Source organism: Nonomuraea salmonea, assembly GCF_042428605.1.
Taxonomy (GTDB): Bacteria; Actinomycetota; Actinomycetes; order Streptosporangiales; family Streptosporangiaceae; genus Nonomuraea; species Nonomuraea salmonea.
Window position 1 is genome coordinate 1 of the sequence record NZ_JBHMCF010000037.1, and the last position, 54,505, is coordinate 54,505.

At 70.2% G+C, this 54,505-nt stretch carries 55 protein-coding genes and 2 pseudogenes (1 of these 57 cut by a window edge); 32 read left to right on the forward strand and 25 right to left on the reverse strand.

Annotated elements, in window-relative coordinates; translation table 11 throughout:
• Nucleotides 1–705 precede the first annotated feature (705 nt).
• Nucleotides 706–948, forward strand: a complete 243-nt coding sequence (locus ACFFR3_RS31430; RefSeq protein WP_379484369.1) for a hypothetical protein — start codon at nt 706–708, stop codon at nt 946–948.
• Nucleotides 949–960: 12 nt separating this feature from the next.
• Nucleotides 961–1,224, forward strand: coding sequence for a transposase (locus ACFFR3_RS31435; protein ID WP_345408752.1), 264 nt, complete (start codon nt 961–963; stop codon nt 1,222–1,224).
• A 128-nt stretch (nt 1,225–1,352) separates the two neighbouring features.
• Here ACFFR3_RS31435 and ACFFR3_RS31440 read toward each other — a convergent pair whose 3' ends face one another.
• From ACFFR3_RS31440 to ACFFR3_RS31450, 3 genes are all read right to left on the reverse strand, one after another.
• Nucleotides 1,353–1,715, reverse strand: coding sequence for a hypothetical protein (locus tag ACFFR3_RS31440; RefSeq protein ID WP_379484309.1), 363 nt, complete (start codon nt 1,713–1,715; stop codon nt 1,353–1,355).
• Nucleotides 1,716–1,932: 217 nt separating this feature from the next.
• The gene (locus ACFFR3_RS31445) at nt 1,933–2,730 is read right to left on the reverse strand and encodes a colicin immunity domain-containing protein (protein ID WP_345408756.1); all 798 of its coding nucleotides are present in this window, start codon (nt 2,728–2,730) and stop codon (nt 1,933–1,935) included.
• Between the two features lie 264 nt (nt 2,731–2,994).
• Nucleotides 2,995–4,467, reverse strand: coding sequence for an RICIN domain-containing protein (locus tag ACFFR3_RS31450; protein ID WP_379484310.1), 1,473 nt, complete (start codon nt 4,465–4,467; stop codon nt 2,995–2,997).
• A gap of 883 nt (nt 4,468–5,350) precedes the next feature.
• On the opposite strand from ACFFR3_RS31450, the gene ACFFR3_RS31455 reads away from it, so the two are divergent.
• Entirely contained in the window at nt 5,351–5,548 is a 198-nt protein-coding gene (locus ACFFR3_RS31455) for a hypothetical protein (RefSeq protein WP_345408762.1), read from the forward strand.
• Between the two features lie 16 nt (nt 5,549–5,564).
• On the opposite strand, the gene ACFFR3_RS31460 is transcribed toward ACFFR3_RS31455, so the two are convergent.
• The 3 genes from ACFFR3_RS31460 to ACFFR3_RS31470 are packed head-to-tail and all read right to left on the reverse strand — an operon-like array spanning nt 5,565 to nt 8,128.
• Nucleotides 5,565–6,041 (reverse strand): hypothetical protein, encoded by a 477-nt coding sequence (locus ACFFR3_RS31460; protein WP_379484311.1) that lies wholly within the window; start codon nt 6,039–6,041, stop codon nt 5,565–5,567.
• Complete coding sequence (locus ACFFR3_RS31465; RefSeq protein ID WP_379484312.1) at nt 6,038–7,552, reverse strand: alpha-L-fucosidase; 1,515 nt, start codon at nt 7,550–7,552, stop codon at nt 6,038–6,040. The genes ACFFR3_RS31460 and ACFFR3_RS31465 overlap by 4 nt, the downstream gene beginning before the upstream one ends.
• A gap of 45 nt (nt 7,553–7,597) precedes the next feature.
• Nucleotides 7,598–8,128, reverse strand: a complete 531-nt coding sequence (locus tag ACFFR3_RS31470; RefSeq protein WP_345408766.1) for a hypothetical protein — start codon at nt 8,126–8,128, stop codon at nt 7,598–7,600.
• Nucleotides 8,129–8,190: 62 nt separating this feature from the next.
• Here ACFFR3_RS31470 and ACFFR3_RS31475 point away from each other — a divergent pair, with 62 nt between their 5' ends.
• Nucleotides 8,191–8,637: a MarR family winged helix-turn-helix transcriptional regulator gene (locus tag ACFFR3_RS31475; protein ID WP_379484313.1), complete on the forward strand. Its 447-nt coding sequence runs from the start codon at nt 8,191–8,193 to the stop codon at nt 8,635–8,637.
• Nucleotides 8,638–8,959: 322 nt separating this feature from the next.
• Here ACFFR3_RS31475 and ACFFR3_RS31480 read toward each other — a convergent pair whose 3' ends face one another.
• Nucleotides 8,960–9,448 carry a VOC family protein gene (locus ACFFR3_RS31480; RefSeq protein ID WP_345408770.1) on the reverse strand — a complete coding sequence of 163 codons (489 nt, stop codon included), beginning with the start codon at nt 9,446–9,448 and terminating at the stop codon, nt 8,960–8,962.
• Between the two features lie 434 nt (nt 9,449–9,882).
• Between ACFFR3_RS31480 and ACFFR3_RS31485 the strand changes: the two genes are divergently transcribed.
• The 5 genes from ACFFR3_RS31485 (at nt 9,883) to ACFFR3_RS31505 (ending at nt 13,820) form a co-directional block, all read left to right on the forward strand.
• Complete coding sequence (locus ACFFR3_RS31485) at nt 9,883–10,257, forward strand: metalloregulator ArsR/SmtB family transcription factor (protein ID WP_345408772.1); 375 nt, start codon at nt 9,883–9,885, stop codon at nt 10,255–10,257.
• Nucleotides 10,254–10,763 carry an SRPBCC family protein gene (locus ACFFR3_RS31490; protein WP_345408774.1) on the forward strand — a complete coding sequence of 170 codons (510 nt, stop codon included), beginning with the start codon at nt 10,254–10,256 and terminating at the stop codon, nt 10,761–10,763. The genes ACFFR3_RS31485 and ACFFR3_RS31490 overlap by 4 nt, the downstream gene beginning before the upstream one ends.
• Before the next feature lie 187 nt (nt 10,764–10,950).
• A complete protein-coding gene (locus ACFFR3_RS31495) occupies nt 10,951–11,808 on the forward strand; it encodes an SAM-dependent methyltransferase (protein ID WP_345408776.1) in 858 nt (285 codons plus the stop codon).
• Nucleotides 11,809–12,228: 420 nt separating this feature from the next.
• Entirely contained in the window at nt 12,229–13,584 is a 1,356-nt protein-coding gene (locus ACFFR3_RS31500) for a serine/threonine-protein kinase (protein ID WP_345408780.1), read from the forward strand.
• Nucleotides 13,581–13,820 carry a hypothetical protein gene (locus ACFFR3_RS31505; RefSeq protein ID WP_379484314.1) on the forward strand — a complete coding sequence of 80 codons (240 nt, stop codon included), beginning with the start codon at nt 13,581–13,583 and terminating at the stop codon, nt 13,818–13,820. The genes ACFFR3_RS31500 and ACFFR3_RS31505 overlap by 4 nt, the downstream gene beginning before the upstream one ends.
• Here ACFFR3_RS31505 and ACFFR3_RS31510 read toward each other — a convergent pair.
• Nucleotides 13,804–14,766, reverse strand: coding sequence for a serine protein kinase RIO (locus ACFFR3_RS31510; RefSeq protein ID WP_379484315.1), 963 nt, complete (start codon nt 14,764–14,766; stop codon nt 13,804–13,806). The two genes, ACFFR3_RS31505 and ACFFR3_RS31510, sit on opposite strands and share 17 nt — an antisense overlap.
• A 292-nt stretch (nt 14,767–15,058) precedes the next feature.
• Here ACFFR3_RS31510 and ACFFR3_RS31515 point away from each other — a divergent pair, with 292 nt between their 5' ends.
• The 4 genes from ACFFR3_RS31515 to ACFFR3_RS31530 all read left to right on the forward strand — a co-directional run bounded on the left by ACFFR3_RS31515 (nt 15,059) and on the right by ACFFR3_RS31530 (nt 19,205).
• The gene (locus tag ACFFR3_RS31515) at nt 15,059–15,853 is read left to right on the forward strand and encodes a nucleotidyltransferase domain-containing protein (RefSeq protein WP_379484316.1); all 795 of its coding nucleotides are present in this window, start codon (nt 15,059–15,061) and stop codon (nt 15,851–15,853) included.
• Nucleotides 15,854–16,140: 287 nt separating this feature from the next.
• Nucleotides 16,141–17,535 carry a DUF4241 domain-containing protein gene (locus tag ACFFR3_RS31520; protein WP_379484317.1) on the forward strand — a complete coding sequence of 465 codons (1,395 nt, stop codon included), beginning with the start codon at nt 16,141–16,143 and terminating at the stop codon, nt 17,533–17,535.
• Nucleotides 17,536–18,168: 633 nt separating this feature from the next.
• Nucleotides 18,169–18,813 (forward strand): gamma carbonic anhydrase family protein, encoded by a 645-nt coding sequence (locus ACFFR3_RS31525; protein WP_364382384.1) that lies wholly within the window; start codon nt 18,169–18,171, stop codon nt 18,811–18,813.
• Nucleotides 18,814–19,070: 257 nt separating this feature from the next.
• Complete coding sequence (locus tag ACFFR3_RS31530) at nt 19,071–19,205, forward strand: hypothetical protein (protein ID WP_345408790.1); 135 nt, start codon at nt 19,071–19,073, stop codon at nt 19,203–19,205.
• A gap of 6 nt (nt 19,206–19,211) precedes the next feature.
• Here ACFFR3_RS31530 and ACFFR3_RS31535 read toward each other — a convergent pair whose 3' ends face one another.
• Together ACFFR3_RS31535 and folE are read right to left on the reverse strand one after the other, a co-directional pair.
• Nucleotides 19,212–20,417 carry an NAD(P)/FAD-dependent oxidoreductase gene (locus ACFFR3_RS31535; RefSeq protein ID WP_379484318.1) on the reverse strand — a complete coding sequence of 402 codons (1,206 nt, stop codon included), beginning with the start codon at nt 20,415–20,417 and terminating at the stop codon, nt 19,212–19,214.
• A gap of 21 nt (nt 20,418–20,438) precedes the next feature.
• Complete coding sequence (gene folE / locus ACFFR3_RS31540) at nt 20,439–21,071, reverse strand: GTP cyclohydrolase I FolE (RefSeq protein ID WP_345408794.1); 633 nt, start codon at nt 21,069–21,071, stop codon at nt 20,439–20,441.
• 79 nt (nt 21,072–21,150) lie between these two features.
• Here folE and ACFFR3_RS31545 point away from each other — a divergent pair, with 79 nt between their 5' ends.
• Nucleotides 21,151–21,807, forward strand: a complete 657-nt coding sequence (locus ACFFR3_RS31545; RefSeq protein ID WP_345408796.1) for a helix-turn-helix transcriptional regulator — start codon at nt 21,151–21,153, stop codon at nt 21,805–21,807.
• Nucleotides 21,808–21,810: 3 nt separating this feature from the next.
• Here ACFFR3_RS31545 and ACFFR3_RS31550 read toward each other — a convergent pair whose 3' ends face one another.
• Nucleotides 21,811–22,641, reverse strand: coding sequence for a universal stress protein (locus tag ACFFR3_RS31550; protein WP_345408798.1), 831 nt, complete (start codon nt 22,639–22,641; stop codon nt 21,811–21,813).
• Between the two features lie 104 nt (nt 22,642–22,745).
• Nucleotides 22,746–23,450, reverse strand: a pseudogene (locus tag ACFFR3_RS31555) (amidohydrolase family protein); the annotation flags it as partial.
• A gap of 32 nt (nt 23,451–23,482) precedes the next feature.
• Here ACFFR3_RS31555 and ACFFR3_RS31560 point away from each other — a divergent pair.
• Entirely contained in the window at nt 23,483–24,028 is a 546-nt protein-coding gene (locus tag ACFFR3_RS31560; protein WP_379484370.1) for a hypothetical protein, read from the forward strand.
• Between the two features lie 103 nt (nt 24,029–24,131).
• Here ACFFR3_RS31560 and ACFFR3_RS31565 read toward each other — a convergent pair whose 3' ends face one another.
• The 3 genes from ACFFR3_RS31565 to ACFFR3_RS31575 form a co-directional block, all read right to left on the reverse strand.
• Nucleotides 24,132–25,019 carry a hypothetical protein gene (locus tag ACFFR3_RS31565; protein ID WP_379484319.1) on the reverse strand — a complete coding sequence of 296 codons (888 nt, stop codon included), beginning with the start codon at nt 25,017–25,019 and terminating at the stop codon, nt 24,132–24,134.
• Nucleotides 25,020–25,031: 12 nt separating this feature from the next.
• Entirely contained in the window at nt 25,032–25,829 is a 798-nt protein-coding gene (locus ACFFR3_RS31570; RefSeq protein ID WP_379484320.1) for a hypothetical protein, read from the reverse strand.
• A gap of 79 nt (nt 25,830–25,908) precedes the next feature.
• The gene (locus tag ACFFR3_RS31575) at nt 25,909–28,161 is read right to left on the reverse strand and encodes an AfsR/SARP family transcriptional regulator (protein WP_379484321.1); all 2,253 of its coding nucleotides are present in this window, start codon (nt 28,159–28,161) and stop codon (nt 25,909–25,911) included.
• A 199-nt stretch (nt 28,162–28,360) separates the two neighbouring features.
• Here ACFFR3_RS31575 and ACFFR3_RS31580 point away from each other — a divergent pair, with 199 nt between their 5' ends.
• The 5 genes from ACFFR3_RS31580 to ACFFR3_RS31600 all read left to right on the forward strand — a co-directional run bounded on the left by ACFFR3_RS31580 (nt 28,361) and on the right by ACFFR3_RS31600 (nt 35,750).
• Complete coding sequence (locus ACFFR3_RS31580) at nt 28,361–28,567, forward strand: FDLD family class I lanthipeptide (protein WP_345408814.1); 207 nt, start codon at nt 28,361–28,363, stop codon at nt 28,565–28,567.
• A gap of 64 nt (nt 28,568–28,631) precedes the next feature.
• Nucleotides 28,632–29,990: a lanthionine synthetase C family protein gene (locus ACFFR3_RS31585; RefSeq protein WP_345408816.1), complete on the forward strand. Its 1,359-nt coding sequence runs from the start codon at nt 28,632–28,634 to the stop codon at nt 29,988–29,990.
• 21 nt (nt 29,991–30,011) lie between these two features.
• Nucleotides 30,012–33,212, forward strand: a complete 3,201-nt coding sequence (locus ACFFR3_RS31590; protein WP_379484322.1) for a lantibiotic dehydratase — start codon at nt 30,012–30,014, stop codon at nt 33,210–33,212.
• Nucleotides 33,209–34,930, forward strand: coding sequence for an ABC transporter ATP-binding protein (locus ACFFR3_RS31595; protein ID WP_345408818.1), 1,722 nt, complete (start codon nt 33,209–33,211; stop codon nt 34,928–34,930). The genes ACFFR3_RS31590 and ACFFR3_RS31595 overlap by 4 nt, the downstream gene beginning before the upstream one ends.
• Nucleotides 34,931–34,952: 22 nt before the next feature.
• Entirely contained in the window at nt 34,953–35,750 is a 798-nt protein-coding gene (locus ACFFR3_RS31600) for an SAM-dependent methyltransferase (protein WP_345408820.1), read from the forward strand.
• Here ACFFR3_RS31600 and ACFFR3_RS31605 read toward each other — a convergent pair.
• On the reverse strand, nt 35,731–36,777 hold the full coding sequence (locus ACFFR3_RS31605; RefSeq protein WP_379484323.1) for an LLM class flavin-dependent oxidoreductase: 1,047 nt from the start codon (nt 36,775–36,777) through the stop codon (nt 35,731–35,733). The genes ACFFR3_RS31600 and ACFFR3_RS31605 overlap by 20 nt on opposite strands.
• 254 nt (nt 36,778–37,031) lie before the next feature.
• Here ACFFR3_RS31605 and ACFFR3_RS31610 point away from each other — a divergent pair, with 254 nt between their 5' ends.
• Nucleotides 37,032–37,994, forward strand: a complete 963-nt coding sequence (locus ACFFR3_RS31610; protein ID WP_345408822.1) for a hypothetical protein — start codon at nt 37,032–37,034, stop codon at nt 37,992–37,994.
• Between the two features lie 48 nt (nt 37,995–38,042).
• Here ACFFR3_RS31610 and ACFFR3_RS31615 read toward each other — a convergent pair whose 3' ends face one another.
• The 3 genes from ACFFR3_RS31615 to ACFFR3_RS31625 are packed head-to-tail and all read right to left on the reverse strand — an operon-like array spanning nt 38,043 to nt 40,469.
• The gene (locus tag ACFFR3_RS31615; protein ID WP_379484324.1) at nt 38,043–39,473 is read right to left on the reverse strand and encodes an aKG-HExxH-type peptide beta-hydroxylase; all 1,431 of its coding nucleotides are present in this window, start codon (nt 39,471–39,473) and stop codon (nt 38,043–38,045) included.
• A gap of 58 nt (nt 39,474–39,531) precedes the next feature.
• Nucleotides 39,532–39,669: a hypothetical protein gene (locus ACFFR3_RS31620; protein WP_364380612.1), complete on the reverse strand. Its 138-nt coding sequence runs from the start codon at nt 39,667–39,669 to the stop codon at nt 39,532–39,534.
• A gap of 26 nt (nt 39,670–39,695) precedes the next feature.
• Entirely contained in the window at nt 39,696–40,469 is a 774-nt protein-coding gene (locus ACFFR3_RS31625; RefSeq protein ID WP_379484325.1) for a spermidine synthase, read from the reverse strand.
• Nucleotides 40,470–41,033: 564 nt separating this feature from the next.
• Between ACFFR3_RS31625 and ACFFR3_RS31630 the strand changes: the two genes are divergently transcribed.
• The 4 genes from ACFFR3_RS31630 to ACFFR3_RS31645 are packed head-to-tail and all read left to right on the forward strand — an operon-like array spanning nt 41,034 to nt 44,454.
• On the forward strand, nt 41,034–41,552 hold the full coding sequence (locus tag ACFFR3_RS31630; protein WP_364380618.1) for a MauE/DoxX family redox-associated membrane protein: 519 nt from the start codon (nt 41,034–41,036) through the stop codon (nt 41,550–41,552).
• Between the two features lie 24 nt (nt 41,553–41,576).
• Nucleotides 41,577–42,149: a TlpA family protein disulfide reductase gene (locus ACFFR3_RS31635; protein ID WP_345408834.1), complete on the forward strand. Its 573-nt coding sequence runs from the start codon at nt 41,577–41,579 to the stop codon at nt 42,147–42,149.
• Entirely contained in the window at nt 42,149–43,987 is a 1,839-nt protein-coding gene (locus tag ACFFR3_RS31640; RefSeq protein ID WP_379484326.1) for an ABC transporter ATP-binding protein, read from the forward strand. The genes ACFFR3_RS31635 and ACFFR3_RS31640 overlap by 1 nt, the downstream gene beginning before the upstream one ends.
• Nucleotides 43,984–44,454, forward strand: coding sequence for a S26 family signal peptidase (locus ACFFR3_RS31645; protein WP_379484327.1), 471 nt, complete (start codon nt 43,984–43,986; stop codon nt 44,452–44,454). The genes ACFFR3_RS31640 and ACFFR3_RS31645 overlap by 4 nt, the downstream gene beginning before the upstream one ends.
• On the opposite strand, the gene ACFFR3_RS31650 is transcribed toward ACFFR3_RS31645, so the two are convergent.
• Nucleotides 44,432–44,950, reverse strand: coding sequence for a hypothetical protein (locus ACFFR3_RS31650; RefSeq protein WP_345408840.1), 519 nt, complete (start codon nt 44,948–44,950; stop codon nt 44,432–44,434). The genes ACFFR3_RS31645 and ACFFR3_RS31650 overlap by 23 nt on opposite strands.
• Nucleotides 44,951–44,977: 27 nt before the next feature.
• Here ACFFR3_RS31650 and ACFFR3_RS31655 point away from each other — a divergent pair, with 27 nt between their 5' ends.
• The 4 genes and pseudogenes from ACFFR3_RS31655 (at nt 44,978) to ACFFR3_RS31670 (ending at nt 47,303) form a co-directional block, all read left to right on the forward strand.
• Entirely contained in the window at nt 44,978–45,367 is a 390-nt protein-coding gene (locus tag ACFFR3_RS31655) for an ArsR/SmtB family transcription factor (RefSeq protein WP_345408842.1), read from the forward strand.
• Nucleotides 45,368–45,376: 9 nt separating this feature from the next.
• A complete protein-coding gene (locus tag ACFFR3_RS31660) occupies nt 45,377–46,606 on the forward strand; it encodes a GNAT family N-acetyltransferase (RefSeq protein WP_345408845.1) in 1,230 nt (409 codons plus the stop codon).
• A gap of 146 nt (nt 46,607–46,752) precedes the next feature.
• Nucleotides 46,753–46,953, forward strand: a pseudogene (locus ACFFR3_RS31665) (ArsR/SmtB family transcription factor); the annotation flags it as partial.
• A 2-nt stretch (nt 46,954–46,955) separates the two neighbouring features.
• Nucleotides 46,956–47,303 carry a low molecular weight phosphatase family protein gene (locus ACFFR3_RS31670; protein ID WP_345408849.1) on the forward strand — a complete coding sequence of 116 codons (348 nt, stop codon included), beginning with the start codon at nt 46,956–46,958 and terminating at the stop codon, nt 47,301–47,303.
• Here ACFFR3_RS31670 and ACFFR3_RS31675 read toward each other — a convergent pair.
• The 5 genes from ACFFR3_RS31675 to ACFFR3_RS31695 form a co-directional block, all read right to left on the reverse strand.
• Entirely contained in the window at nt 47,300–47,674 is a 375-nt protein-coding gene (locus tag ACFFR3_RS31675; protein WP_345408851.1) for a metalloregulator ArsR/SmtB family transcription factor, read from the reverse strand. The genes ACFFR3_RS31670 and ACFFR3_RS31675 overlap by 4 nt on opposite strands.
• Nucleotides 47,671–48,975 carry an MFS transporter gene (locus ACFFR3_RS31680; protein WP_379484328.1) on the reverse strand — a complete coding sequence of 435 codons (1,305 nt, stop codon included), beginning with the start codon at nt 48,973–48,975 and terminating at the stop codon, nt 47,671–47,673. The genes ACFFR3_RS31675 and ACFFR3_RS31680 overlap by 4 nt, the downstream gene beginning before the upstream one ends.
• A 12-nt stretch (nt 48,976–48,987) precedes the next feature.
• A complete protein-coding gene (locus ACFFR3_RS31685) occupies nt 48,988–50,169 on the reverse strand; it encodes an NAD(P)-binding domain-containing protein (protein ID WP_379484329.1) in 1,182 nt (393 codons plus the stop codon).
• Nucleotides 50,061–50,375: an FAD-dependent oxidoreductase gene (locus tag ACFFR3_RS31690; RefSeq protein ID WP_379484330.1), complete on the reverse strand. Its 315-nt coding sequence runs from the start codon at nt 50,373–50,375 to the stop codon at nt 50,061–50,063. The genes ACFFR3_RS31685 and ACFFR3_RS31690 overlap by 109 nt, the downstream gene beginning before the upstream one ends.
• Nucleotides 50,376–50,463: 88 nt before the next feature.
• A complete protein-coding gene (locus tag ACFFR3_RS31695; protein ID WP_345408857.1) occupies nt 50,464–50,919 on the reverse strand; it encodes an NAD(P)/FAD-dependent oxidoreductase in 456 nt (151 codons plus the stop codon).
• Nucleotides 50,920–51,017: 98 nt separating this feature from the next.
• Between ACFFR3_RS31695 and ACFFR3_RS31700 the strand changes: the two genes are divergently transcribed.
• From ACFFR3_RS31700 to ACFFR3_RS31710, 3 genes are all read left to right on the forward strand, one after another.
• The gene (locus ACFFR3_RS31700; RefSeq protein WP_345408859.1) at nt 51,018–51,749 is read left to right on the forward strand and encodes a class I SAM-dependent DNA methyltransferase; all 732 of its coding nucleotides are present in this window, start codon (nt 51,018–51,020) and stop codon (nt 51,747–51,749) included.
• 201 nt (nt 51,750–51,950) lie between these two features.
• Nucleotides 51,951–52,406 (forward strand): DoxX family protein, encoded by a 456-nt coding sequence (locus ACFFR3_RS31705; protein ID WP_345408861.1) that lies wholly within the window; start codon nt 51,951–51,953, stop codon nt 52,404–52,406.
• 6 nt (nt 52,407–52,412) lie between these two features.
• On the forward strand, nt 52,413–54,505 hold the 5' portion of the coding sequence (locus ACFFR3_RS31710) for a cation-translocating P-type ATPase (protein WP_345408863.1). 439 nt of this gene lie beyond the right edge of the window; only the first 2,093 of its 2,532 coding nucleotides appear in the window; the start codon lies at nt 52,413–52,415; its stop codon lies off the right edge, out of view.

Below are 54,505 nucleotides of genomic sequence, written 5' to 3' on the forward strand. Positions count from 1 at the left end.
GGGCATCAGGACCGGCACGCCCGGCAGCCCACCACAGCCCGTGACGGCGAGGCCCGCGCGACGCCGGCCGTCGAAACTGACCGTCGAAGCTGACCGTCGAAGCTGACCGTCCGGCCCCGGGCCGTCCCGATCAGGCTCGCTCAGGGCCGTGCCCCGGGGCGGCGATCGCTTCGCTTACGCGGTAGCCGAGCCCGGCCAGCTAGCCGTGCACCCGGCGATATCCCTAGGCCGGGTTCTCCCGCGCCAGGCTCAGCCCCAGGGCCCGAATCTCCCTGCTCATCCTCGGGCGGCCGGACCGGCTCCGATACATCCACCGGCGTCGAACCAGACGCCGATGCCAGGCCAGCAAGGTACCCGGCGTCACCAGCCGCCGAGCCCGCAACCCGGAGAGCAGGAGTCGTGCCAGCGCTGAGAGGAGCGCTCGATCGGCCCAGCCCGGCTCCGGCCGGATGACCTGATGCCATAACACCGCCACCTCCTGTCGCAGCACCATGATCTCGGCGTCCTTGGCCGCCTCTCTCCCCCACACAGCCCTGACAGGAAAGGGACGCCATTCCTCCCGCGGGTGCTGAGCAATCGTCAAGACCTGTGGATCAAGATCTTCTAGGCGGCTCTCGACTGGTCCTCGATCGCCGGTGATTCCGCGGGCCGCTCGACGAGCTTGCCCTTGACGAAGGTCGTCCCGGCACGGACCAGAGCGACCAGATGCGGCGCGTTGACCGCCCGCCAGCCGCCCACCCGGTGGTGACGGTACGCGGCAAAGGCTCGGGCCGGGCCAACATGGCCGGCGTGATCTGCTTCCGGGACGGTGAGCGACCGCACCTGTTCTACCGACTGCACATCTACCGCGGTCGCAAGGGCGAGCCCAAGTCGTTCCCCTCGACGGACTACCGGGACCTGATCGTAGCCACCCAGCAGCACCTGGACGCACCCCTGGTCTGGCGCTGAAACAACCTCAACGTGCACCTGGTCGGCCAGCTCACCGAGTTCGCCGCCGAGCACGCCGACTGGCTGCGTCTCGTCCAATTACCCGCCTACGCGCCCCAACTGAACCCCGTCGAGGGCGTCTGGTCCCTACTCCGCCGGGCCCTGGCCGACTTCGCCGTCGCCGACCTGCCCGGACTCGCCCGGATCGTCAAACGCAAGCTGAAGAAGATCCAATACCGGCCCCCTACTTACCGGCTGCCTGACCTAGACCGGGCTCACCCTCGACATCCCGACTAACCCATGACTGAATCTACGAATTCGACCTGTGTAACAGCAAAAAAGCGAGGCGCTCGCGATTGAGGCATCGGCGTACTTCAACTGGGACAACCTCGGAGCGGCAAGCGCCGTTATTACGCTCGTTTACCTTACATTTCCAGCAAGTCGAGTTGATCGTTTTCACGAATTTTCGGAAACCAGGTCGGCAAATCTCCTGACGTCAGGATATCACGAATCACATCGACCATTGCGGCGACCCCTTTCTCCCGCACGACAATCAGATCCGGCGTACCAAAGTATCGACCGGAAAGGTTTTCTCCGCACTGCCGATGGCGGTCCATTATCCGCGATATCTGGTCCAGCGTGATGAGCAGGGCGCTGTACCGCTCACCAGTGGGCAACGTGATGATGGAATCGCCGACTTCCAGGTCCGCTGCATCGACATTCCCATCAAGCAGGATATCGACCTCAAACTCATCGTCCGCCCAGTGGAAATACGCCTGACTAGCCATAAGTTTTCTCCAGCATTCTGATCAGTCGCGGTGAATGGCAAGCGCTTCGGCGTCCGACACTACACCAACCACATCGTCTCGCCATCGGCGAACGTGAGCTCTATTGGACCATCGCGTCGATCCATACTTCCCTGGAACTCGTAGATTGGCCGAGCCACTGAAGAATGGCGATGTCGGGTGCCTCGCGCCTGGCGAGCCGAGACTTCGCAGGAGGAGATCAGCCAAGAGCTGCGAGTCGCCGCAGTGTTTCGTTAACACGCTCGCGAAGCTCCTGTTCCGAGATATCGCCCTCTTCGCGAAGATCTGGGTCCGAAGGATAGTCATCCAGAGCGTAGAAGACCTCGTTCATGAGCTCCTCAAATTGCGCATGAAGTCGTTCGCCGTCGTCCAGCGCTTGTGATCGTTCCGACAGCCAGCTCAGGACAAATCGTGAAGCCGGTAGGGTTCTTTCGACGAACGACTCCATGAGGTGGAGTTGTTGCGCAGTGTTCGACTCAGGGTGCACCTCGCGTGGCGATCGCCACGATCGCCAGCGGGGAGGATGCTCCATTGCCACGGCCATGACGCTGGGGTTGGCATCGGCCAGCCGGCGAGCATACCGAAGGAATCGCACTCGGGCTTCGTCGATCCCGCAATCCAGGCAGGCACGGACAAAGGCGTGACTCCCCGCAACCAGGGAGTATCCTCCCGCAGTCGAGAGGATGGCGTTGTCCATGTCCGGCATGGCCAAGACGATTCCTTCATGGTGCTCAGGGATCTTGACCGAAAGCACGTCCGGCGTCATCTCCACGCGGAACAACAAGCCATCGATAACTCGGCTCCCTACGATCGGAGCACCCCAGGCATAGGTTGCGCCCAACCGGCCGGCCGCAGAACACACCCGATGGGGAAGGGAACCGTCGCCGCGCACAGTTCCCGGGATAGGGACGACCGTCTTAGCTGCGATATCCATCCATTCCCGACTGAATCTCTGTGCCCTCTCGTCCAGCAGTCGTCCAAGCTTCGCGGTCAACAAGCGACGCTCCATACCTATCACCACAAAATCTGCGGATGCCCATACGACCTCTGTCCTCGAGGTGGTGGCGGGCGCCCCTCGCACTCCCGCAACCAGATCGGAGGGAAAGGTTGGGCGGAAGACAACAGGATGATCGTATGAGATGCATGTACGCCCGTGGCCGGCCTTACGCGCTGGGCAGACCCGCTCCTACCCGCCGAGCTGCTCGGCCACGTCGTACGTGTCGGCCGGCTACACCCTGGCCGGCTGCCGCACCCGGCGTCATCACCCGGTGACGGGTGTGCGGGACCACTGCTGGTTGGCGCCGCCGTTGCACGCGTACTGCTTCAGGACGACGCCGTCGGCGGTCGAGGAGGCCGGCACGTCCACGCACTTGCCGCTGTGCCGGGCCCGCAGCTCGAAGTAGCCGCCGGCGGCGACCATCTGGAACTGCTGGTTGGCGCCGCTGCCGCAGGTGTATTGGATGAGCTCGGCGCCGTCGGCGGTCGAGGCGCTCACCACGTCGAGGCACTTGCCGCTGTGCCGGCTGATGAGGCGCCAGTAGCCGCCGCCGGCGTCCTGGAAGCGCCACTGCTGCCAGGCGGCGCCGTTGGCGGCGTACTGGCCGACGCGCGCGCCGTCGGCGGTGTTCGGCTGCTGCACGTCCATGACCTTGCCGCTGTGGCGCGCGGCGACCGTGTAGTAGGACGGGGGCGGTGTCGGGGTGATGGTGTCGCCCCAGCCGTAGCGGATCCGGTCGGCGCCGGAGGCGTTGCGGACGGTCAGGCGCAGGTCGGTGCCGCTACCGCTCAGCGCGTACATCGAGTACCAGTCGTAGCCGATGTCGCCGGGCTTGCCGCCGAGCGCGGGCCAGTAGGTGCCGCCCATCTGGTTGTCCCGCATGACCTGCGCCATGGCGCGGATGTGGCGCACGAAGTTGTCGGCACTGCCCGCGTCGGCGTAGTCGAGACCGGTCGACATCGGCGCGCCGAACTCGGTCGCGACCGCGCGGGAGGCGCAGCCTCCCAGGCGGGTCTGGATGTGACTGCGGAAGGCGTCGTAGGTCATGGGGCTGTAGAAGAAGGCGTAGTGGTGGAAGGACAGCAGGGTCGCGCCGAAACGGCTGTCGTTGCAGATGTCGCGCAGGTCCTGGCTGTAGCCGGTGCCGCCGATGAGCACCCGTGCCGGCGGGGCCGCGGTGTGCCGGGCCAGCCAGCCAGCCGCCACGTCGCGCCACTCGGCGGAGCTGTAGCCGTGCGGCTCGTTCATCGGCTCGAAGTAGACGTTGCCGTTGGAGCCGTAGGCGCCGGTCACGGCGGACCACATGGCGTTCCAGGCGGCCAGGTTGGTGATCCTGCCTCCGGAGGCGGCGCCGTCCTCCCAGTAGGCGAGGATGACCTTGAACCCTCGGGCGGTGGCGGCGTCGATCGCGCCGCGGTAGGCGTTCCACCAGGATGTGGCAGCGACCGTGTGGGTGTTGACGGGCAGTCGGACGGTGTTGACGCCCATGGTGGCGGCCATGTCGTCGTAGAGGCTGTCGGCCTTGGCCCGCACGGTGGCGTAGCTGTCGGACTGGCTCAGGCCCTGCACGACAAGGGGGCCGGTGCTGAAGTTGTCGCCCAGCACGGCCCAGTTCATGCCCCGGAACTGGCTGGTGGCGGCCTGGGCCGGTGGAGCGGTCAGGACGAGGCCCGCCAGGGCGGCGAGCGCGGCCACCAGGAAGGGGATCAGCGATCGGCGTGCTTGGGTCGCTGTCATGGGGATCGCCTCTCAGGATCTGTTAGCGCTAACATCGCGGTGGGCGGGCAGTCCGAACCGGTTTTACGGGGATGTTTCAGGCGGTGCTGCCGCCGAGTGTTGACGCGACCGTAAGCCTTGTCAAGTGGTTGACAGGAAGCTCGGAATGCGCTTACCGGCTTTATGGCGATTTCCATTGGAAATATGCGGACGATTATCCTGGCGGCCAACCTGGCCTCCCATGGATTAGGGGCTTCGGCGTCCGGGCAAACACGGGGGTCTCTTTTCCGTCTCCCAGACGGAAGCAGGCGGCATCGCGCGTATCGCCCGTAAGTTCCGCAATTCGTGCCCTTTTCCTATCCCTCGCCCTCACCGTCGCGACCTGCGCGAACACCGCCCTTCCCGCGCACGCCGCCACCGAGTTCATGATGGCCGGCCATGAATGGCTCTCACTCCGCACGGGGGTGCCATAATTTACGACCCTCCTCAGCAGAATGTGAAGATTCGGAACACCCTGCGGGATAACGCCATCGTCTCCAGTAATTCGCAGCACCCCTGCGAGGGCGCCATCACGCAGCACATCTACGTCGATGAAAGGTACATCCTGTCCGACGCGCCCTTCTTCATGGCGGGAACGCCCGGAGACTGACCCGCACCCTGCTCCTCGAGGGCCGGGCAGCCCTTCGCTTCACCCTGGCTTGCACCTTCCGCGCTTCCCGCATCGCTTCCGCCCCGTGGATGTCAGGATGTTCCCATGAGACGCATGTCCGTCCGTGGCCCGGTTTTACGGTGGGCAGCGGTGCTCCTGGCAGGGGCTCTCCTTCTCACCGGGGTCGTCTGGTTCACCATCGCCTCGGACGATCGGTTCGCTCGGTCGGCTCCCCAGATGGAGGCCGTCGCTCGCATGTTGGGGAAGGACGAGGTGCTCGGGCGCCGGACGATCGGCGTCCTGACGTTCGACACGGTCTTCCGGGACGGTGACGCGGTGGTCTTCCACCTGAGCGGCACTCACCGTGCGTACTTCTATAGCCCTGACCGGAGGCCGGGCGACTCATCGCCCGTGTGGGGCCCGTGGTACACGTTCGTGAGCGATCCCCACTGAGGCTTCTCTCCTTCGGTCAAGCGAAAAGCGGTCGCATCCAGATCGAGCTGAGCTGTCCGTCAGCCGCTCCGATGAGTACGCCGTCGGCGATCTCCGTCAGGTGTTCCGCGGAAGCACCCTCCGGTGCGACGCGAATCCATCCCGACCTGGGATCAAATTCCCTTCGCCACGAGTCTTCGTCTGAGACCCCGTACGCGATACTCCGCTGGAACGTGCTCCCTACGAATTGCACCACGCCGGGGGTGCTGCGAGGGATCGGCAGCGCCGCTGTCGTCCACGATATCTTCGGGAAGTAGCCCCAGACGTGCAGGGCTTCATAGCGGGGCAGTCCTACCTCGATTTGCAGAGTGTTGATGGCGACACAGGCGACTCCGTCTGGCGTGCGATCCAGATATTGATCAGGTTCTGAGTGTATGAAATCGATGCTGTACTCATGGTCGATGTAGGTGAGGGTGCCGGCGAATGGGGTGCCGGGGCGTTGTTTGATGTTCATGAGGTGAGCTGGATGCGGTGGACCTGGGCTGGGGACTCGATGATGAGGGCTTGATCCTCGTGCCGCCACCGTACAGGGCGATCGTCGCCGAGGGCGTGGACGCCGGTGATCTGGCGGTCGAGCAGGCCCGCCGCACGCCCCAGACGGCGCAGGACCACCGGGCCGTCAGGGCGGGCGAGGGCGGTGGCGTAGAGGGCGGTGTCGGTGGTGGTGTAGCGGATGTCGGCGGCGGTCATCGTGCCGCCCTCGTTGAAGCCCTGGTCCCGCAGCGCGGGTGGGTTGTCGGCCGAGGGGCCCTCGCCGAAGACCTTCCAGGGGACGGTGTCGAAGATCGCTTCGCCGTTGACGGCGAGCCAGTCGCCGATGCCGGCCAGGATGGCGCGTTCGTCGTCGTCGATCTCGCCGTCGCCGGTGATCGGTACGCTGAGCAGCAGGTTGCCGTTCTTGCTCACCACGTCGGCGAGCATGCCGACCACCTGGGCCACGCTCTTGTAGGTGTGCCCGGCGAGCCGGCGCGTGTCGTAGTGCCAGGAGCCGAGGCAGGTGCAGGTCTGCCAGGGATGCGGTTCGATGCGGTCGCTCGCGCCGCGTTCGACGTCCCAGGTCAGGGCGCGGCGCCGGCGTTCGTCGAGAATCTTGCCGCAGACGATCATGTCTTCGCCGAGGTTGTACAGCTCTGCGGCGATCTCCAGGCCGACCGGGCCGCACTGGTGCAGCGGGAGCACGGTGTCGTCGAAGTAGACCAGGTCAGGCCGGTACGTTCGGGCCAGTTGCAGGGTTCTGGCCTTGAAGTTCGCCTGGTAGGCGGTGTCCGGGCGGTGCTCGGGGTCGGGCCAGTCCCAGTGGTGGTTGATGGTCTTCGGCTGGTCGAAGCCGGGGATCGGCCGGTGGTCCTGCGCGTACAGCTCCTGCGGGTCGAGCCCTTCCCACCAGGTGCCGGCGCCGTCCGCCTTGGTGAGCCGCCCGTCGTACGGTACGCCCGCCAGCGGCCCGTCGGGATCGGCGCCCTGGCTCGGCTCGTACCAGGACCAGGCGTGCGCGGCGTGCACGCTCACCCCGAACCGCAGCCCGTGCGAGCGCGCGGCGGCGGCCCACTCGCCGACGATGTCGCGGTGCGGGCCCACCCGGACCGAGTTCCAGGCGTGGTGCGGACTGTCCCACAGGTCGAGGTTGTCGTGGTGGTTGGCCATCGCGACGAAGTACCGGGCGCCGGTACGCGCGTACAGGGCGACGAGTTCCTCCGGGTCCCAGCGGGACGCCTTCCACTCGTTGATGACGTCCTTGAACCCGAACTGCGACGGATGCCCGTAACGCTCGCGGTGGAAGCGGAAGGCGTCCGTGCCCGGAAGGTACATGTTGCGGGCGTACCAGTCGCCGAACCCCGGCTGGCACTGCGGCCCCCAGTGCGCCCACAGGCCGAACTTGGCCCGCGGGAACCACTCCGGCGTCTCGCGGCCCTCCAGCGACTCCCACGACGGCGCGAACGGCACGACGCTCCCTTCGACGATCACATGAGGTACCGAGCTTGCAGGGGAAACGGCCCGGAGTAAAGACCGTCAGACCGCCGCGTGGACGGCCGACGCCGCCGGGCGGCCCGGACTGTCGCGGTGGAAGGTCGCCAAGAGGGCGAACCAGACGAGGATCATGATCCCGGCCGGGCGCAGGTACTCCTCGGCGAGTTGAGTGCCGACGAAGGAGTAGCCTCCGAGCCAGACGCCCGTGACGACGCCGACCACGCGGACCGGCCAGGAGTGGCTGACCAGGGAACTCGCCACGATCCAGACACCGGCGAGTACGTGGCCGCCGAGCCGGACCGCCCAGGCCGTGTCGTGGTCGACCCCGTTGATCATCAGGATGCCGGTGAGGACGTCGAGCGCCACCCAGCCGTAGCCCGCCGCTCTGGCCCAGGATGCCGCCTCCAGGCGGGAGACCAGGAAGAGGATCGAGAGGTGGAAGAAGACGCCCAGGTACTCTCCCCACGCCACGTCCGGGTCCGTGAAGAAGGCGATCACGGCGGGCAGGAACAGGACGAGCGGAAGCAGCGCCACCAGGCGCAGGCTGGCATAGTGCCGTCGAGCATCGAGCATCGGTGATGTCCTTCGCATGAGCCGTATGGTCGGGTTCGAACACTAGAGAGGGCAGTGTTGACATGTCAACAGTTGGCGGGAGTGAGGCGACCGAGCTGTGGCTGCGCTGGAAGCGCGCTCATGAGCTGGTACGTGCCGCCGTCGTCGCCGAGACCACAGCGGCGTCCGGCCTCTCGGAGGCGGAACTGAGCGTCCTGGTCTGCCTGCACGAGTCCGGCGGGAGCCTGCGGCAGAACGCCCTCGCCGCCGCCCTCAACTGGGACCGGACACGGCTGTCGCACCTGCTGACCCGGATGGCCGATCGTGACTACGTGGCCCGCGACAAGGTGCCGAACGGCATGGAGGTCGCGCTGCGCCCGGAAGGCAGAAACGCGATCAATGCCACGTTGCCGACGCTGGAGAAGGCCACTCGCCGTCACCTGCTGGACCGGCTCGGCCCGGACGACGCCAGGACGCTCAAGGCCATCACCGATCGCCTCCTGTCCGACGACGGGGGGCGGCTGAGGTGACCTCAGGGCACTGATTCGGGACGATGTGCACAACTACCTACCGGCGAGCGACTGAGGTCGCGTCGCTGAGCCGAACGTCCAAGCCGTAGACGTTCCTGATCGTGCGTGACTGGGACTCCTCCGCCGCCCCTCGGGCTGGTCACCCGATGAGCGGGGCGGCGGCCGGCCCCCGCCGACCTTGTGGACACCGTTGGCGAAGTAGACAGAACGGAAACGGCCCCTGTGATCACCTCTGTGATCCCGGGGCCGATCAAGGGTTCAGGAGGCGTTCAAAGTGCTCGCCAGGCCTTGAATCGTCGAGAGAACGCCCGGCCCGGAGTCGTCAGTTTCTGGGAAAGATCTCGGTCTCGGGGCGCTGCATGTACTCCATCGCTGCGGTGAACTCCGGGTCTCCGGCGCGCCGCTCCATCTCTTCGGGCGCCACGTCCTCGATGTGGGTCTGGATCCACCACACGTTGCCAAAGGGGTCGCGCACCCGCCCGACCAGGTCGCCGAAGGCCAGGTGGGTGACCTCCGAGATGGAGACGCCACCCGCCTCAATTGCCTGGCGGTGCACTGCACGGGCGTCCTCGACGTACAGCCGGAGGAACGCGGGCGTCGCCGGCCAACTCGGGTCACCGTCGAACAGCATCACGATCGCATCGCCGATACGGACCTCCGCGTGCCCGATAACCCCGCGCGGGTCGGTCACCCGGCCCAGTTCTTCGGCGCCGAACGCCTTGCGGATGTAGTCGATGACTCCGGCCGTGTCGCGGGAAATGATCCACGGCGTGAGGGTGGTGTAGCCCTCGGGAATGGCCTTGACAGTCATTTCGGATGCCTCCTTGCGTGCCGGAATGTGCCGCCGACACTAGGCCCCTTTCAGGTCAGCTTCTTTCCTCGATGACACGGAGCGTTCTGTCAGCCCCTGAGCGATCGATCAACCGGCCCAGGGGTCATCATGCTGGGGCCGCAAGGCGGCGAACCGAGAGGTACGAGTGGCAGCCAGTGGCGTTCCGGCAAGCCAGGCGTCGAGCCGGGTCAGGCTATCGCCCGGCCGACCGGACGGTTTCACTCTGCAGGCCAGCCCTACGCCCGTCATTTGAGGAAACGATTTGTGGAATCCGGCGAGTGCGGCGGCCTGGTCCTCGAAGGTGACCCTCAAGACCTCTGGCCGCGATGACGCGGCGTGACCGAGACGGTTCCACCAGCAGCCACCGGATCGACCTCTTGAGAACGCGTAACCAGTAGGTTACGCTTTCTGGCGTGGACGAGGTGGCAGGGGCGATCGCGGATCAGGTGCGGCGGCAGATCCTGGTGATGCTCAAAGACGGGCGGCTCTCGGCCGGCGAGATCGCCGAGCGCTTCTCGATCAGCCGCCCCGCCGTGAGCCGCCACCTGCGCGTGCTCCGGGAGAGCGGACTGGTCAGGGCGGAGCTCGTCGGCCGGCAACGCCTCTACACGCTCGACGCGGAGCGGTTCACCGAGCTGGCCGGCTGGCTGGCCCAGTTCCTTGAACCCTCCGGCTGGGAGCACCGCTTCGACGCTCTGGAGACCGAGGTCTACCGGACGCGCCGCGAACGCCGTACGAACAGCGCCAAGACAGGCAGCGAGACCGACAGCAAGGGAGAAACAGCATGAACCGCTTCCCCACCGGCAAGCTCTTCCGCGCGGACGACGGCGTCGACCTCGTCCTCACCCGGACGTTCCGCGCGCCCGCCGAGGACGTGTGGGCCAGCGTCACCGAGCCGGAGCGCACGGCGCGCTGGTTCGGCCCGTGGGAGGGCGAGGCAGGCCCCGGCCGGACGATCCGGGTCCAGCTGGTGTTCGAGGAGAAGGCTCCCTGGGCCGAGATGCGCATCGAAGCGTGCGAGCCACCCCGCCGGCTGGAGATCACCGCCAAGGACGCGGCCGGCTCCTGGCACCTCGAACTCCTGCTGTCGAAGGCGGGCGGCGGCACCGAGCTGCGCTTCGTCCAGCACCTGGCCAGTGCCGAGGGCATCGGCGAGATCGGCCCCGGCTGGGAGTACTACCTCGACCTGCTGGCGGCCTCCCACGACGGCTCCGCCAAGCTGGAGTTCGACGACTACTACCCCGCGATGAAGCCGTCCTACGAACAACTGACCGTCACGGAGCCCGAGGCGTAGATCGCCAGATACCTCGGCCCGGCCGTACTGACCCGGAGGTTCGCATCATTCTCGGGAAGGCCCGCGCCGTAACGTCGGGCCGGGTAGGAAGGAAACACCTGAAAGCAGGCAAGTAACCCTTCGGCGAAGCTCGCCCCGGCCCCCCGTCAGGCCCGGCGGTAGTCGTCGATCCAGCAGGAAGAGAAGGATGACGAACACCGACAGACAGACGGACCCGCAGGACCCCGAGTACGCCGACGCCCCGGCAGCGCGCATCAATCCGCACATCCCGCACCCCGCGCGCATCTACGACTACTTACTGGGCGGCAAGGACAACTTCGCCTCCGACCGGGAGGCCGCCGAGGCGCTCATCAAGCTGTCGCCGGGCACGCGGGAGGGGGTACGCGCCCATCGTGCCTTCGTGGGCCGGGCCGTACGGTATCTGGCGGCTGAGGCGGGCGTCACCCAGTTCCTGGACATCGGCACCGGCCTGCCGACCCAGGATCCCACCCACGTGATCGCCCAGCGGGCGGTGCCCGAGGCGCGGGTGGCGTACGTGGACAACGACCCGATCGTCTCGGTGCACGGCCGCGCCCTGCTGACCGGCGACCCGGCGGGCGCCACGGAGATGATCGAGGCGGACCTGCGCGAGCCGGAGAAGATCCTGAACGACCCGGCGGTCCGGGATCTGCTCGACTTCACCCGTCCCATGGCCGTCATCCTGGCGGGCATCCTGCACTTCGTCACCGACGAGGAGAACCCGTTCGGGGTGGTGGAGCAGCTCAAGGCCGCGGTGCCCAGCGGCAGCCACCTGCTGCTGTCGCACATCACCATGGACTTCGCCGACCACCTGAGCCGCGAGGAGTTCACCAAGCCGTACGACAAGAGCTCCGCGCCCATGGTGCCGCGCAGCCATGACGAGACGATGCGCTTCTTCGACGGCTGGAACCTGCTGGAGCCGGGCCTCGTCGAGGTGGTGACCTGGCGGCCGGACCTCACCGAATACCAGGAGGAGATCCCCGGCGGGCACGCCTGGGCGTACGGGGGCCTGGCGATCAAACCTTAGACGAAGTAGCGGGCCCGCAGGCGGAACAGCTCGGCGTACAGGCCGTCGGCGCGGCTCATTGTGGGTGCCGACCTCGACGACGCCGCCCCGGTCGAGCACGACGATGAGGTCGGCGGCCTCCATGGCCCGGCGCAGGTCGGCGCCGGCCTGCTCGGCACCGGCCGAACGGGGCCGTCACCGCTCCCGGGGAGCTCGATGGTGGCGCGGCGAAGCCATCCGCCGCGGCCTGTGGGGCCCGCACCACCAGCCGGGGGTGGGCAGCGGGGCACCGAAGTCTTTCTCTGGTCGAGCTTGGGCGAGTGACCCGCCGACATTGCGCGGCGCGTGCCGGTGTGTGCGCGCCCGACACGTCTGCACCCGATGACGGCGGCTGTACCCTGATCAACTGTTTGTGCCAAGCACGATGGCAGGAGACGGGGCATGACTTCGAAGCAGGCCGGGGACGTGGTCGGCGGGCGCTACCAGCTTGCCGCCGAACTGGGGTCCGGTGGCTTCGGGCGGGTCTGGCGGGCCCGCGACGAGACCCTCGACGTGGACGTTGCGATCAAGGAACTGCAGCTGCCGACAGGGATGCCGGAAAGCGAACGAGCCGAGCGGCTGGCGCGCGCCACGCGCGAGGCCCGCAATGCCGCCCGGTTACGCAGGCATGACGGCATCGTCGCGATCCACGACGTCGTCATCGACGACGGCCTTCCTTGGATCGTCATGGAACTCGTCGATGGCTGCTCGCTGAGCGAGCACATGCAGAAGCACGGACCGCTTCCGATGGGCAGGGCCGTCGAAGTGGCCGCGGCGCTGTTGAGGGCGATCGGCGCAGCACACCGGGAAGGTGTCGTGCACCGCGACATCAAACCGGCCAACGTCATGCTCGCCGAGAACGGGAAGGTCCTGCTCACTGACTTCGGGACCGCGGTCCACACCACCGACACCGCACTGACCGCCACTGGGATGCTCATCGGCTCGGCCGAGTACACGGCGCCCGAGCGGCTGCGCGGCGCCGACGGCCTCCCCGCTGGGGATCTGTTCTCCCTCGGCGTGACCCTTTACCAGGCCGTCGAGGGCGTCTCACCGTTCCGCCGCGATACCCAGGAAGCGACGTTGGCCGCAGTGCTACTGGAGGAGGCCGCGGCGCCGCGGCGAACCGGGCCGCTCACGCAGCTCATCACCCGGCTACTGGACAAGGACCCGGCCCGCAGGCCGACGGCGGACGAAGCTCTGGCCATGGCAGGGGGTATTGCAGGTGAGCAGCCCGCAACCACAGTCCACGTGCGGCGCGACACCAAGATCCTGCCGACCTGGTCGAAGAAGTGGTCGCCCCTAGGCGTTGCCGCGCCGATGGTGTTCGCGTTGGCGATGGCAGTCATGACGGCGCTCGGCGTCGCCGGACTCCCTGATGCCGGCGGAACGTGGGACCAATTCGAGCGCTACGGGGACAACGCCGTGCTCGGCGCCACCGTAATGATCACAGCCGTTGCCGATGTCGTTGTCGTCGGCTTGCTGTGCGCCAGCCTCGCGCGATTCCTCCCGGCGGACGTCGGCAAAGCCGTCATCGCTGTCGTCGGTGTCGCCGGGCTCGTCTTCGGCTGTGGCGCGACCGCTTTCGCCTTCCATGGTGCCGGCGAGATCTTCCGGAACGCGATGGAACTCCCTGGGCGGAAGTCCGCGACGGTGTCACTCGCCCTGATCAGCATCGTCGTGCTCGTCGCCGTCGGGTCGGCCTGGAGCTCACAGCGCGCAGATCGACGCGAAACGATCAGAATTCGAAAGCGATCATGACCACCCGCATGATCCCATCAGCGTCGGATGCCGGGCTGATCCGGCCGAGCGACCCCGACCGCTACGAAACCGCCCTCTGGTTCACCGGCACCTCAAAGGCTGCCACCAGCCGCTCGCCCACGGTCTCGGTCAGCCACTGCTCGTCACCGACTTCGCCGCACCGCTGTAGGTTCCGGATGGACCTGTCGGTGTCCGAGTGTGTTGTGGTGCATATGGCGATCAGAACACCATCGTGAGCAGGTCGGCGAACAGCTCCTGTTCGTCGATCTCGAGCCCGCGATTCGTGAACCAGGTCGCCATGTTGTGGCAGTCGCGCATCAGGAAGTCCATGCCCATCGGATTGCCGACGATGTCGACGACCTGGGGCAGGTCGATCATCACGATCCGCTCGTCCTGCGCGAGGACGTTGTACGGTGAGAGGTCGCCGTGCGCGAGCCCCGCGCGAGCCAGCTCACGCATGCCGTCGCGGAGCTGCTCGAAGTACCCGCCGAGCAGCTCCTTCGACGGCCGGACCTGGGCGAGCCGGGGCGCGGCACCGCCCTCGCCGTCGTCGATGAACTCCATCAGCAGCTCGGTGCCGTCCACCTGCACGGGATACGGCACCGGGACGCCGGCCTTCCACAACCGGTTGAGGGCGTCCCATTCAGCGTATGCCCACTGACCGGCCGCGACGCCGCGGCCGTGCGAGGTCTTCTTCGCCATCGCCCGGCTGTCACGGCTGTTGCGGGTATGGCGGCCTTCGACGTACGACGCGCTGCGGTGGAAGGACCGGTGTTCCTCGGTGCGGTACCGCTTCGCGGCCAGCAGCGAGGACTTCGCCGGGTTGTCGCCGATGGCTTCGACGGCCCGTTCGATCAGGAAGACGTCGGCTTCCTTGCCGGTTTTGAGGACGCCGAGTTCGGTGTCGATCGCAGCCTGTTCCGTCACAACCCACGGGGGGCGGGGTTCCGGGCCGCGAGAACCGCGCTCGACCTCCAGCCAGGTGGACCACCGCTGATCTGGGCCCAGCTCCTCGTCGACCGGATGGAACGTGAAGACGAAGGCCGCCGCCGGATCTGGTTGGAACTCGTCACCGGTGAATTCGGACCGCGGGGAGTGGAGGTCGGAGTAGGTATCAGAGGGTTCGTACGCGGAAGACAACGGGTGTGCTCCTGAACAAAGAGGTGGGCCTGATGCGGACATGCCGCAGCGCAGTGATGACCATCCGTCAGCCCTCCTTGGTCCAGGCAGCGCTCTCCGCCGCTCGATCGACCCAGCATGCCCGGCCCGTCATGGATCCCGCAACGTGATTACCGGCGCTGGGACCGTGCTCCTGCCGTAAAGCCGGAGCGAAGCCCTCGGCCGGTTCATCGCGCCGCGACCGCATTGAGAACGCCGCCTCCAGCGGCCGGCCGTCGTACTGACCGCCCACTAGAGCCCTCCACTCAACTGTGTGGTACGTTGCAAGACTTTGCTCCGATCACGAAGGAACACTATGGACGCCCCCACCTTGCACCGCCGATTCCTCAGCGATGTGGTCCCTCGAATCCGGCATGATGCCCGGGTGACCGGTGTGGCCATCGCGGGGTCGATTGCGGGAGGTCATGCCGACGCTTACTCCGATGTGGATCTGATCGTGGTCATCGACGACGAGGCGTTCGACGCGGTCATGAAGGAACGGCTCGCGCTGATCGATACATGGACTGAACTGGTGGCCGGATTCACCGGAGAGCATGTCGGAGAACCCCGTTTGATCATCACGCTCGTCGGACCGCCCCTGCTGCATGTGGATTTCAAGTTCGTGCGGGCCTCCGACTTCGCCGAGCGTGCCGACGATCCTGTCGTCCTGTGGGATCGACAGGGCCACCTGGTCAAGACACTCGCGGAGCATCCGCCGGTGAGCCAGCCCCTTGACCTGCAGTGGATCGAGGACCGGTTCTGGATCTGGGTGCACTACGGCGCGACGAAGCTAGCCCGCGGTGAGCTGTTCGAGGCCATCGGCTTTCTCAATTACCTGCGCGAGACGGTGCTGGGTCCACTGGCTGCTCGCCGAGTGGGTGCCATCCCCCGGGGCGTGCGTCATCTCGAGTCCATCGCGCCGGAGGAGGCACGCGACCTTCAGGCAACTCTCTGCGGTTACGACCAGCATGAGATCGGTCAGGCGTTCCTCGCCAATGTCGCGCTCTACCGGCGGTGGCTCGACGACACCGGAGCGGTGATCCAACGCCATCATCACGCCGAAGAACTCGCCGTTCAGTACCTTCGCGACGTTATCGCTGAGGTGACCTGATGTCGCGAGGAGCAGGCGCGCGTTTTCGATACCCGCATATTGGGCGATCGAAGCGAGGGCGCGTGACGGGGCGTACGAGCACACACCGAGCACGGCGAACACCCTGATGTCATCATGAGCCCTGGCAGATAACGGGACGCCCTGCTTTTCCTGCAGGTCGGTTCTGTGATGTCACCTGCGGTGATCAGTGCCCCGCGGCTTGAGCCCGGGCCGTTCGCCGTCGGTTCCGGTTGCTAGCGTGACGCCGCAAAGATCCGACCATGCTGATGCGGGCAGGAGATCGCGCGATGACGACTGAGAACATGGGCACGGTTGACATCACCTACTGTGAGGGGTGGGATCCACAGGCCCGTGCCGCCGTCGCTCCGATCTCGGAAGCACAGGCCCGTGACAGGGACGCATCAGCTGAGCAATACGCCGTCCTGCTGGCTGCGCAGGGGAGGCCGAGGGCCCTGTTCCAGGTCGACTGGGGCCACGGTCATCTCGGGTTGTTCCTGTTCGACGAGTACGAACGGCGCAACAAGGAGCTGGAATACCGGCAACTGGAGCCAGGACGGCTACACCTGATGCGCTACCAGGAGTGGCGCTACGCCTCAGATGCCGACAAGGAGTTTCCTGAGCGTGGCCTGCGCTTCACGATGACGATCGCCCCGGACGGACGCGCCAGGCAGGTCCTGAGCGACGTCAACGGCTCCAGCCATACCTGGGAGAGCGTCCCGGTTGAGCACCGTACAGTGGCCAAGGCGGAGTTCGGCGCGTGGACGGCCTACGTCGATGCGCAGATGCTCGGGCTGAGCGGGCCTATCACCCTGGCGCCGGCCGAAGAACCTGTGAAGGGACCGGCTTCGGGCATGATGTCCCCCTGGTCGGCCCCGCTGCCGCTGCGTCCCCGGCATCTCGAAGCGCTCTTCGTTCCCGGAAGCCGCCTGGCCTCTGGCGAGGGACGCGTCGCACTGATCACCGAGCCGTCGCATGCGGGGTGGCTTCACCTGCCCACCGGCTCGGTGATCGCCACCGACCCCTTCCTTCTGGATGATGCCGTTCCCTTCACCATCACCGTGGCGCCTGGCGACTACGCCGTTCTGATCGCCTCGATGCGGTGGGAGGGGACGGACGGCGAGGGCGAGACCCCGGCCGTGATGGTGCGGATCCTCGACAAGCCGACCGCCGGCTGGGAGCCTGCGCTACTGCCGGGGCAGGACGCCCGGCTGCTCGGCGCCGGTGAGTTCTTCGGGTTCGGCGTGGATGCGGGTATGGGCTGCTTCCTCGACGCCTCGGGCCGCGAGGAGCTCGGAAGGCTCGTCGAGGAGCTGGAGGACGAGTACAACGAGATGGACCTCTTGGACTCCGAGCTCCGCGCCCCGGAGACCGGCACCAATCTGATCGCCTATCAGAGCGGGTTGGGCGACGGTAGCTACCCGGTGTGGATAGGCCGGGATGCCGACGGGGAAGTCACCGCGTTCGTGGCGGACATGCTCATCCTGCACGACACCGACTCGCTGCCGCCCACAGTGCCGTCGACAGCCGTCTACCTGCCGCTGACCACCTCGGTGACCGACGACCGACGCGAGGCGCCCTTCACTGATCCCGGTGCCACAGCCACGTGGATGACGACCCGGATCAACCACGTCATTGACGGCTGGGCCGAGCATCGTCGCTCTTCAGGGTTCGACGTGGTCTAGTTGATCTGTCCAAGGACGAGGCCAGACGGCGGGTACCCGGGGACGCGGCGGACGCGGCGGACGCGGTTCGGCCGTATCGTGAGGCGGCCTCGTTGTGGATCGAGCAGCGTTACCCTCTCGATCTGAAGGCGGTCGCCTGAGACGGCGGTGGAGGTTTGATGGTGACCTTCATGCCCCCGTGCGAGAAGCGGACGTCCTCGACGAACCCGAACCATCCCCGACTGCCGGTGGCGCCCTTGAACCGGCCCTCAGGCTCACGCCATTCGGCCCTGTAGGGGTTCAAGAACTCGAATCACCTCCAGCACAGAGCCCTTCGTCCGGCGAGCGAGCGGAAGGGCTCAGGGGCGCCGAATAGCTGGTCCGGATCGCCTGGGATCAGTTTTGTGATCTTGCTTACGGTGTACGCCGTCACCCGGCGTCGCTCCGGGTGAACGTCAGCGACCGGCCGTCTACCCCCGGGCACCTTGCTCAGCTTGCCGTCGGCGCCGTAAATGAGCTCCTGCGCCCGTCCTCGGGCATCCGCCACCAGGGTCAGCCGACCGGTCGCTCCCTTGATCATGCGTGACTCGCCGAGCGAACGAGACGTCCGAAAGCCGCCAGCATGGTCCCGGCCCGGCAGAGGAGAATCCGCTGGTGATCGCTGAACCGCAGGGAATCCGCATCCGGCACCGCGGGCGTCAACCGCAGGTCCATCCCACCGCCTACGTCGCCCCGACGGCCACGCTCGTCGGTGACGTCCGGGTGGGGCCCAGGGCGCGGGTGATGTACGGCGCGGTGCTCGATGCGGAGGGGTCGCGGATCGAGGTCGGGGAGGCGGCGGTGATCTGCGAGAACGCGGTCCTGCGCGGGTCCGCGGTCGCCGGCGACCAGCCGGTGCTCGTCGGCGACCACGTCTTCGTGGGCCCGCAGGCCACGCTGCTGGGCTGCGAGGTCGGCAGGTGCGTCTACGTGGCGACCTCGGCGACGGTCCTGCAGTCCGCGCGGCTGGGGGCCGGCGCGGTCGTGGCCGTCGGCGCGCTCGTCCACGCGCGCACCGTCGTCCCGGACGAGTACTTCGTGCCGCCGCACACCATCGCGCTCGACGCTCCGGTACGGTTGCTGGCCCCCGGCGATCCCGGCCTGGCCGAGGCCGTCAGCCGGGTGGGCTTCGCGCAGGTCGCGTTCGGCGTCGACACGGAGTGGACCGACCGGATCACCCGGTACGAGCACATCGCGGAAGTGCGCGTCGCCGAGTTCGGCACGCACGCGGACGACGAGATCCTGCCCCCCTCCGGATGATCCCGGTGGTTCTGTACCAGCCGGGATGGCGAAGGTCCCGTCTCAGGGAGCCGTAAGGCTCTGCCCTGCCGTGCCGATGACCCGCACGATGAACGGCGGGGAGGTGCCGATGGATGCGTTGATGTCGGGGTTGCGGCGGCCACGATGCTTCAGGACGCTCCTCCGGCTCGCGTCTCGTTCACCGAGATTCCCTCGGAGCGGCCGGTGGTGATGGCGCGATCCTGCTGCTGCGAGGTGTCATCACGGGTCGGCTGATCGTGGCGGCCACCGCCGGCGTGGCGCTGGCCGCGATCGGGATCTGGCGGCGGTGTACGGCCCCTACCCGGTACGCCGAGTGGGAGCCGGCCTGGGAGCGGGCCGACGAGCGGTGGCGCCACCCGCACCGGCCGTGAACGGCGTCACGAGCGCACCAGCTTTTCCAGCGGGACCTTGGGGTCGGCGAGGGCTGCGCGGTCCACGGGGGTTTGTGCGAGGACGAGGGCTTTGAGGTGGTCGCCCTGGTCCCAGATGTTGACGTTCATCGCCGCGATCACCCGGTCGTCCCGCAGCCAGAACGCGAGGAACTCCCGCCCGCTGAGATCACCGCGGATGACGACGTCGTGGGGAGTGCCGGGCGGGACATGGCCGAGGTACTCCATGCCCAGGTCGTACTGGTCGGTGTAGAAGTAGGGCGGTTCGTCGTAGGCGGCCGGACGGCCGAGCATGGCGCGGGCGGCGACGGGGGGCTGGTTGAGGGCGTTGGCCCAGTGTTCGACCCGCACGTGGTGGCCCAGGCGGGGGTGGTGCGCGTTGGCGACGTCGCCGGCGGCGTAGATGTCGGGATCGCTGGTCCGCAGGTCCGCCCCCACCTTGACCCCGTTGTCGATGGTGAGGCCCGCGGCGGCGGCCAGCTCGGTGTCGGGGACGGCGCCGATGCCGGCCAGCACGGCGTCCGCGTCGATGGCGGTGCCGTCGGCCAGGCGTACGCCGGTCTCGGTGATCTCGGCGAGGCGGGCGCCAAGCCGCAGGTCCACGCCGTGCTCGCGGTGCAGGTCGGCGAAGACGGCGCCGATCTCGGGGCCGAGGGCGGACAGCAGCGGCTGCTGCCCCTGCTCGATCACGGTGACCTCGGCGCCGGCCGCGCGGGCCGCGGCGGCGGTCTCCAGGCCGATCCAGCCGGCGCCGATGATCGCGACCTTGCGCGCGGTGGAGAAGGTGCCGCGCAGCCGGTCGGAGTCGTCCACGGTACGCAGGTACAGCACGCGCTCGTGGCCCGGCACGGTCAGGCGGCGCGGCTGGGCGCCGGTGGCGAGCAGGAGCTTGTCGTAGCGGAGCCGTTCGCCGCCGGACAGCGTCACCTCGTGCGCGGCCGGGTCGACTGCGGTGACGGAGACGCCGGTACGGACGTCCACGTCGTGCTCGCGGTACCAGTCAGCGTCGTGGACGAAGATCTTGTCCCGTTCGTCGCTGCCCTGGAGGTAGCCCTTCGACAGCGGCGGGCGTTCGTAGGGCAGGTGCGGTTCCCGTCCCACGAGCACGATCTCGCCGTCGAACCCCTCCTCGCGCAGCGCCTCGGCCGCCTTGGCCGCGGCCAGGCCGCCGCCCACGATCACGAATGCCGCCATCGTCGATCTCCTGTCTGCTCGTCAGGTATGGGACTGACCGGTCAGCGCGAAGAACTCCTGCCGGGACCTCGCGTCCTCGCGCAGCGTCCCCTTCAGGGCCGAGGTGACCGTGCGGGACCCCGGCACGCGTACGCCGCGCATCGACATGCACAGGTGCTCGGCCTCGATCACCACGCCGACCCCCTTCGGCGACAGGTGCTGCTGGAGCCAGTCGGCGACCTGCTTGGTCAGCCGCTCCTGCACCTGCAGGTCGCGGGCGAACAGCTCGACCACCCGCGCGAGCTTCGACAGCCCCAAGATACGGTCGCCCGGCAGGTAACCCACGTGCGCCACGCCCTGGAAGGGCAGCAGATGGTGCTCGCACAACGACTGCACGGGGATGTCGCGGACCAGCACGAGCTCGTCGTAGCCCTCCTCGTTGGGGAAGGTCGTCAGGTCGAACTCGCGCGGCTCCAGCATTTCGGCGTAGGCGCGCGCGACCCGCTTCGGCGTGTCTGCCAGGTGCTCGGACTCGACGTCGCGGCCCAGCGCGGTCAGCAGGTCGGTCACCGCTCGCTGGGCGGCCTCCAGGTCCACTCCCCCGCCCCTGACCACCCGGAGGCGCCGCGACCGGCGCTCGGCGTCGCCGGCCTCCTCCACCACGGACTCGCTCATGCCGCCCCCTCTTCTATCAACAAGTTTCGTTAACATTAGAAGGGGCACGATAATTTCGTCAACAGGAGTGGGTTTTAGAATGGGCGAAGCCGACGGCATCTCCGCCATCGCGGCGCTGGACGAGCCGACACGGCGCCGCCTCTATGAATACGTGGTGCGCCAGCCGGAGCCGGTGAGCCGCGACGAGGCGGCCGACGCCGTACAGGCGCCGCGCAACACCGTCTCCTTCCATCTGGAGAAGCTGGTCGAGGGAGGGCTGCTCGAAGCCGTCTACCAGCGCCGCACCGGCCGGTCGGGGCCCGGCGCCGGCCGTCCCGCCAAGCTCTACCGCCGCGCTCCCGGGCAGATCGCCGTCTCCCTGCCCGACCGCCGCTACGAGACCGCCGCCCACCTGCTCGCCGACGCCCTCCAGGAGTCGGAGGCCACGGGAGAGGCGCCTCGTACCGTGCTCGACCGCCGCGCCCGAGACCTGGGCCGGGCCCTCGGCCGCGACGCCACCGCCGGCGTCATGCCTACCCTGGAGGCTCTGGGCTTCGAGCCGCGCGCCTGCGACGGCGCGATCGCCCTGGCCAACTGCCCGTTCCGCAGCCTTGCCGAGCGGCACACCGCTCTGGTCTGCGGCATGAACCTCAGCCTGGTCGCGGGTCTGCTCGAAGGTCTCCCCGAGCCCGGCTTCGCGGCCCGGCTGGAGCCGAGCCAGGAGCACTGCTGCGTATGCCTCCGCCCGGCCGGGTGACGGTCACTCCTTGACCGGGCGGACCACGGCGACCGGGCAGGTCGCGTGGTGCAGCACGGCGTGACTGACCGAGCCGAGCAGCGCCGAGGCGAACCCGCCGAGCCCCCGCGAGCCCACCACCACGAGATCGGCCGCCTTGGCCGCCCTGGCCAGGGCGGTGACGGGATGGTCGCACGGCTGCTCGTCGGACACCACCAGGTCGGGGTTGGCGTCGCGCCACGGCTCGACCAGCTCGCGTGCTCTGCGCGGCTCCGCCTGCACGATCTCCTCGATCAGGATGCTGTAGCCGACGGCGTACGGGGAGAAGGCCGGTATCTGCCAGGCCGTCACCACGTGCAGCTCGGACCAGCGGACCCTGGCCTGCTCGATGGCGTACTCCATGGCCGCCCGCGCATGCTCGGAGCCGTCGTAGCCGACCACGATCCGCCGGTGCTCCACCGGGTGCGGGCCGCGGATCACCACGACCGGGCCCGTCGCGTGCCCGGCGACCGCGTTGCTCACCGAGCCGAGCAGCATGCCCTTGAAGCCGCCGAGGCCGCGGCTGCCCAGCACGAGACTGTCGGCCGTCGCGGACTCGCCTATCAGCTCCTCGACGACGTTGCCCGGCCGCAGGTCCGCCGTCACCTTGACGCCGCCGGCCAGGCCACGCGCCCGATCGGCGGCGGCCTCCAGCGCCCCGGAGCAGGACCCGACACCCTCGCTGTGCGACCACTGCTCGCACACGTGCACCAGCCGCAGGTTCAGCCCCCGCCGCCCGGCGTCGAGCGCCGCCCAGTCCACCGCCGCGCGAGCCGCCGCGGATCCGTCGACGCCGACCACGATCTGCCTGGTCATCGCATCTCCTCGGGCCGTTCCGTCCCTTACTTCCAGTATCGGTCTCGACCCGGGGAAGCCGCAGCGGGAGGACGTCCCAGGTAGATGGGCCTTTGGTCCCCAAATCAGGCCGTGAGGCGTTCCCAGTTGCGGTGGGCGATGTCGGCCTTCTGCTCGCCGGTGAAGGGAGCGTCCTCCAGGAAGGCGCGGGCGGCGCCGTTACTGGTGTCGACATAGGGGAAGCCGCCGGGACGTGCGCCGTAGGTGTAGGGGTAGTCGGTGGAGTACAGCATGCGGTCGGTACCGACGACCTCGGCGGTCCAGCGCAGGTAGCGGCTGCTGACGGTGCCGCTGCCGGCGACCCAGAAGTTCCGCTCGAAGTAGTCGGCGAGCGGCCTCGGCAGGCCCCCTGCCTGGGCGAAGAAGCCGATGTGGTCGAGGTAGAACAGGACGACCTCGCCCCAGTGCCCGGCGATCACCTGCAGGCCGGGGAACCGGTCGAAGACGCCCGAGAAGATCATCCGCAGGTACTGGACGCCCAGGTCGTAGTACCAGCCGATCGCCGCTCCGGCCAGTGCGGGGCCGATGGGGCCGAGATCGGAGTAGTAGGCGTCGATCACGGGCTTGACCGGGGTCTGCGGGTGGAAGTGCAGCGGCACGCCGAGGCGCTCGGCGGTGGCGTATAGCTCGTCGTTATCGGGGTGGTCGGCCAGTTTGTCCGCGGTGCGGCCGTACAGCATGGCGCCGGGGAAGCCCAGCTCGCGCACCGCCCGCTCCAGCTCGGCCGCCGCGGCGGCGGGCTTTTGGGTGGGGATCGCGGCGAACGCCTGGAACCGGTCGGTCCCGGAGCGGGCGGATCCGGGTGGGGTCCCTCGCCGATGAGCACGGGGGTGAGCAGCTTCTCGGCGATCGCGGCGGGCACCTCGGGCGCGACGGGCCGTTCTCGGAGATCGCCGACCGGCTGCTCGCGACCGGCGCCGGCGGCCGGAACGTCGCACCGTACGCCTCCGTGACCGTGTCGTCCGTGCTGCGCGCCGGGGCCGAGGGCGGCAAAGCCGTGGGCGGCCGCTGCTCCGACGACAGCCCGTGGGTCTCCGCCGAGGACGACACCACGCCGGTGATCACGGTGGGGCTCGGCCGCTCGTACCCGATCAGCGAGATCCGCGTGCGCTCCGGCTACGGCAAGGCCCCCGGCCCCGGCACGGGCGTCGTGCGCTCCTTGGCCGTCGAGGCGCACACCACGTCCGGCTGGCAGCGTGTCGCCACGATCACCGGGAACACCGCGAACACCGTCCGCGTCCCCGCCTCGGTGACGGCCGGCCAGGTGCGCCTCGCGATCTCCGACCCGTCAGGAAACCCGCTGGACGTGGCCCGCGTGTACGAGATCGAGGTCGTCTCCGATGACTGAGCACCGCTGGGCGTCCTCACCACCGAAGGTAGTGTCCCGTGGCTGACCACCGCTGGGCGCTGACCGCCCGCGCTCACTGCCCGGGCGGAGTGCCCGCCCGCGCTCACTGCCCGGGCGGGCACTCCGGCGGCGCCATCTTGAGCACGTGGAACTCCAGCCGCAGCGACCCGTCCGCGGGCAGCGCGATCGCCCGCGCCCACGGGCTCGTCGCCCAGCAGGCGGGCAGCAGGAAGTAGCGCTGGTTGGAGTGGATGAGCAGGCGCAGACCGGTGTAGCGGTAGCGGAACATCGCGTTCTGGTCGGGCAGCGTGGTCTCGGTGATCCCGGGACCTTCCAGGAAGAGCCGCCGCGCCGCGTAGACGACCGTGCTCGGCAACATCCCCGTGTCGGCCCGATACGCGACGGCGGCCTCCCACCCTTTCCGCTGCGCGTACTCGGTGACCGACCACAACAGCAGGAGCAGCAGCAACGCCCCGCAGGCCGCACGGCGCACGACCCCTCGGGTGGCGGGGGTCGTGTGCCCGTTCAGCCGGCCGTACAGGCTCTCGGCGTAGACCAGGATGATGATGCCGGCGCCCAGGCAGAGCGGCAGGAAGTAGCGCGGGAGCACCGCCCATCCGGCCAGGCCGAGCAGTCCCGTCACGGTGCCCGCCGCTCCGACCGCGGCCGCCACCGCGAGGCCCCACATCGCGGCGGTGCGATGCCGCCCGGCGGCCCGCGTCAGCCAGGCGTGCACCGGTGGCGCGATCAGGACGACCACCAGGACCAGCACCAGGGGTTCGACGGCCAGCGTGACGCTGCGCAGCACGTAGTCCTGGAACGACAGGCCCAGCATGCTCTGGTCCACGCCGAACTGCGCGTACATGGTGTTGGCGCGTACCGCCCCGAAGTACATCATGATCGCCGCCACGAGCGTGGTCGGCGTCACGATGTGCGTCACAATCCCCCAGAGCCGCGCGACTTCCCCGCCGTCGCCCGCAGAAGTGCTCATGGACGGAGAGGTCTACGACTCGGCCGGTGCCGGACCGTCGTCACCGTTGCCGTCCGGCGACACGGGGGCCTCTGTCTCGGGCTCCTCGGTCGTGCCCTCGTCCGGCGACTGCGTGGCGCCGTCGTCGGTCTCGCTGACTTCCCCGGTGGGAGTCTCAGGTGCGGTGGTCTCCGGCGTCTCCGGCTCATCGGGCGGTGTCTCGGTCTCCCCACCTGAGGGAGCCACGGTCGCGCACTCGGGAAGGCCGGCGGGGTCGGCGGCCACCGAGCAGGCGATCTTCAGAAAGTCGTTCCGCTCGTATCCAAGCTCGGCGAGATCCTGCAGAGCGGCTTCGGCCCGCTCATTCTGGCCCTCGGCGGCAGCGCTTTTCACCTCCACGCTGGCGCTGAACGCCATCAATGGGCGCTGTATGGATGAGGGAGCGTCGGACAAGTACGTCTTAGCCTTGTCGATTCTCGCGAGGGCTTCCTTGTCCCTGCCCTCGTTAGCGGCCACCGCCGCCCCGCAGACGAGCGCCACCGCCTTCTGGCTGTTCGTGCTGCTGCTGGAGTTGGCCACCTGATCCATCCTCGCCGCCAGACCGGAGCCGCGCTTGCCCACTTCTCGCTGGCAGTCCAAGCCGACCCGGGCCGTGGCCTCAGGAAGATCCCCGCTGTTCTCTTCGGAGACGAGCTCTTCCGGGGGCGTGATGACCGGCCGCGCGCCCGGCCCCGCCTGACCCGGAGCACCGGCCCCTGTCTCCCCCGTTTCGGATCCGCCCGAACCGCAGCCTGCCGTCAGCCCGGCGACCACCCCGAACATCGCCGCCACGACCAGAAAGGTCCTTACCCCCATGCCCCTGCCCCCGCTGCCGCTGTCGAAGGGGAGTCATACCGCTTCGGGGCAGGACCTATGCCGGCAGATAGCTCGCAACACCATATGCTGAGGCATTCTTGGCCGTGTCGCTCTCGGGGCGGTCGTCCCTCGCCATCACGCACGCGGCGTGGTCGCGGACCAGGTCGTGGAACCGGTACCGGCCAGGGACGGGCTCCGACAGCAGGTGGCCGTCCAGCAGCCCTTCCAGCGCGTGCTCGGCGGCCGGCGTGCTCGTGTCCAGGAGGGCGGCGGCCACTTCGACGCCGAAGTCGACCGGCGCGCGGGTGCCGAGCAAGCGGTAGGCGCGCCTGTGCTCGTCCGTGAGCCGGCGATAGGACATCTCGAAAGCGGTGGCGACGCTGCGCTCCCCTGCCGCCAGCTCGGACAGCCGCTGCCGCGGTGCGGTCAGCCGGGTGAGCAGGCGGCCGACGGTCCACCTGGGGTGGGAGCGCAGCCGGGCGGCTGTGAGGCGAAGGGCCAGCGGGAGCAGTCCACACCGTCGCACCATGTTCGCCAGGACCTGCGGCGGCGTGCCGGCGACGCGGTCCCGTCCGGCGACCAGGGAGAAGATGGTGACCCCGTCCGTCAGCGGCAGGACGTCCAGGGACAGGGCGTGTGTCCCGTCGAGCCCGCTGAGACGGCGGCGGCCGGTGACGATGACGTGGCAGCGAGGGCTGCCGGGGAGCAGGGGTGAGACCTGCGTCTCGCTGAGGGCGTCGTCGAGGACGATCAGGACCTTGCGGTCGGCCAGCAGGCTGCGATAGAGACCGACCTGGTCGTCCATATGGGGTGGGACGCGATTTTCCGGCAGTCCCAGTGCGCGCAGCACGCGGTGCAGGGCGTCGTGCGGCTGGACGGGTGCCCGGTCAGGTGTGTGACCGTGCAGTTGCACGAACAGCTGGCCGTCGGGAAACCGGTCGGCCAGCCGGTGGGCGGCGCGGATGGCGAGCGCCGTCTTGCCGATCCCTGGCATGCCTTCAACGGTGGTGATGGTCGCGTTGCCCGCCTCGCCGAGCCGCACCATGGTGGCGACCTCGCGGTCCCTGCCGGTGAAGTCCGCGACGTTCCTGGGCAACTGCCGGGGCACGGTGACGCGGTCGCGCGCGCGGTCGGGCGGGCGGGCGCCCGGCGTACGGACGGGCCCGCCGCACAGTGCCGCGGAGAGCACGGCCTGCTCGTCGTCGCTCAGGGCCAGCGCCTCGGCCAGCATCCGCAGTGTCGTGAGGCTGGGTTTCGCGGCGGGCCCGGTCTCCAGGCGGCTGATCGTCCGCACGCTCAGTCCCGTGGACTCTGCCAGCATCTCCTGGGTGAGTGACGCCCGCTCGCGCCAGGATCGCAGCAGGGCCCCCGGCTCGATCGCGTCCGTCCTGGGCCCGGCCGGGAGGTCGCGGAGCCGCAGGTGAGGCCGGTTCATGGGCGGCGCCGCGGTGCCTCCGGCCGGCGGCCTGGCCGAGGTGTCGGCCAGGCGGTCGCGCGGCGGCACCGCCTCGAAGGACCGCCCGATCGACCCGGTGAGCGACCGGTGCTGCGCGGGCGGGCGTCGAGGTGGCGGCGGTGCGGGGTGGTCGGCGAGCAGGCTCGCGTGCAGATGGCGCAGCTCGGGGCCCGGGTCTATGCCTAGCTCGTGCGCGAGGCGCGATCGTAGCTCCTCGTACCGCTGGAGGGCCTCGGCCCGTCGTCCGTGCCGGTCCAGCGCCTTCAGCAGGCGCAGCCACAGGGATTCGCGCAGTGGGTAGCGCGGGGCCCATTTGCTCAGCTCGGCGAGCACGTCGCCGGCGGGCCCGCCGGCGACGTCCAGGTCGGCGCGCCGTTCCAGCGCCGCCAGCCATCGCTCCGCCAGGTGCGGCGCCTCGGTCTCGTGCAGCCACCGGGACGGCACGTCCTCGAACGGCTCGCCCCGGGACAACGCCATCGCTTCGTCGAGCAGGCCGCGTTCCGTCTCGGTGTCGCGGGCGTGCGCGGCCTGCTCCGCGAGCCGTACGAAGCGCAGCGCGTCGACGTCGTCGGCGGCAGCGCGCAGGAGGAGCCCGTTGGGGCGCGTCTCGATCCAGCGGCCCCCGAGGGCGCCGCGCAGTCCCCCGGCGTAGTTCTGCAGGGTCCTGCGGCTGTTGGCCGGGAACTCGTCCGACCAGACCATCTCGGCCAGCCGGTCCATGGACACCGTCTTGCCCGCCGACAGCGCCAGGGCCACCAGCAACGTCCGCAGCCGGCTTCTCGTCAGCCGGACAGGACGTCCTCCGACCGTCACCTCCAGCGGACCGAGCACCTTGACCGTCAGCCGCTGCACCGTGCCCCCTTGTGTGGTGATTTCCCCTGGCCACGATTCTGGTGTCCGCCGGCTGCCCGGACCAGGACAGCGGAAGGTCATTCACCGGGCACCCGGCGGCGGACATTCCTTTCCGCCCGCGAGGCGACGGTGAAGACGAAGTGAAGCCGGGCGTTGACAGGCTGCGCCGTGTTCTGTTCCAACGCCAGTGAGGTGGATCATGACCGCACCGACACTCGACCTCGTCACCGGGACGACCGACCAGGACGACGAGTTCGACCTCGACATCCGCGTCGCCGTGGGCGCCGACGTCGCGCTGCCCGAGGCCGGCTTCAGCTGCTCCTGGTACACCTGCAACGCCAGCGCGTGCGGCCTGTGCAGCATCGACGGGTGCAGCCCGTTCCCCACGCAGACCGAGGGCTGCTAGTGGCCTCCACGGCCACGCGTGCTCAGCGGCCGGCGCCAGGCACTCGTTCATGAGGAGTCGATGAATGCCCGCTTCGGACCTCTTCTCGGAACATGCGGCCGTCCACGGCGAGGAGGGGCTTTCCCCGGCTCTCGCCGAGCGCGCCCGGCGGACCACGCAGGTGATGGTCGAGCGCCTGGCCGACGAACGGGTGGTGGCCGAAGCGGTGCGCCGGACCAAGGCGGTCTCGAAGTATCCGTTCGAGTGGGGTGGCCCCGGCCTGTACGGAGGTCACGCCGGCATGGCGCTCGTGCTCTGCTACGCCGCGGCGGCACTGACCGGCGAGGCCGGCGCCAGGCGCGCGCCGGCCCTGCGCCTCATCCAGGAGGCGGCACGCCACACCAGGAAGGCTCCCCTGATCCTGCCCGGCCTGGGTTCCGGGACCACCGGCATGACTCTGGCCGTCGAGCGGCTGGCCGCGGACGAGCCCAGGCTCCTGCCGGTGCTGCGCCGGCTCCGGGAGACGCTGTCGGAGCAGGTTCTCCAGGCACCGAGCCGGCGGGCCGGGGACGGGGTGAGTCCCGGCACCTACGACGTCGTCTCCGGCGCCGCGGGCGTCCTGGGCTACCTCACGTCCCTGACGGAGCCGAGCTCCAGGGAACGCGAGGCCGCCGCGAGGCTCCTCGACGACCTCGTGTGGATGTGCGATCCCCGCGAAGGAAGGGCACGGTGGCAGGTCCCGCCCCGGCTCATGCCCGGCAGGGACCGGGCTGAGGAGTTCCCGCACGGCTATGTCGACCTCGGCCTGGCGCACGGTCTCGCCGGTCCGCTGGCCGCGCTGAGCCTGGCCTGGGCGCGCGGTCACCGCCGTCCCGGGCTGCGGCCCGCGGTGGAGCACGTGGCGGCGTTCCTGCTGGAGACGTCGGATCACGACGCGTACGGCCGGCGCTGGCCACGGTGGCTGGCGCTGACCCCATCGGGCGCGATCCAGGAACGGCCGCCGCAGGCGGGGCACGAGTCCTGGTGTTACGGGACGCCCGGCATCACCTCGGCGCTGCTCGACGCCGCCGAGGCGCTCGGGGACAGGGCGCTGCGCGCGGTGGCGGTGGACGCCTTCGAGGCGGCGCTGCGGCGGGTGTTCGCCGGTCACGGCCACCTCGTCAGCGCGTCCCTGTGTCATGGCTGGTCCGGGCTTCTGATCGTCTGCGGGAAGTTCGCGCGGGCGGGCTCGGTGGCCGCCCGATCCGCTCTGCCGTCCCTCGTCGAACGCGTCCTGGACGCCTGCGACGCGGCCAACCCCCTCCTCGTCAAGGAGTTCCAGGCTCCTGACGTCTACACCGACAACCCCGATCTCCTCGACGGCGCGGCCGGCGTACCCCTCGCTTTGTGGACGGTGTCCGGCTCGATCGACGACGAGTGGCAACGATCGCTCCTCATCCGTTGACCCAGAGCAGAGAGGCCACGCATGCCAGCGCGGAAGGATCACGAACGCAATCCCGCCACGGAGTTCTCCCCTGCGTGCTTCTTCATGCTGCGCGCGCCCGTCCTGCCCGCGCAGACCTTTCTCGGCCTCACCGGCGGCCAGGACGGCGCGGACGACCGGCGGGACGCCACGCACCGGCGGCTCTGGGAGCTCGCGCGCCGGCCCCGCGTCCGGCAGGCCCTGCACGCCGCCAGCCGTAGCCTGCTCGACGAGCTGACCAGGGTCGAGGAGGCGGGCGGACCCGGACGGGCGACCGGGCCGGCGAAGAAGAAGGCCGACCGGGCCTTCGCCGCTCTGCTGCGTTACCTGACCAGGATGTCCACCCGCCCCACCCCGTACGGCCTGTTCTCCGCGGTGAGCATGGGCAGGTTCGGACCGGCCGCGACCGCGGCACTCGCCGCCGACCCGGTACGCCTGACGCGCACCCGCGCGGACGCCGGCTGGCTGGCGGCGGTCATCGAGCAACTGGACAAGGACGACACGGTACGCGACGACCTACCGGTCAGGACCAACGCACTGCTCTCCCGGCTGGCCGACCGGGCCGTACTCACCGAGTGGACAGGCACGACCACCCGCGGCAAGCAGACCAACCTGCGCATCACCCCACCCGCCGAGGCGGCACTGCGGCTGGCCGGCGACGAGATGCGCTACGGCGACCTCGTGGCCGAGCTGCTCCAGCGGTTCCCCGGCGCAGGTGAGACGCGCATCCGCCGCCTGGTCGGCCAGCTGTGGGAGCTGGGCGTGCTCACCAGCGCCCTCACCCCGCCGCTGACCGAGCCGCTGCCTGAGCTGCACCTGGTGAAACGGCTGACCGGGCCGGCCGCCTTCGCTCCGGTGGCCGACGGGCTGCGCCGGGTCCGAGCACTCGCCGACGCCGTCGACGAGGCCCGCGGCCTGGCGGACGTGGCGGAGGTCGAACGGCTCACCGCCTGCCAGCGGGCCATGACACCCGGCTTCGACGGCACGACGTACCAGGTGGACACCGCGCTGGCGACGACGGACCGTGGACTGCCCGCCCAGGTCGCCGACGCGGTGGCCGAAGCAGGCGAGCTGCTCATGCGGCTGGGCGGCGCGCGCCGGCGGCCCGCGCACATCGCCGCCTACCACCGCGCCTTTCTGGAGCGCTACGGGGCCGACGCCGAGATCCCCCTGGTCGAGGTGCTCAGCCCGGAGCTGGGGCTCGACGCCCCGAACGGCTACGGCGCGCCGGCGCGGATGGTGCCGCTGCCCTCGCCCGCCGAGGAGGGCGACCCGGCGCGGGATCGGACGCTGGCCGACCTGATCTCCGGCGCGCTGCGCCATGACCGTCTCGACGTCGAGCTGACCGACGGACTGCTGGACGCCTTGACCGCCGGGCCCCATGACGCCGCGCGTTCCCGACCGGCGCCGTCCGTCGATGTGTACTTCAGCATCGCCGCGCCGTCCCGCCAGGCCATCGACGAAGGACGGTGGCGGCTGGTCCTGTCGCCGACCGCGTTCCAGGGCCTGCAGAGTTTCGGTCGGTTCTCCCATCTCTTCGAGGAGGCGGACGTGCAGGCCATGTGCGACTTCGCCAGGGCCGAGGAGAAGCGGGTGCCCGACGTCGTGTTCGTCGAGTTGCGCAACGTCGCGGGCCATGCGCGGGCGCTGAACGTGGCCACTCACGCCCCGCTGCGCGGGCTCGAGATCTGCGTCAACACCACCCCGTCGCTGCCGTCGGGCCGGCGGATCCCCCTGGAGGACGTCCTGCTCGGCGCGGACGGGCACGGGTTCTACCTGCGCTCCGCGACGCTGGGCAAGCGGCTGCTGGTCACCCGGTCCCACGCGCTGTCGCTGCACCAGGTGCCCAATGTCTGCCGGGCACTGGTGGAGCTGTCCACTGACCGGCTCACCCTGCCCGCAGGGTTCGACTGGGGTCCGTTCGCGGCGTCGCCGTTCCGCCCGCGGCTGGTCAGGGGACGGATCGTGGTGAGCCCGGCGCAGTGGACGGTCCGGCGGGAGACGTTCGCCGCCGCCGGGGACGACGCGGACGCCTTCTTCGGCGCCGTCCAGAGCTGGCGGCGAGACTGGAAGGCGCCGCGTCACGTCTATCTCGCCGAGTACGACAACAGGTTGCTGCTCGACCTCGAACACCCGCTCTGCGTGGACGAGCTGCGGCGCAGATTGCGAGCGACCGGCAGGCCAGGACAGCCCGACGCGCTGTCGCTGCAGGAGATGCTGCCGGACTTCTCGGACCTGTGGCTGCAGGACGCGCGGGGCCGCCGCTATCAGTCGGAGCTGGTCGTGCCCGTCCTGTCCCCGGCCGCCGCGAACGTCCAGGACGACCGCCGGCCCGCCAGGCGCGCGGCCCAACGACGCCGGCACCCCGGCGAGGACTGGTCGTACCTGAAGCTGTACACCGCGGTGACGCAACAGAACGACGTCCTGACCGGTCCTGTACGGCAGCTGGCCGCCACGCTCGCCGCCGAACGGCTGATCGATCGCTGGTTCTACATCCGGTACGCCGATCCGCTGCCGCACCTGAGGCTGCGCTTCCACGCGGCCCCCGGCGCCGACCCGATGGAGGTGATGGCCGGGTGCGCGGCGTGGGCGCGCCGGATGATCACCGCGGCGTGGGCCTCCGACCTGGCCTTCGTGACGTACGAGCGGGAGATCGAGCGCTACGGCGGGCCGGACGCCATCGACGCGATCGAGGAGGCGTTCCACGCCAACAGCGAGGTGACGATCGAGCTGCTTCGGTATCTGACCGCCCACGGCGAGGTGGACGCCACGACCGTGGGAGCGCTCGCGATGCACTCCCTCTACCGGAGCTGGGGAGCCGATCCGCCGGCGGGCGCCCGCCACGCCGCCGCGGTCCCCGATGCCGTGCACCGGCGGTTCCGCCGGCTGCGCGGTGACCTGTGCGGCCTCCTGGCCCCTGCGCATCCATCGCCGCACGTACCGCCCAGCGAGCACGCCCCCGCCCTGCACGCGATCCTGGCTCGGCAGGAACCCGCGCTGCGCGCCGCCGGCGACCTCGCCCGTAGGCTGGCCTCCGACGGGAAGTTGCACGCGCCCGAGCAGCGCATCCTGGAAAGCCTCTCCCACATGCAGGCCAACCGCCTGACGGGCATCGATCAGGCGCTGGAGAGGCTGAGCGTCCAGCTCTGGCAGCTCACCGCCCGCGCGCTCCTCGCCCTGCCGGACGCCGGGGAGCCGCGGTGATCCGCGCCGTCTTCGGGACGCTGGCCCCCTTCGTCCGCGGGCAGCGCGGCACGCTGGCCGCCGGGCTCGCGTTGTCGCTCGCCGGCGCCGCAGGCACCCTGGCTCAGCCCATGGTCGCCAGATCGGTGCTGACCGCCGTCCAGACGGGCCGGCCGGTCTGGCACCTGGTGGTCCTGCTCGTGACCCTGACCGTGACCGGCGCGGTGCTCGGCGGCGTACGGTCGTACCTGCTGCACCGGGCCGGCGCCCGCATGGTGCTGGCGACCCGGCGGGTCCTCGTCGATCACCTGCTGCGGTTGCCGGTCGCCGAGTTCGACCGGCGCAGAACCGGCGATCTGCTCTCCCGGGCCGGGGCGGACACGGCGACGATGCAGTCCGCGCTCACCTCGGGCCTGGTCGACATCGCCGGCGGCGCGGTCATCACGATCGGCGCCGCGGCCATGATGGCCTGGCTCGACCCGATCATGTTCGCGTTCACCACGGTGGCGTTCGCCGGGTTGTTCGCCGGTTTCTTCACCGCGCGACGCGTGCGCGACGCCTCGCGCGAGGTCCAGGATCGCCTCGGCACGATGACCTCGGCGATCGATCGAGCGATCTCGGCGGTCAGGACCATCAAGGCGAGCAGGGCGGAAACCCGCGAGGCCGCCGTCGTGGCCGGCCACGCCGAACGGGCCTACGCCGCCGGTCTGCGCCTGGCCGGTCTGAACGCCCGGCTGGGCCCGTTGATCAACTCGGCGGTCCAGATCGGCCTGCTGCTGGTCATCGGCGTGGGCGGCTTCCGGGTCGCGTCCGGCACCATGCCGGTCGGCGATCTGGCGGCGTTCGCGCTGTTCCTCTACCTGTTGATGGCGCCGCTCGCCCGGACGCTGACGGCGTACGCGGAGGTGCAGAGCGGCCTCGGCGCGATGCAGCGCGTCGAGGAGATCCTGGCGCTTCCCGCCGAGACGGCCACCGACCGCCCGCTCCTGTCCTTCCCCGCACGGACCGCGCCGGCGATCCGGTTCGAGCGGGCCTGCTTCGCTTATCCCGGCGGGGCGCCCGCGCTGCGCGAGGTGAGCTTCACCGTCCCGTACGGCACGCAGACGGCCCTGGTCGGCCCGTCCGGCGCGGGGAAGTCGACGGCGCTGGCGCTGATCGAACGCTTCCACGACGTCACCTCAGGCCGCGTCCTCGTGGCGGGCAGGGACGTCAGAGAGCAGCCCCGCGACGAGTTGCGCGCCCACCTGGGGTACGTGGAGCAGGACGCACCGGTGCTGGCCGGCACCGTCCGCGACAACCTGCTGCTGGCCGCGCCCGGCGCCGATGACGATCGCCTCATGGCCGTGCTCGGCACCGTCCGGCTGACCCACCTGGTCGAACGCTCCCCGCTCGGCCTGGACACCCCCGTGGGCGAGGGCGGCGTCCTGCTGTCAGGCGGGGAGCGCCAGCGCCTGGCCATCGCCCGCACGCTCATCGCCGCGCCGCCGATCCTGCTGCTCGACGAACCCACGAGCAACCTCGACGCGGTGAACGAGCGGGCCCTGCGGGAGGCGATCGCGGCCGTCTCCCGGCGGCACACGCTCGTCGTCGTCGCGCACCGGCTCTCGACGGTGCTGCACGCCGACCAGATCGTGGTGCTCGACGAGGGCCGGATCTCCGGCGTCGGCTCGCACGACGAGCTCTTCACGGCGAACCCGCTCTACCGGGAGCTCGCCACCCAGCAACTGCTGACGGCATGACCAGGAAGAGGAGGCACCCGACATGCTGGCTGACGACGCGGATCCGGCGACGGCCGCCGAGAAGCTCGTCCATCCCCAGTTCCCGCGCTCGGCCGCCTACGACCCGGTGTGGCAGGGCCGTTACGCCATGGGCCCCAACCCGCTGTGGCTCGCCGAATCCCTGGCCGAGCTGCTGGATCTGCGGCCCGGCATGCGGGTGCTCGACCTCGGCTGCGGACGGGCGACCAGCTCGATCTTCCTGGCCAAGGAGTTCGGCGTCGATGTGGTGGCCGCCGATCTCTGGGTGCGCCCCGAGGAGAACTGGGCGCGCATCATCGACTCCGGCGTGCAGGCGCGCGTGATGCCGATCCACGCCGAGGCGCACGACCTGAAGTTCGCCCACGAGTACTTCGACGTCGTCATCAGCCTGGACGCCTACCAATATTTCGGCACCGACGACCTCTACCTCGCCTACCTGCAGCAGTTCCTCGTCCCCGAAGGTGTGCTGGGCATCGTGGTGATGGGCCTGACCGAGGAGCTGAACGGCGTGGTCCCCGAGCATCTGGCCGACGGCTGGAAGTGGGACTTCCACGCCTTCCACAGCCCGCGGTGGTGGCGGGAGCACCTGTCCCGGGCGGGCCTGATGACGGTCGAACACGCCGATCTGCTGCCCGACGGCTGGCGGCACTGGAGGCGGTGGCACGAACTGGGCGCGCGGGCCGCCGAGCCCCGGTGGCGGGACTTCTGCGCGGCCTGGGTCCGCAGGTTCACCCTCGATGAGGGGCGCACGCTCGGCCTGCCCCGGGTCGTGGCCCGCAAGATCAAGAAGGACTCGAGCTGAGGACGGGGGCCGGTTCGCAGGCGTCGGCGACCAGTTCCAGCGTGCGCAGCCGTGACCGGTGACCGTGGACGTGCGTGACGAGCATCAGTTCGTCGGCGCCTGTGCTCTCGGCGAGCCGGTCGAGGGCGTCGCGGACCTCACTCGCGTCGCCGTACGCCGCCGTGCTGAGCCAGCCGCGCAGCATCTCCGTCTCGTCCCTGCCGAACGCGTGCCGTGCGGCCTCCTCCGGTGACGGGAACGCGGTCGGCCGCCCGCTGCGCATCCGTGCCATGGCCAGCCCTGCGGCCCGTGCCATGGCACGGGCATCCCGCCTGGTCTCACCCGCGACGACCCAGACGGAGACCATGACGTAGGGCCGGTCCAGCACGCCGGAGGGCTGGAACGACTCGCGGTAGGCGGCCAGGGCTGCCCCGGTCTCGCCGGGTCTGAGGTGGTAGGCGAAGGCGAACGGCCGCCCGAGCCGCCCGGCCAGCCGCGCACCCTGCTTACTGGCTCCCAGGATCCACAGGGGCGGCGCGCTCACGCCTTGAGCGGCCTGGATGCCCGCGTACGGGTGGCCGGCCGGGAAGGAGCCGTACAGGAAGCCCGTCAGTTGCTCCACCTGCTCGCCGAAGTCGGCGTCCGAGCGCCGCAGCGCCTGCGCGACCGCGGGATGTCCTCCCGGTGCCCGCCCCACTCCGAGGTCGATCCGGCCGGGATGCAGCGCTTCCAGGGTGAGGAACTGCTCGGCGACGGTGAGCGGGGTGTGGTTGGGCAGCATGACCCCGCCGGAGCCCAGCCGGATGGTCGTGGTGTGCGCCGCCAGGTGAGCCATCAGGACGGCCGGGGACGTACTGGCGATGTCCGAGATCCCGTGGTGCTCACCGAGCCACAGGCGCCGATATCCCAGCCGTTCCGCGCTTCTCGCCACCTCCGTGGTGGTGCGGAACGCGGCTTCGGCGCCGGTTCCCGTGCTGACCGTCGCCAGGTCGAGGACGGACAACGGCACGGCCGGACGTCTGGGCCGCTCGCGATGGATCGGGTTCATGAGGTGTGCCTGTGCGTCGTCCATGAGTGATCGGGCCTCCCGTTTCCGTTGCGAGAACCGCCGGCTCTCACTCAAGAACCCGCCGTCCTCATCAGCGCATCGGATCGGCCTCACCGGCGTGCGCGAATGTCCACCGCGTTTCCTGGACCCGCTCCGCACGGGCGGGAAAGCTTTGTGGGGAACCCCACTGATTCGAGGAGGGAAATGTCGATGCAGAAAATCGCCGAACTCGTGGCCTGCGCCGGTTGACGGCCATGCGACAGGAACGCGTCATCGTCGTCTCGCCGCGCAAGAGCGGAACCCACCTCGTCCAGAAGCTCATGACCGCCCTGGGATACGGCATCTACGGCGAGCCGGTGCCGCCGGAGAGCGGGCGGGCGGCCGTCAGTCTGCGGGAGCGGCTGGAGCTGGCAGAACGGTTCCTCCACCCCGACGAATTCGCCGCGCTCGACGTCAGGGAGGACACCAAGGAGTTCATCCGGCGTACCGACCGGCTGCTGATCCAGCTCGGCTGGATCTGGCAGACCAGGCTGGCGGCGAGAAACCTTTCGAACGTCGATCTCATCCGCCCGGAGATCGACTTCGAGCTGCGCATGAGTGAGGATGCCTGGACCCGCCCGTTCTGGCAGACGGCGCCCCGGCTGTGCTGGATTTTCCATTCACTGGACATCTGGCGGATGGATCAGAAATTCCTCAACGAATGGACGACGCGGCAGGCGCCCGCGATGGTGCTCAATCATCGCGATCCGCGGGACGCGCTCGTGTCCATGGCCAATTTCTTCTCGGGGAAGAGCGGGATCACCTTCCGGCGGTTTCCCGAGTCGGCCGTCTTCGGGCCGATCCTCGCGAATCTGCCCGACATGGAGAGCCGCATCACGTACATGCTGACCGATCCCACGATCCCGCTGCTGCACGACTACGAGGCGGCGGTGAGCTGGTACCACCACCCGCAGGTCTGCAAGGTCGCCTTCGAGGAGCTGGCGGGCCCCGAGGGAGGCGGCAGCAGGGCCCGGCAGCTCGCCGCGGTGGAGCGGGTGGCCGGCTGGGCCGGCACGGACGCCGACCCCGAGGCCGTGGTGGGCGAGCTCTTCGACCGTCGGTCGTTCACCTTCCACAAGGGCCGGATCGGCGCGTGGCGCGAGGTGTTCACCGCCCGTCACTCGGCCCTGTTCGACGCCCGCTTCGGCCACCTCACGGACATGTTCGGATACGCGTGACGACCACCGCGACGGCCGCCCCTGATCCCATCGAGCCCCCGTTCGCGGTCACCCGGACAGGTGGCGGGCGACGACCAGGCCGTCGTCCACGAGCGCCTGCAGGGCCGTGCCGGCCTGGTGGAGTGCCTCGGCGGGCGGGACGACGCCGGCGACCGACTCGGCGTACTCCTTGATGATCGCCGCGCTGTCCCGGCCGTCGCACAGGCGGTAGACGAGCCACGCGGCCGGGTTGAGCCAGCGCACGCGTGGCGGATCGGCGAGGGCCACGACGAGGCGGCGCTGTTCGGGCATCGGCACGGCGGCGACGGGGGCGACGGCCTGGTACGTCGTGCCGTCCCCGCCTCCGGGCGTGGGCGGTGCGAGCAGGTCGAGCGCCTTGACCAGCCAGGCGATGAGCTGGTGGCCGTAGCCGGTGAACAGGCCGGAGCGCTGCGCGAGCTGCTCGGCGAGGTGGCGGGCGCGCAGCTCGGGGGTGGCGTAGCGGGCGCCGCCGAAGGTCGCGCGGCTGAGCGCGGCGTCCGCGGGCGGCTCTCCGAACCGGCTCGTGATCTCGGGGCTCGCCGAGCGGGCCAGGCCGTGGTAGACGGCGAGGTGGACGTACACGTGCAGGGCGAACAGCACCCGCATCAGCGACCAGGCCTCGCGCCGCCACGGGATCGGCACGACGTCGGCGGTGGCGTCGACGTGGTCGAAGACCACGGCGCCGCAGCGGATGATCTCGAAGAGGGCGAGGTGGAGCGCCTCGTGCAGCAGCGCTCCCGCCGCGTCCCAGACGTTCTGCAGCTTCTCGGGGGCGATGAAGACCGTGGCGGGGAATCGGTCGCCGCCGGACACGGAGTGCAGCGGCCCGTCCTCGCCCTCGTCGCGCGCGAGGCCGATCATGCCGACGTTGGCGAGCACGCCCGGTCCGACGGACGGCATCAGCGCCGCGAGCAGGGCGGCCGCCTCGTCGATCATCTTGAGCTCGGCGGCGGAGGGCGTGATCGGGACGTCCGCCGTCCCTCGGGGGAACTGCTCGTCGAGCAGGGACCACAGGCGTGCCGTGACGGGATCTTTCGTGCCGCGGGTCGTCTGCGTCCACACCCAGGCCGAACGCGAAGGCTCGCCGGTCGCGCGACTCGCCGCGTAACCGCCGGCGGCTGCGCGGCTCACCGCGTAGCCGGCGTCGGCGGGCAGCAGGCCGGGCAGGAGCAGGCCGTCGTCCGCCTGCGTAGTGGCGGTCCGCAGGCCCTGTGTGGTGAGGGTCTGCAGGTCGCTCTCGAACGCGCTGCGCAGCACCGGGTCGCGGCTCAGCACCCGCAGGTCCGCGTCGGGCGCTGCCGCGCAGCGCCGTACCGGCTCGGCGTTGTGCGGGGTCAGCTCGGCCAGCAGGGCCAGGCCGACGCGCAGCCGCCCGAGCACGCGCCGCTCGACGGCGGCGGCGTCGCCGTACTCGGGGTCGGTGCCGAGCAGCCGCTCCACCTCCTGCCAGAGCGTCATGGGCAGGCTCCTTTCCTTACGGAGGTGGCCGGGTGCCGGTCGGCACCCGGCCAGCGGATCACGTGTTGTCGGGACGGTGGGGGCCGCGGTCGCGCGGGTACCAGTCGCGCTCGGCCGCGTTGTCGGAGGTCACGGCCGGAGCATCCACCGACGTGCTGGAGCGGATGAACTCGCGGGGGTCGGGCACTGATGTCATGATCATCTTTCCTTTCGTTGGGTTGATCATCGATCGGCAGTTGGCTTGAGGGGGAGCGCGGGCGGCGAGTCGACGGCGTCCGCGTCGGTCAGCGGACGGGCGTCGCCGGCGAAGCGGTCCAGCTCGGCGCCGCTGAGCAGCGGCGCCCCGGCCGGCGGGCCGCCTGCGACGACGAGGTTGCCGATCCTGTCGCCGCGCAGCACGTCGGGCTCGGCGAACAGGCGAACCTCGTCGAACACCGCCCTGAACGTCGCGACCTGGCGGCGGGCGAAGGCGAAGGGGACCGCGTCCAGGATGTTCAGCGCGTAGTGGCCGCCGGGCTTGAGCGCCGCGGCCACCGCGGTGAGGAACTCCAGGCTGGTGAGCCGCGCGGGGACGCCGGTCCTGATCAGCACGTCCGTGACGATGAGGTCGTAGGCGTGCGGGCGGGCGGACGTGACGGCGTCGCGGGCGTCCGCGATGCGGATGTCCAGGCCGGGCGGCGGCGGCAGCGCCTCCGTGACCGTCTCCATCAGTGTGGCGTCCCGGTCCACGACCAGCTGGGACGAGCCGGAGCGGGTGGCGGAGACGTAGCGCGGGAGCGTGAGACCTCCGCCGCCCAGGTGCAGCGCCGTGATCGGCGTGCCGGGGGGCGCGGTGCCGTCCGCGATGGAGGCCAGCATCCGTACGTACGGCATTCTCAGACGGCGGGGGTCGGCGAGGTCCACATAGGACTGCGGGAAATGGTCGAGAATCAGCACCCACATATTCGGGCCGCCGGCGGCCGGCGTCAGGTCGACCGTGCCGAAATCGGTCGACACGGTGACCGCGCCTTCAGGTCCCTGATGAACGGTCATGGAGTAACGGACCTTTCTCGCGACCCGTCCTTCGACAGTATTGAGCTTAGGTCGGCGCGCGCATCCATTACAGGTCAGCGACAGGCCATTCACCGGACATTTCCCGCGATTGCCGGTCGCGCGGCGTTGACGGCAGGTCCCCGCGTCCGGCGAATGTCCGGCAGATACCCTCCGCACGCCCTTTGAACTCCTGACCTGCGCGTCGATACTCCTGAAGGAGAACGCACACAGGAAGGTGGAAACGGCATGAAAACTGCTTTAGCGTCGGTGGGCGACAGGCTGCTCACGCTGCTCGCGCCCAAGGCGGTCGCCAGTGCGGGAGCCTGTGAATACGAGAGGTTCTGCAGTTCCCCGCAATGCAAGATAGGGACCAACCTCTACCCGCGAACGCTGTACACCCTGTACAGCAACTGCGACATCGTCTCCTCAGGCTGCTGCACCACCTAGCGCCGCATCGACGATTCCGCTTGGTTCCGCGGCACGCGGGACCAAGCGGAATTCGTCCCGGACTTTTGTGGAGTCGGAACATTGCTGGCTTATGTAGGTTTCGGGTGCCGAGTGTTGCTCGCGGTGGTCTTCCTGGCCGCGGCGGTGAGCAAGGTGCGCGGCCGGCGCGATCGGGCCGCCTTCCGGACGTCTCTGGGGGCGTTCGGCGTCAAAGCCCGGTTCAGGCCCGCCGTGGCCGCGGCGGTGATCGCCGGCGAGCTGGCCACAGCGGCGCTGCTGGCGGCCGACGTCACCGCGCTCGCGGGGCTGGCTCTCGGCGCGGCGCTGCTGATCGCCTTCACGGTGGCGATCGGCTCGGTGCTGCGGCGGGGAGCGCCGGTGAGCTGCCGGTGTTTCGGCTCCTCGACGCAGCCGCTGGGCCGTCGGCACCTCATGCGCAACGCGCTCCTGCTGCTGGTCGCGGCGGCGGGCGTCACGGGGACCGCGCCGGCCGTGGGGTGGAACCCGGGGGCGCTGCTGGTGGCCGGGTTCATGGCGGTGATCGTGGCCGCTCTTGTCATCTCTTATGACGATCTCGTGTCGGCGGTCCTCCCCCGCTGACGCTTTCCGAAGGAGAGTGGGTCGATGGATGTGGTGCTGATCGCCGCGGTCGTCGTGGTCGGCGTGCTGGGCGGGCTGAACCTGCTGCTGATGCTCGCCGTGCTGCGGCGGCTGCGCGAGTACGACGACACATGGGCTCGGTCGGGCATGGACAACCTCGCCCAGCGCAGGTTCCTCCCCGACGCGGGCACGCGGGTCGCCGACTTCACCATCACCACGCTGGACGGCGCCGAGATCGCCTTGCGCGACCCGGCCGGGGTGAGCGGGGTGGACGGTCCGCTGCTGGTCGCGTTCTTCGCCACCGGCTGCCCGGCGTGTCACGACGAGCTGCCGCGTTTCGTCCAGTACGCCGCCACCGCGCCGGGCGGCCGCGAACGGCACCTGGCGGTGGTCTCCGGGGCGCCCGACGAGGTCGCGGACGTCGTCGAGGCCGTCTCGCCGGTGGCCCGCGTGGTGGTGGAGCCGGACGAGGGCCCCGTGACGACGGCATTCGGCGTACGGCGCTGGCCCTTGTTCGTCCTGCTCGGGCAGGACGGCACGATCCTCGCCGGCGTCGGCGGCGTCTCCGCTCTCGAGCGGCAGGCCGTCTCGGTGTGATGCGCGCTCCCGAGGAGGATGAGTCCGGCTGGCGGGAACGCTGCGTGACCGCGCTCGGCCTGGCCTGGCGGGCCAGGCCGGCGCTGCTCGCCGCGCAGCTGGCCGGGGCGCTGGTCATGGGCGCGACGCCGGTCGCGGTCGCGTGGCTGACCAAGCAGATCCTGGACGAGCTGCTGGGACGGCGGCAGCCGATCGGCTGGCTGGTCGGGCAGAGCGCGCTGCTGGCCGGGCTCGGTCTGGTCGCGGCGGCCCTGCCGCATCTCTTCCAGTACGTCGACGCCGAGATGGGCCGCTCGATCCGGCTGCACAGCCGCGACCGGCTGTACACGGCGCTGTCGCGGCTGGCCGGGCTGTCCAGGTTCGAGAATCCGGCCTTCCACGACCGGATCCGGCTGGCCCAGCAGGCCGGCGAGATCTCACCTCAGACGATGCTCGACGCCTCGCTGGGGGGCGTGCGGACGGTGGTCACCATGCTCGGGTTCACCGGGTCGCTGCTGGCGGTCAGCCCGGTCATGGCGGCTGTGGTGCTGGTCTCGGCCGTGCCGGTGGTCGCCGCCGAGCTGAGCCTGAGCGCCAGGCGGAGCCGGCTGATGTGGACGGTCAGCCCGCACGAGCGGCGGCAGGTGTTCTACTCGCAGCTGATGATCGACCGTACGGCCGCGAAGGAGATCCGGCTGTTCGGCCTGGCCGGCTTCGTCCGCTCGCGGATGCTGCACGAGCTGCGCCAGGTGAACGCCGCACAGCGGCGGCTGGACCGGCGGGTGTGCCACACCCAGTTCGCGCTGGCCGCCCTGACAGCCACCGTCGCCGGGGTCGGCCTGGTCTGGGGCATCCTGCAGGCCCGCGCCGGCCTGCTGACCCCGGGCGACGTGATCGTCTTCATCGCGGCCGTGGCCGGCGTACAGACCGGCCTGTCCGGGCTCGTCTCCCAGCTCGCCTCAGGACACCAGGCGCTCCTGCAGTTCGCGCACTACCTCGCCGTCCTCAACGCCGAACCGGACCTGCCCGCCCCGGCCCTCCCCACCGCCGCGCTCCCGTTGCAGAGCGCGATCGAGCTGCGCGACGTCTGGTTCCGCTACGACCCCGACAAGCCCTGGGTGCTCCGCGGCGTGAGCCTGCGCATCCCGGCCGGCTCCCTGCTGGCCCTGGTGGGCGTGAACGGCGCCGGCAAGAGCACCCTGGTCAAGCTCCTGTGCCGCCTGTACGAGCCAACCCGCGGCTCGATCACCTGGGACGGAGCCGACATCCGCCACATCCCCGTCGCCGACCTGCGCGAACGCATCGGCACCGTCTTCCAGGACCACATGAACTACGACTTCACCGCCGCCGACAACATCGGCATCGGCGACCTGCCCGCCCTGCACGACCGCGACAGGATCCGCACCGCCGCGACCGCCGCCGAGGTCGACGCCACCGTCACCGCGCTCCCCCACGGCTACGACACCCTGCTGAGCCGCATGTTCTTCATGAACGCCGACTCCGACGACGCCACCACGGGCGTGACCCTGTCCGGCGGCCAGTGGCAGCGCATCGCCCTCGCCCGCGGCCTCATGCGCGGCCGCCGCGACCTGCTCATCCTCGACGAACCCAGCTCCGGCCTGGACGCCGAGGCCGAGCACACCATCCACCGCCGCCTGGCCGAACACCGCCACGGCACCACCAGCGTCATCATCACCCACCGCCTCAATGGGGTCCGCATGGCCGACCACATCGCCGTCCTCGACGACGGCCGCATCACCGAACAAGGCACGCATGAGGAGCTGATGGCGTACGACGGCACGTACGCCCGCCTTTTCCGCATGCAGGCCTCCGGCTACCAGCCGGACCCGATCCCGTGATCCCCCTGACCCTGCTGACCGCCCTGGTCCTGACGATCATCCTTGTCCGCCGCACCGTCGTGATCGTCACCGTCTCCGGCACCAGCATGACCCCGACCCTGCGCCCTGGTGAAAAACTCCTGGTCCGCAGATGCGACCTCACCGCGCTGAAGGTCGGCGACATAGTGGTCCTGGAGCCCCCGCGCATCCCCGTCTCCCCCGAGGTCACAGCCCTGGCCCCGTTGCCCGCGCGAACGAGATGGCAGGTGAAACGCGTAGCCGCCCTCCCCGGCGACCCGATTCCCGAACCGGCGAGAAAGGCATCAGGCACCCTGCGAACCGTCCCGGACGGCACCCTGATCGTGCTGGGCGACAACAAGGCCAGCCACGACTCCCGCCTCGCCGGCCCCTACCCCGCCACCCACCTCCTCGGCCGCACCCTCAGGAAACTCTCCCCCCACCTGACTACTCGTCGGCGTAAGGCGTGAAGAGCGTGTCGCGTCGCATCCAGGACTCGGTGAGCAGCTCGCTGTGCAGCTCACCCTGGACGATGCCCAGGAGGAGGCCGGTGGTGGGCAGGTCGTATCGCTCCCATAGGTCTCCGTTGCGGTCCGAGATCCGGATCGCGTACGCCTGGGGTGAGATCTGCCAATAGAGCGTGACGCCTGTGCCGGTCGAGGCCCAGGGCAGCAGCCTGTCACCAGGGGCGAGATCGTCGGGGCGTCCCACGACCTCGTCCTCGAACAGGTCCTGGAGTTGTTCCCATTCCAGCGTCGATCGCTCCAGGTCGACGTGCTTGGGGCCTGCGGGCACGTGGAGTCTCAAGAAGCCCAGCCAGAGACCGCCTCCGCCTGCGTCGAGAAGCTCGCGGTAGTCGTGCGGTACGGCGGTTCCGAGCCGGTGCGTGACCCTTTCCCAGTCGTACGGCACGGGTGGTGCGGTGAGACGTGCCCTTTCGATCAGCTGCTGAGCTGCGGTTGCCATGTCGGGTGTGCCCTCAGGATCGCCGGTGTGCCTTCAGAGCCTATTGCCAGGCCTCCGTTCATCGAATATCGTCGATTGTCGATGAAAGAAGAGACGGGGCCGCTGCCGCGTGCGGAGGCCGAGGAGTATGCGAGCTGGTTCAAGGCGCTGGCCGACGCGACCCGGATTCAGATCGTGTCGTTGCTGGCCAGGCGGCGTGAGCCGATGAGTGTGGGTGAGATCGTGGCCGCCTCCGGGGTGGGGCAGTCCACGGTGTCGCATCACCTGAAGATCCTGGCCGAGGTGCGGTTCGTCCTGGTGGAGCGGCAGGGGACGTCCAGCCTGTACCGGATCAACGAGAACTGCGTGAGCTGTTTCCCCACCGCCGCCGACGTGGTGATGGGCAATCCGGTGCCGGCCGCGCCGACCTGTGAATGAGGAGATCTCATGGCGTCCGACGAGATCATCGACCACTACTCCGCCCTGGCCCGCAGCGCGCTTCATGGGCAGCGCATCACCGACTGCGATCCCGTCGCCTTCACCGGTGGCGGTTTCGGGCCGGCCGGTTACGACGACACCACCGCGCTCCCTGACGGGGCGCTTCGCGCCAGCCTGGGGTGTGGCAACCCGGTCGCCGTCGCGGAGCTACGTGCCGGTGAGACGGTGCTCGACCTGGGCTCCGGCGGGGGCATCGACGTGCTGCTGTCGGCGCGCCGCGTCGGCCCGTACGGCACCGTCTTCGGCCTGGACGCCAGCCCCGCCATGGTGGAGCTGGCGCGGCGCAACGCCGAGCAGGCGGGCGTCACCAACGTACGGTTCCTGCAGGGGACGATCGAGGCGATCCCGCTGCCCGGCCACGCGGTGGACGTGGTCATTTCCAACTGTGTGATCAACCTGTCCGGAGACAAGGCGGCGGTGCTGGCCGAGGCGTTCCGGGTGCTGCGGCCGGGCGGCCGGTTCGGCGTCAGCGACGTCGTCACCACGCAGGTGCTCGACGAGCAGGCGCGGCACCGGGCCGAGGAGCGCATCGGGTGTGTCGCCGGATCGCTCACGGTGCAGGAGTATCGGGAGCTGCTCGTCGAAGCCGGCTTCGTCGCCGTCACGGTCACGTTGACCGCCGATCACGGCGATGGGGTGCACTCGGCGATCGTCCAGGCCGTGAAGCCCGCCATCGGGCCCGGCCTGGAGATCCGGCCGATGCGCGAGAGCGACGCCGCGGAGGTGCTGGCGATCTACCAGGCCGGGCTGGACACCGGCCAGGCCAGCTTCGAGACCGTCGCGCCCAGCTGGGAAGGGTTCACCGCGAGCAGGTTGCCGCGTCTTCGGTACGTGGCCGTGGACACCGATTCGGGCGAGGTGCTCGGCTGGGTGGCGGCCTCGCAGGTCTCGGCGCGGAGCGTCTATGCCGGGGTGGTCGAGCACAGCGTCTATGTCCACCCCGGCTGCCAGGCTCACGGCATCGGCCGCGCCCTGTTGACGGCGTTCGTCGCCGCGTGCGAGGACGCCGGGGTGTGGACGATCCAGTCCGGCATCTTCCCCGAGAACACGGCCAGCCTGGCCCTCCATCAGGCGGTCGGTTTCCGCATGGTCGGGACCCGCGAGCGCGTCGGCTGTCACCACGGGGTGTGGCGGGACGTGGTGATGGTGGAGCGGCGCAGCCCGGTGGTCGGCACCTGACCGACGCGGCGACATCGGCCCCGCCGTCCGGCGGGGCCTTCGCCGTTTCCGGTTCCCCTCCCTCCGCCCCCGCCTGTTCAGACTTGATTCGATGTATGTCAATATAGACGCACATCGATTTCAGTGACGGTCCAGAGGGAGGGCGTGTGGAAGTCCTGCAGATCTTGGAGTGCAGCCCGCCGCTGACCCGCGAGCCGCTCGACGCCGAACAGGCCGCGGCGGTAGCCCGGGTGTTCAAGGCGCTGGGTGATCCGGTGCGGCTGCGCATCCTGTCGATCGTGGCCAGCCGCGCGGGCGGTGAGGTGTGCGTGTGCGACATCACCGACGCGTTCGAGCTGTCCCAGCCGCCTTGCTGCTGCTCAACTGGGTGCTCGGCCCGGCGCTGATGTTCGCCCTGGCCTGGAGCTTCCTGCCCGACCTGCCCGAGTACCGCACCGGCCTGATCATCGTCGGGCTCGACATCACCGCCGCCCACCCCAAGGTCCTCACGGCCGACGCGGTCGAGACCTCCGACGTGGTCATCACCATGGGCTGCGGCGACGCCTGCCCGATCTTCCCCGGCAAACGCTACGAGGACTGGAAACTCGACGACCCCGCCGGGCAGGACATCGAAGCCGTCCGTGCCATCCGCGATGACATCCGATCCCAGGTCGTCAGGCTGCTCGGCGAGCTGCTGCGCGACGGCAGGGGCGGTTAGCGATCGGTCAGCGGGGCGAACAGGGCGCCCAGCCGGTTCACTGCCTCGGGGATGATCCAGTAGTAGACCCAGGTGCCGCGCCGCTCACTGCCGATCAGTCCGGCGGTGCGCAGCACCTTGAGGTGGTGACTGATGGTGGGCGCGGTCAGGTCGAAGGCGTCGGTCAGGTCGCACACGCACGCCTCGCCGCCGGCGTGAGAGCCGATCATGGACAGCAGCCGCAGGCGTACCGGGTCGGCCACCGCCTTGAGCAGCACGGCCAGCTCGGCGGCTTCGCCTTCGCCGAGCGGCTCGCGGGCGATCGGCGCGCAGCACGCCCCATCCTGCGCGCCCTGGCCGGCCTGGACGAGGGGCAGCGTGGTGGTGGTCATGCGGGGGCCTCCGGACCTGACGGGTGCTTCGACGTTCGTCTAAATGATAGTCGGTGGTAGCCGGTGAGCGCGGCTGCGGCGATCAGACAGGTGAGGGTGACGGCGGCCATGACCCAGCCGTAGCCGGCGGCACCGGCCAGCACCAGGGCGGCGGCCGGGCTGACGGCTTTGGCCACGGTGGACGGCAGAGCCAGGCGGCCGGACAGGCTGGCGTACGCGGTGGTGCCGTAGCTTTCCGTCAGCAGGTGCGGCTTGGTGATGGTACCCACGCCGAAGCCGAGCCCGAACAGCAGCACGGCGGCGATCGCCCCCGCGATGGTGGCGCCGATGAACGGCAGTGCGGCCGCGGCCACGGCCTGCAGGGCGAAGATGGTGGCGGCGATCAGGGCGGCCGGCAGGCGGCGCTGCAGGCCGGTGGTGATCAGCCGGCCGGTGACCGACAGCAGGCCGAGCAGCCCGGCCACACTCGCGGCCAGCAGCGGCGGGTGGCCAAGGTGGATCAGGTAGGTGATGAGCAGGACCGAGATGGTGGCCACGCCGGTGCTGTGCAGGGTGAAGGCGGCGGCCAGCAACCAGAAGGCCGCCTGGCGGGTGGCGCTGCGCACCAGCGCCGCCCGTTCGTCCGCGCCGCCGCCCGCCGGGGCGCAGGCCGATGACGCCGGGACGGGCCGGCGTGCGGCCAGGGCGTGCAGCGGGATGGCCGCCGCGCCGTACACCAGGGCCAGGATGATCAGAGCCTGGCGCCAGCCGTACGCCTGGGTCAAGACGCCGGTCAGCGGCATGAAGACGGAGGAGGCGAAGCCGGCCACCACGGTGATCGCGAGCAGTGCCGTGGCCCGGGCGGGAGCGGCGAAGCGGGCGACGACGACGGCGAAGGCCGCCTCGTACAGCGCCATGGCCGAGGCGAGGCCGATGAGGACGAACACCACGTACAGCTGCGCCACGCTCTGCACCTGTGACCAGGCCAGCAAGGCCACGGTGCCGAGCACCGAGCCGGCCGTCATCAGTCCCCGCCCGCCGCGCACGTCCAGCCACCGGCCCGTCACCGGCGCGGCCAGCGCCGCGACGAGCACCGAGGTCGTCAGCGCCAGTGAGACGCGGGAGGCGTCGGCGCCCAGGTCGCGGCTCATCGGGGTGAGCAGCACCGAGAAGCTGTAGTACAGCACGCCGAAGCCGATGGTCTGGGTGACGGCCAACGCCGCCACCAGCCGCCAGTCCTTGAGGGAAGGGCGGCCGGGGACGGAGTCGGGGCCGCTCCCGCCGCCGGTCGAGGCGGCGGTGATCGGATCGGGGGCGGGCATCGAATCTCCAGGTCAGCCGCAGCAGCCGCCCTGGGACGCCCCGACCAGGGGCAGCGGACTGCTCAGGAGACCGCCGCCGATCCCGGTGGCCAGGCCGACCCGCTGCTCCTGGGCCTCGGCGAGGTTGGAGGAGCAGACGCCGGTTTCGGGCAGGTCGAGCTGGACGTCCCGTGCCGCCTCCCAGTCGCCGGCCAGCGCGGCGGCCACCGAGCGGGCCTGCTCGTAGCCGGTGGCCAGCAGGAACGTGGGGGCGCGGCCGTAGCTCTTGACGCCGATCGCGTAGTAGCCGTCCTCGGGGTGCGCGAGCTCGTCGGCGCCGTGCGGCGGGACGGTGCCGCAGGAGTGCGCGTTGGGGTCGATCAGCGGGGCGAGGGCGCGGGTGGAGCCGAGGATCGGGTCGAGGTCCAGGCGCAGTTCGCCGGCGATGGTGTGATCGGGACGGTAACCGGTGGCGGCCACGATGCGGTCGGCGGTGACGATCTGCTCGTGGCCTGAGGAGTCGCGGCTGAGCACGCGTACCTGGTCGCCGTCCCGTTCGACGGCGTGGGTGAAGAAGCCGGTCACCAGGCGGATGCGGCCGCTCTCGACGTGGGCGTGCAGGCGGGTGCCGAGCGCTCCCCGCGCGGGCAGGGCGTCCGCGTCGCCGCCTCCGTACGTACGGGCGGCGCTGCCGGCGCGGATCGCCCACGTGATCGGGGTGTCCTCCAGCTGGGCCAGCGCGAGCAGCGTGGTGGCCGCCGAGTGGCCGGCTCCGATCACCAGGACGTGCCTGCCCGCGTACCGGTCGCGGTCGGCGCCGAGGACGTCGGGCAGGGCGTGGTCGATCAGGTCACCGGCGTCGGCTTCGCCGTGGGCGGGCAAGCCGGAGGCGCCGAGCACGTTCGGGGTGGCGTAGGTGCCGGAGGCGTCGATGACGGCACGGGCGTGCAGCTCGCTCCCGTCGGCCAGGCGGATCAGGAACGGCGCCTGCTCACGTCCCGCCGTACGGACGCGGTCGTAGCCGAGCCTGCTGATCGCCGTCACTTTCGCCCCGGTACGCACCCGCTCACCGAACAGCTTGGCCAGCGGCGCCAGGTAGTCGTCGATCAGCTCGGCACCGGTGGGCAGCCACTCGGGGTCCGGCGCGCTCCAGCCGTCGGCCTCCAGGAGGCGGCGGGCGGCGGGGTCGATGTCGTACTTCCAGGGGCTGAACACCTGTACGTGCCCCCACTGCGCGATCGACGCCGCCGCCCGCTCCCCGCTTCCAGCACCACGAAGTCGAGCCCGCGCTCGGCGAGGTGGGCCGCGGCGGCCAGCCCGATCGGGCCGGCGCCGATGACCACGACGGGCAGGCCGTCGGGTCGTGCGGCCTGTCGGCTGGGCTCCAGCTCGACGGCGGTGGGACCGCAGCATCCAGTCATGGCACTTCTCCCTGCTTCGATGTCCGTCTAAGTAATGTCATCAGCAGGATGCCCGAGGACTTAGATGGATGTCAAATTCGACCTTCATCTAATCAACCGGCGTGCGGAGGCCGCGGCGCTGGCGCGGGCGCCCATCACCCGCCAACGCACCCATCTCGGCGAGGTACGGCAGGTCCGGCCGGTATCCGGTGGCCAGCAGCACCGCATCGACGCGCTCGCGCCGGCCATCGGGCCAGACCGCTTGATCGCCCTCCAGCCGCGTGAACATCGCCCGCCACGCGTAGCGCCCCTCGCGCAGCGCCCGGCGGTAACGGCCGTCATCGAGCACGGGCGACGGCGGCGGGGCCTCCGCACGGGCCGGCGGCAGCCGGTCGAACCCGGTCACGCGGAACCAGAAGTGCAGGTCACGGCCCAGCGGGCACTGCTCGACAAAGCGGATCGGCGTGCGGCCGACCAGCGTCACCCGGCGTTCGGCGGCCAGCTCGTACGCGATCTGGACCGCCGAGTTGCCCGTCCCGACCACGACGACGTGCCCACCGTCCAACCGGGGACATGCCCGCCGCCCACGACACGTTCGCCGGCCCGGCCTCGGCAGGGGCGCTCCAGGTGGTTCTGACGCGTGGAAGCGGGCACGGTCAAGGCATGCCGGAGGACAGCTTCGACGAGCGGATCGCGGCGACGTATGAGGCGAAGTGGCCGGAGCTGTTCGACCCGGCGGTGATCGAACCAGCGGTGAGCTTCCTGGCCGGGCTGGGCGGCGCCGCGCTCGAGTTCGGCGTCGGCACAGGGCGCATCGCGCTGCCGCTGGCCCGGCGCGGGGTCCGCGTCGAGGGGATCGACCTGTCGGCCGCGATGATCGCGCGGCTGCGCGCCGAGCCGGGCGCCGCCGCGGTCCGTACGACGGTCGGCGACTTCGCCACCACCAGGCTGGACGCGACCTTCACGCTGGTCTACCTGGTACGCAACACGATCACGAACCTGACCACCCAGGACGAACAGGTCGAGTGCTTCCGCAACGCGGCGGCCCACCTCGAACCCGGCGGTCGTTTCGTCATCGAGAACTACGTCCCTGAGCTGCGCCGGCTGCCGCCGGGCGAGACCGTCCACGCCTTCGCCGTGGGCCAGGAGCACCTCGGGTTCGAGGAGTACGACGTCGCGTCGCAGATCGCGACCTCCCACCACTACTGGGTGGCGGACGGCCGGATGGAGACCTTTTCCTCGCGGCACCGGTACGTGTGGCCGTCCGAGCTGGACCTCATGGCGCGGATCGCCGGGATGCGCCTGGAGGAGCGCTGGGCCGGGTGGACGCGCACGCCCTTCACCGGCGAGAGCAGGAGCCACGTGTCGGTCTGGCGGAAGGCGGACGGACGGTGAAATTTTCAACTATCCGAAATTTTCACCCGCTCGGCGTCGGACCAAGTGAGCGCGGCGTTTCGCGCCCATCCGGCCGGACCCCCTGACTGACCAGAGTTGACAGGGCAACGGCTCATTCTTGACTCTTTTGGGAGCGCTCCCACGTCTTTCATCTCCGGTTCTGGAGATGACACCAGTCAGCACGTTGAGGAAGGACGCTCTATGGAAGCACTGGTCAACCGGCAGCAGGATCTTTTCCTGGCCCTCTATCGCATCGTGCTGGGACTGCTGTTCGCCTGCCACGGCGCGGCCACACTGTTCGGTGTTCTCGGCGGCCCGCAGGGCGAGGCGCCGGCCTTCGCCGAGTGGCCGGGCTGGTGGGCGGCCCTCATCGAGCTCGTCGCCGGAGGCATGGTCCTGCTCGGGGTGGCCGCGCGCGCCGCCGCCGTCATCTGCTCGGGCACCATGGCGTACGCGTACTTCGTCGTGCACCAGCCGCAGGCGTTGTTCCCGATCGAGAACGGCGGCGAGAAGGCCGCCCTGTTCTGCTGGGGTTTCCTGCTGATCGCGGTGCTCGGTCCCGGCCGCTGGGCGCTGTCCACGCTGCGCGCCCCGCAGGCGTCGCTGGCGTCCCCTCAGCCCGACCAGCCCACCACTGGCCTGCCACGGCCATCCTGACCTGCGGTGACGCGCTCGCCATCCGGCCTGTCCGCGGCGGAGGCGGCCGCACGCCTTGAGCGTGACGGCCCCAACCTCCTGCCGCGCAAGCCGCCGACGCCGTTGTGGCGGCGCGTCCTCACGCAGCTCCGCGACCCGCTCATCATCGTCCTGCTCGTCGCGGCGGTGCTGACGATCACCACCGGCGACTGGACGGACGCCGTCGTCATCATGCTGGTGATCGTGGTGAACACGGCGGTCGGGGTGGCCCAGGAGGTACGTGCTGACCGGGCCATCACGGCGCTTGCCGACCTCGCCACCCCCGAGGCGCGGGTAGTACGGAACGGCCGGCAGACGCGGATCCCGGCGAGCGAGGTCGTGGCCGGTGATCTGGTGGTGCTGGCGGAGGGCGACATCGTCCCGGCGGACGGCGAGGTGGTGGAGTCGGCGGCGCTGCTGGTCGACGAGTCGGCCCTGACGGGCGAGTCGGTGCCCGTGGACAAGAGGGCCGGCGCACCGGTGTCGTCCGGCACCGTGGTGGTGCGGGGCAGGGGGCGGGCGGTGGTGACCGCGACCGGCGCGGCGAGCGCGAGCGGCCGCATCGCCGCCCTCATGGTCAAGGGTGGCGGGCTCACGCCGTTGCAGCGCCGGCTGGCCGGGGTCGGGCGGCTGCTGGCGGGGGTCGCGGTGCTGCTGTCGGCGCTGGTGCTGGCCCTGGGTCTGGTACGCGGCCAGCCGGTGGAGCTGATGGTCGTGACCGCGATCAGCCTGGTGGTGGCCGCCGTACCGGAATCGTTGCCCGCTGTCGTGACCTTGAGCCTGGCGCTCGGGGCGCGCCGGATGGCGGCGCGCAACGCCCTCGTGCGCAACCTGCCCGCCGTCGAGACGCTGGGCTCGGTGACCGTACTCGCCACCGACAAGACGGGCACCCTCACCGAGGGACGGATGGTCGCCCGGCACCTGTGGACCCCGGCCGTCGAGGCCGCGACCACCGGCTCCGGCTACGCGCCCGGCGGCGTGATCGAGAGCGCGGACCCCGACGAGTTCCGCGCGCTGCTGACGGCCGCGGCGCTGTGCAACGACGCCCGCCTGTGCCCGGGCCCGGAGTGGACTGCCTTGGGTGACCCGACGGAGGCGGCCCTGCTCGCCGCCGCCGCCCGGCTCGAGCTCGACCACGAGGACCTGCGGGCCCGGTTTCCCCGGGCCGGGGAGCTGCCGTTCGACAGTGATCGCAAGCGCATGACCACCGTGCACCTCCTGCCGGACGGCCGCGCCCGGGTGATCTCCAAGGGCGCCCCCGAGGCGCTGCTCGTCCCTGACGTGCTGACCGACGAACCCGCGCTGCTCGCCCGTGCCGCCGAACGCGCCGACCGGTACGCCCGTGACGGCTACCGCGTCCTCGCGATCGCCGCCGCCGACCTTGACGCCGTTCCCGTGTCCGTCCGGGAGAGCGGGCTCGACCTGCTCGGCCTCGTCGCGATCCTCGACCCGCCACGCGCGTCGGCCGCCACGGCCGTGGCCGACTGCAGGAAGGCCGGCATCAGGCCAGTCCTCATCACCGGCGACCATCCGGGCACCGCCCGCGCCATCGCCGGCGACCTCGGCATCATCGGCCCTGAAGACCGAGCCGTCGACTGCCGCGAACCCGGCGCGTTCGACGGCGAGCCCGCCACTGACCGCCTTGAGCCCGGAACCCCGGACGGCGAGCCGGCCACCGTCTACGCGCGCGCCACCCCCGAGCAGAAGCTCGACATCATCGAGACCCTGCGGAAACGCGGCGAGATCCTCGCCATGACCGGTGACGGCGTCAACGACGGCCCCGCGCTGCGCCGCGCCGACATCGGGGTCGCCATGGGCAGGCGCGGCACGGAGGTCGCCCGGCAGGCCGCCGATCTCGTACTGGCCGACGACGATCTGGACACCGTCGTCGCCGCCGTCGAGGAGGGCCGCCGGGTCTATGCGAACATCCGCCGCTTCCTCGTCTACGGCCTGTCGGGCGGCGCGGCCGAGATCGCCGTGATGGTGCTGGGCCCGTTCGTCGGCCTGCCGCTCCCCCTGCTGCCCGCGCAGATCCTGTGGATCAACCTGCTCACCCACGGCCTGCCCGGCGTCGCGCTCGG

What these genes read in the sequence shown, in the direction of transcription:
- ACFFR3_RS31430 (WP_379484369.1), top strand. Translation starts at nt 706, where the DNA reads ATGCGGCGCGTTGACCGCCCGCCAGCCGCCCACCCGGTGGTGACGGTA.
- ACFFR3_RS31440 (WP_379484309.1), bottom strand. Translation starts at nt 1,715, where the DNA reads ATGGCTAGTCAGGCGTATTTCCACTGGGCGGACGATGAGTTTGAGGTC.
- ACFFR3_RS31450 (WP_379484310.1), bottom strand. Translation starts at nt 4,467, where the DNA reads ATGACAGCGACCCAAGCACGCCGATCGCTGATCCCCTTCCTGGTGGCC.
- ACFFR3_RS31455 (WP_345408762.1), top strand. Translation starts at nt 5,351, where the DNA reads ATGTTGGGGAAGGACGAGGTGCTCGGGCGCCGGACGATCGGCGTCCTG.
- ACFFR3_RS31460 (WP_379484311.1), bottom strand. Translation starts at nt 6,041, where the DNA reads ATGAACATCAAACAACGCCCCGGCACCCCATTCGCCGGCACCCTCACC.
- ACFFR3_RS31470 (WP_345408766.1), bottom strand. Translation starts at nt 8,128, where the DNA reads ATGCTCGATGCTCGACGGCACTATGCCAGCCTGCGCCTGGTGGCGCTG.
- ACFFR3_RS31475 (WP_379484313.1), top strand. Translation starts at nt 8,191, where the DNA reads ATGTCAACAGTTGGCGGGAGTGAGGCGACCGAGCTGTGGCTGCGCTGG.
- ACFFR3_RS31480 (WP_345408770.1), bottom strand. Translation starts at nt 9,448, where the DNA reads ATGACTGTCAAGGCCATTCCCGAGGGCTACACCACCCTCACGCCGTGG.
- ACFFR3_RS31490 (WP_345408774.1), top strand. Translation starts at nt 10,254, where the DNA reads ATGAACCGCTTCCCCACCGGCAAGCTCTTCCGCGCGGACGACGGCGTC.
- ACFFR3_RS31495 (WP_345408776.1), top strand. Translation starts at nt 10,951, where the DNA reads ATGACGAACACCGACAGACAGACGGACCCGCAGGACCCCGAGTACGCC.
- ACFFR3_RS31500 (WP_345408780.1), top strand. Translation starts at nt 12,229, where the DNA reads ATGACTTCGAAGCAGGCCGGGGACGTGGTCGGCGGGCGCTACCAGCTT.
- ACFFR3_RS31505 (WP_379484314.1), top strand. Translation starts at nt 13,581, where the DNA reads ATGACCACCCGCATGATCCCATCAGCGTCGGATGCCGGGCTGATCCGG.
- ACFFR3_RS31510 (WP_379484315.1), bottom strand. Translation starts at nt 14,766, where the DNA reads ATGTCCGCATCAGGCCCACCTCTTTGTTCAGGAGCACACCCGTTGTCT.
- ACFFR3_RS31515 (WP_379484316.1), top strand. Translation starts at nt 15,059, where the DNA reads ATGGACGCCCCCACCTTGCACCGCCGATTCCTCAGCGATGTGGTCCCT.
- ACFFR3_RS31520 (WP_379484317.1), top strand. Translation starts at nt 16,141, where the DNA reads ATGACGACTGAGAACATGGGCACGGTTGACATCACCTACTGTGAGGGG.
- ACFFR3_RS31535 (WP_379484318.1), bottom strand. Translation starts at nt 20,417, where the DNA reads ATGGCGGCATTCGTGATCGTGGGCGGCGGCCTGGCCGCGGCCAAGGCG.
- folE (WP_345408794.1), bottom strand. Translation starts at nt 21,071, where the DNA reads ATGAGCGAGTCCGTGGTGGAGGAGGCCGGCGACGCCGAGCGCCGGTCG.
- ACFFR3_RS31545 (WP_345408796.1), top strand. Translation starts at nt 21,151, where the DNA reads ATGGGCGAAGCCGACGGCATCTCCGCCATCGCGGCGCTGGACGAGCCG.
- ACFFR3_RS31550 (WP_345408798.1), bottom strand. Translation starts at nt 22,641, where the DNA reads ATGACCAGGCAGATCGTGGTCGGCGTCGACGGATCCGCGGCGGCTCGC.
- ACFFR3_RS31565 (WP_379484319.1), bottom strand. Translation starts at nt 25,019, where the DNA reads ATGAGCACTTCTGCGGGCGACGGCGGGGAAGTCGCGCGGCTCTGGGGG.
- ACFFR3_RS31580 (WP_345408814.1), top strand. Translation starts at nt 28,361, where the DNA reads ATGACCGCACCGACACTCGACCTCGTCACCGGGACGACCGACCAGGAC.
- ACFFR3_RS31585 (WP_345408816.1), top strand. Translation starts at nt 28,632, where the DNA reads ATGCCCGCTTCGGACCTCTTCTCGGAACATGCGGCCGTCCACGGCGAG.
- ACFFR3_RS31590 (WP_379484322.1), top strand. Translation starts at nt 30,012, where the DNA reads ATGCCAGCGCGGAAGGATCACGAACGCAATCCCGCCACGGAGTTCTCC.
- ACFFR3_RS31600 (WP_345408820.1), top strand. Translation starts at nt 34,953, where the DNA reads ATGCTGGCTGACGACGCGGATCCGGCGACGGCCGCCGAGAAGCTCGTC.
- ACFFR3_RS31605 (WP_379484323.1), bottom strand. Translation starts at nt 36,777, where the DNA reads ATGAACCCGATCCATCGCGAGCGGCCCAGACGTCCGGCCGTGCCGTTG.
- ACFFR3_RS31610 (WP_345408822.1), top strand. Translation starts at nt 37,032, where the DNA reads ATGCGACAGGAACGCGTCATCGTCGTCTCGCCGCGCAAGAGCGGAACC.
- ACFFR3_RS31615 (WP_379484324.1), bottom strand. Translation starts at nt 39,473, where the DNA reads ATGACGCTCTGGCAGGAGGTGGAGCGGCTGCTCGGCACCGACCCCGAG.
- ACFFR3_RS31620 (WP_364380612.1), bottom strand. Translation starts at nt 39,669, where the DNA reads ATGACATCAGTGCCCGACCCCCGCGAGTTCATCCGCTCCAGCACGTCG.
- ACFFR3_RS31635 (WP_345408834.1), top strand. Translation starts at nt 41,577, where the DNA reads ATGGATGTGGTGCTGATCGCCGCGGTCGTCGTGGTCGGCGTGCTGGGC.
- ACFFR3_RS31640 (WP_379484326.1), top strand. Translation starts at nt 42,149, where the DNA reads ATGCGCGCTCCCGAGGAGGATGAGTCCGGCTGGCGGGAACGCTGCGTG.
- ACFFR3_RS31650 (WP_345408840.1), bottom strand. Translation starts at nt 44,950, where the DNA reads ATGGCAACCGCAGCTCAGCAGCTGATCGAAAGGGCACGTCTCACCGCA.
- ACFFR3_RS31660 (WP_345408845.1), top strand. Translation starts at nt 45,377, where the DNA reads ATGGCGTCCGACGAGATCATCGACCACTACTCCGCCCTGGCCCGCAGC.
- ACFFR3_RS31675 (WP_345408851.1), bottom strand. Translation starts at nt 47,674, where the DNA reads ATGACCACCACCACGCTGCCCCTCGTCCAGGCCGGCCAGGGCGCGCAG.
- ACFFR3_RS31680 (WP_379484328.1), bottom strand. Translation starts at nt 48,975, where the DNA reads ATGCCCGCCCCCGATCCGATCACCGCCGCCTCGACCGGCGGCGGGAGC.
- ACFFR3_RS31690 (WP_379484330.1), bottom strand. Translation starts at nt 50,375, where the DNA reads ATGACTGGATGCTGCGGTCCCACCGCCGTCGAGCTGGAGCCCAGCCGA.
- ACFFR3_RS31700 (WP_345408859.1), top strand. Translation starts at nt 51,018, where the DNA reads ATGCCGGAGGACAGCTTCGACGAGCGGATCGCGGCGACGTATGAGGCG.
- ACFFR3_RS31705 (WP_345408861.1), top strand. Translation starts at nt 51,951, where the DNA reads ATGGAAGCACTGGTCAACCGGCAGCAGGATCTTTTCCTGGCCCTCTAT.